At 71.2% G+C, this 57,671-nt stretch carries 40 protein-coding genes and 1 pseudogene (1 of these 41 running past the window's edge); 21 read left to right on the top strand and 20 right to left on the bottom strand.

Going from position 1 to position 57,671, the window contains the following annotated elements; all coding sequences use genetic code 11:
* Positions 1 to 28 precede the first annotated feature (28 nt).
* Positions 29 to 736: a TetR/AcrR family transcriptional regulator gene (locus IEY89_RS03185; protein WP_189145708.1), complete on the bottom strand. Its 708-nt coding sequence runs from the start codon at positions 734 to 736 to the stop codon at positions 29 to 31.
* A gap of 204 nt (positions 737 to 940) precedes the next feature.
* On the opposite strand from IEY89_RS03185, the gene IEY89_RS03190 reads away from it, so the two are divergent.
* Entirely contained in the window at positions 941 to 2,206 is a 1,266-nt protein-coding gene (locus IEY89_RS03190; protein ID WP_189145709.1) for a YncE family protein, read from the top strand.
* A gap of 40 nt (positions 2,207 to 2,246) precedes the next feature.
* Here the strand turns inward: IEY89_RS03190 and IEY89_RS03195 are convergent, their stop codons facing one another.
* On the bottom strand, positions 2,247 to 4,109 hold the full coding sequence (locus IEY89_RS03195; RefSeq protein ID WP_189145710.1) for a glycoside hydrolase family 5 protein: 1,863 nt from the start codon (positions 4,107 to 4,109) through the stop codon (positions 2,247 to 2,249).
* A gap of 113 nt (positions 4,110 to 4,222) precedes the next feature.
* Between IEY89_RS03195 and IEY89_RS03200 the strand changes: the two genes are divergently transcribed.
* Positions 4,223 to 5,329, top strand: a complete 1,107-nt coding sequence (locus IEY89_RS03200; RefSeq protein ID WP_189145711.1) for an XdhC family protein — start codon at positions 4,223 to 4,225, stop codon at positions 5,327 to 5,329.
* A gap of 4 nt (positions 5,330 to 5,333) precedes the next feature.
* Here the strand turns inward: IEY89_RS03200 and IEY89_RS03205 are convergent, their stop codons facing one another.
* Complete coding sequence (locus IEY89_RS03205; protein ID WP_189145712.1) at positions 5,334 to 5,843, bottom strand: metallophosphoesterase family protein; 510 nt, start codon at positions 5,841 to 5,843, stop codon at positions 5,334 to 5,336.
* Positions 5,844 to 6,068: 225 nt separating this feature from the next.
* On the opposite strand from IEY89_RS03205, the gene IEY89_RS03210 reads away from it, so the two are divergent.
* Together IEY89_RS03210 and rfbC are read left to right on the top strand one after the other, a co-directional pair.
* Positions 6,069 to 8,045, top strand: coding sequence for a glycosyltransferase family 2 protein (locus IEY89_RS03210; protein ID WP_189145713.1), 1,977 nt, complete (start codon positions 6,069 to 6,071; stop codon positions 8,043 to 8,045).
* Positions 8,046 to 8,049: 4 nt separating this feature from the next.
* Positions 8,050 to 8,646 (top strand): dTDP-4-dehydrorhamnose 3,5-epimerase, encoded by a 597-nt coding sequence (rfbC, locus tag IEY89_RS03215; protein WP_189145714.1) that lies wholly within the window; start codon positions 8,050 to 8,052, stop codon positions 8,644 to 8,646.
* 73 nt (positions 8,647 to 8,719) lie between these two features.
* On the opposite strand, the gene IEY89_RS03220 is transcribed toward rfbC, so the two are convergent.
* From IEY89_RS03220 to IEY89_RS03240, 5 genes are all read right to left on the bottom strand, one after another.
* A complete protein-coding gene (locus tag IEY89_RS03220) occupies positions 8,720 to 9,523 on the bottom strand; it encodes a class I SAM-dependent methyltransferase (protein WP_189145715.1) in 804 nt (267 codons plus the stop codon).
* Positions 9,523 to 10,395: a dTDP-4-dehydrorhamnose reductase gene (rfbD, locus tag IEY89_RS03225; RefSeq protein ID WP_189145716.1), complete on the bottom strand. Its 873-nt coding sequence runs from the start codon at positions 10,393 to 10,395 to the stop codon at positions 9,523 to 9,525. The genes IEY89_RS03220 and rfbD overlap by 1 nt, the downstream gene beginning before the upstream one ends.
* A complete protein-coding gene (gene rfbB / locus IEY89_RS03230; protein ID WP_189145717.1) occupies positions 10,392 to 11,402 on the bottom strand; it encodes a dTDP-glucose 4,6-dehydratase in 1,011 nt (336 codons plus the stop codon). The genes rfbD and rfbB overlap by 4 nt, the downstream gene beginning before the upstream one ends.
* Entirely contained in the window at positions 11,399 to 12,466 is a 1,068-nt protein-coding gene (locus tag IEY89_RS03235) for a glucose-1-phosphate thymidylyltransferase (RefSeq protein WP_189145718.1), read from the bottom strand. Before IEY89_RS03235 ends, rfbB begins: the two co-directional genes overlap by 4 nt.
* A gap of 81 nt (positions 12,467 to 12,547) precedes the next feature.
* On the bottom strand, positions 12,548 to 15,016 hold the full coding sequence (locus tag IEY89_RS03240; protein ID WP_189145719.1) for a SpoIIE family protein phosphatase: 2,469 nt from the start codon (positions 15,014 to 15,016) through the stop codon (positions 12,548 to 12,550).
* A 163-nt stretch (positions 15,017 to 15,179) separates the two neighbouring features.
* Between IEY89_RS03240 and lanKC the strand changes: the two genes are divergently transcribed.
* The 4 genes from lanKC (at position 15,180) to IEY89_RS41840 (ending at position 21,852) form a co-directional block, all read left to right on the top strand.
* Positions 15,180 to 17,822, top strand: coding sequence for a class III lanthionine synthetase LanKC (gene lanKC, locus IEY89_RS03245; protein WP_189145720.1), 2,643 nt, complete (start codon positions 15,180 to 15,182; stop codon positions 17,820 to 17,822).
* 61 nt (positions 17,823 to 17,883) lie between these two features.
* Positions 17,884 to 18,000: a SapB/AmfS family lanthipeptide gene (locus IEY89_RS03250; protein ID WP_189145721.1), complete on the top strand. Its 117-nt coding sequence runs from the start codon at positions 17,884 to 17,886 to the stop codon at positions 17,998 to 18,000.
* An 88-nt stretch (positions 18,001 to 18,088) separates the two neighbouring features.
* Positions 18,089 to 19,816: an ABC transporter ATP-binding protein gene (locus IEY89_RS03255; RefSeq protein ID WP_189145722.1), complete on the top strand. Its 1,728-nt coding sequence runs from the start codon at positions 18,089 to 18,091 to the stop codon at positions 19,814 to 19,816.
* Between the two features lie 140 nt (positions 19,817 to 19,956).
* Complete coding sequence (locus IEY89_RS41840) at positions 19,957 to 21,852, top strand: ATP-binding cassette domain-containing protein (RefSeq protein ID WP_373287184.1); 1,896 nt, start codon at positions 19,957 to 19,959, stop codon at positions 21,850 to 21,852.
* Here IEY89_RS41840 and IEY89_RS03265 read toward each other — a convergent pair.
* Positions 21,778 to 22,272: pseudogene (locus IEY89_RS03265) on the bottom strand (response regulator transcription factor); the annotation flags it as partial. The gene IEY89_RS41840 and the pseudogene IEY89_RS03265 sit on opposite strands and share 75 nt — an antisense overlap.
* 353 nt (positions 22,273 to 22,625) lie before the next feature.
* Here IEY89_RS03265 and IEY89_RS03270 point away from each other — a divergent pair.
* The gene (locus tag IEY89_RS03270; RefSeq protein WP_189145723.1) at positions 22,626 to 24,776 is read left to right on the top strand and encodes a SpoIIE family protein phosphatase; all 2,151 of its coding nucleotides are present in this window, start codon (positions 22,626 to 22,628) and stop codon (positions 24,774 to 24,776) included.
* A gap of 318 nt (positions 24,777 to 25,094) precedes the next feature.
* Here the strand turns inward: IEY89_RS03270 and IEY89_RS03275 are convergent, their stop codons facing one another.
* Positions 25,095 to 26,522: a S1 family peptidase gene (locus tag IEY89_RS03275; protein ID WP_189145724.1), complete on the bottom strand. Its 1,428-nt coding sequence runs from the start codon at positions 26,520 to 26,522 to the stop codon at positions 25,095 to 25,097.
* 1,019 nt (positions 26,523 to 27,541) lie between these two features.
* Here IEY89_RS03275 and IEY89_RS03280 point away from each other — a divergent pair.
* From IEY89_RS03280 to IEY89_RS03305, 6 genes are all read left to right on the top strand, one after another.
* Positions 27,542 to 27,760, top strand: a complete 219-nt coding sequence (locus IEY89_RS03280) for a type A2 lantipeptide (protein ID WP_164413585.1) — start codon at positions 27,542 to 27,544, stop codon at positions 27,758 to 27,760.
* 132 nt (positions 27,761 to 27,892) lie between these two features.
* Positions 27,893 to 28,699 carry an HlyD family efflux transporter periplasmic adaptor subunit gene (locus tag IEY89_RS03285; RefSeq protein ID WP_189145725.1) on the top strand — a complete coding sequence of 269 codons (807 nt, stop codon included), beginning with the start codon at positions 27,893 to 27,895 and terminating at the stop codon, positions 28,697 to 28,699.
* Positions 28,696 to 30,918: an NHLP family bacteriocin export ABC transporter peptidase/permease/ATPase subunit gene (locus IEY89_RS03290; protein WP_189145726.1), complete on the top strand. Its 2,223-nt coding sequence runs from the start codon at positions 28,696 to 28,698 to the stop codon at positions 30,916 to 30,918. Before IEY89_RS03285 ends, IEY89_RS03290 begins: the two co-directional genes overlap by 4 nt.
* Before the next feature lies 1 nt (position 30,919).
* Positions 30,920 to 33,736 (top strand): NHLP bacteriocin export ABC transporter permease/ATPase subunit, encoded by a 2,817-nt coding sequence (locus tag IEY89_RS03295; protein ID WP_189145727.1) that lies wholly within the window; start codon positions 30,920 to 30,922, stop codon positions 33,734 to 33,736.
* 231 nt (positions 33,737 to 33,967) lie between these two features.
* Positions 33,968 to 35,479, top strand: a complete 1,512-nt coding sequence (locus IEY89_RS03300; protein ID WP_189145728.1) for an MFS transporter — start codon at positions 33,968 to 33,970, stop codon at positions 35,477 to 35,479.
* A gap of 229 nt (positions 35,480 to 35,708) precedes the next feature.
* Positions 35,709 to 36,137 carry an STAS domain-containing protein gene (locus IEY89_RS03305; protein ID WP_189145729.1) on the top strand — a complete coding sequence of 143 codons (429 nt, stop codon included), beginning with the start codon at positions 35,709 to 35,711 and terminating at the stop codon, positions 36,135 to 36,137.
* A gap of 162 nt (positions 36,138 to 36,299) precedes the next feature.
* On the opposite strand, the gene IEY89_RS03310 is transcribed toward IEY89_RS03305, so the two are convergent.
* The 6 genes from IEY89_RS03310 to IEY89_RS03335 form a co-directional block, all read right to left on the bottom strand.
* The gene (locus tag IEY89_RS03310) at positions 36,300 to 36,734 is read right to left on the bottom strand and encodes a protease inhibitor (protein WP_189145730.1); all 435 of its coding nucleotides are present in this window, start codon (positions 36,732 to 36,734) and stop codon (positions 36,300 to 36,302) included.
* A 369-nt stretch (positions 36,735 to 37,103) separates the two neighbouring features.
* Complete coding sequence (locus IEY89_RS03315; protein ID WP_189145731.1) at positions 37,104 to 38,762, bottom strand: RICIN domain-containing protein; 1,659 nt, start codon at positions 38,760 to 38,762, stop codon at positions 37,104 to 37,106.
* 517 nt (positions 38,763 to 39,279) lie between these two features.
* On the bottom strand, positions 39,280 to 39,657 hold the full coding sequence (locus IEY89_RS03320; protein WP_189145732.1) for a toxin Doc: 378 nt from the start codon (positions 39,655 to 39,657) through the stop codon (positions 39,280 to 39,282).
* 3 nt (positions 39,658 to 39,660) lie between these two features.
* Positions 39,661 to 39,906 (bottom strand): hypothetical protein, encoded by a 246-nt coding sequence (locus IEY89_RS03325; RefSeq protein WP_189145733.1) that lies wholly within the window; start codon positions 39,904 to 39,906, stop codon positions 39,661 to 39,663.
* A 91-nt stretch (positions 39,907 to 39,997) separates the two neighbouring features.
* Complete coding sequence (locus IEY89_RS03330) at positions 39,998 to 42,241, bottom strand: glycoside hydrolase family 9 protein (RefSeq protein ID WP_189145734.1); 2,244 nt, start codon at positions 42,239 to 42,241, stop codon at positions 39,998 to 40,000.
* Positions 42,242 to 42,601: 360 nt separating this feature from the next.
* Positions 42,602 to 45,694, bottom strand: coding sequence for a glycoside hydrolase family 2 TIM barrel-domain containing protein (locus IEY89_RS03335; protein ID WP_189145735.1), 3,093 nt, complete (start codon positions 45,692 to 45,694; stop codon positions 42,602 to 42,604).
* A gap of 266 nt (positions 45,695 to 45,960) precedes the next feature.
* Here IEY89_RS03335 and IEY89_RS03340 point away from each other — a divergent pair, with 266 nt between their 5' ends.
* The 3 genes from IEY89_RS03340 (at position 45,961) to IEY89_RS03350 (ending at position 50,425) form a co-directional block, all read left to right on the top strand.
* Positions 45,961 to 48,345: a SpoIIE family protein phosphatase gene (locus IEY89_RS03340; protein WP_189145736.1), complete on the top strand. Its 2,385-nt coding sequence runs from the start codon at positions 45,961 to 45,963 to the stop codon at positions 48,343 to 48,345.
* 124 nt (positions 48,346 to 48,469) lie between these two features.
* On the top strand, positions 48,470 to 49,060 hold the full coding sequence (locus tag IEY89_RS03345) for a DUF4232 domain-containing protein (RefSeq protein ID WP_189145737.1): 591 nt from the start codon (positions 48,470 to 48,472) through the stop codon (positions 49,058 to 49,060).
* An 87-nt stretch (positions 49,061 to 49,147) separates the two neighbouring features.
* Positions 49,148 to 50,425: an arsenic transporter gene (locus IEY89_RS03350; RefSeq protein WP_189146079.1), complete on the top strand. Its 1,278-nt coding sequence runs from the start codon at positions 49,148 to 49,150 to the stop codon at positions 50,423 to 50,425.
* A 26-nt stretch (positions 50,426 to 50,451) separates the two neighbouring features.
* Here IEY89_RS03350 and IEY89_RS03355 read toward each other — a convergent pair whose 3' ends face one another.
* Positions 50,452 to 52,371 (bottom strand): ricin-type beta-trefoil lectin domain protein, encoded by a 1,920-nt coding sequence (locus IEY89_RS03355; RefSeq protein WP_189145738.1) that lies wholly within the window; start codon positions 52,369 to 52,371, stop codon positions 50,452 to 50,454.
* 495 nt (positions 52,372 to 52,866) lie between these two features.
* A complete protein-coding gene (locus IEY89_RS03360; RefSeq protein ID WP_189145739.1) occupies positions 52,867 to 53,847 on the bottom strand; it encodes a helix-turn-helix domain-containing protein in 981 nt (326 codons plus the stop codon).
* Positions 53,848 to 53,915: 68 nt separating this feature from the next.
* Here IEY89_RS03360 and IEY89_RS03365 point away from each other — a divergent pair, with 68 nt between their 5' ends.
* Positions 53,916 to 54,755 (top strand): phytanoyl-CoA dioxygenase family protein, encoded by an 840-nt coding sequence (locus IEY89_RS03365; protein WP_189145740.1) that lies wholly within the window; start codon positions 53,916 to 53,918, stop codon positions 54,753 to 54,755.
* An 18-nt stretch (positions 54,756 to 54,773) separates the two neighbouring features.
* Here IEY89_RS03365 and IEY89_RS03370 read toward each other — a convergent pair whose 3' ends face one another.
* Positions 54,774 to 55,742 (bottom strand): aldo/keto reductase, encoded by a 969-nt coding sequence (locus IEY89_RS03370; RefSeq protein ID WP_189145741.1) that lies wholly within the window; start codon positions 55,740 to 55,742, stop codon positions 54,774 to 54,776.
* Positions 55,743 to 56,031: 289 nt separating this feature from the next.
* Between IEY89_RS03370 and IEY89_RS03375 the strand changes: the two genes are divergently transcribed.
* Positions 56,032 to 56,904, top strand: a complete 873-nt coding sequence (locus IEY89_RS03375; protein WP_189145742.1) for an endo alpha-1,4 polygalactosaminidase — start codon at positions 56,032 to 56,034, stop codon at positions 56,902 to 56,904.
* Positions 56,905 to 56,953: 49 nt separating this feature from the next.
* Here IEY89_RS03375 and IEY89_RS03380 read toward each other — a convergent pair whose 3' ends face one another.
* On the bottom strand, positions 56,954 to 57,493 hold the full coding sequence (locus IEY89_RS03380) for a flavoprotein (RefSeq protein ID WP_189145743.1): 540 nt from the start codon (positions 57,491 to 57,493) through the stop codon (positions 56,954 to 56,956).
* A gap of 158 nt (positions 57,494 to 57,651) precedes the next feature.
* Here IEY89_RS03380 and IEY89_RS03385 point away from each other — a divergent pair, with 158 nt between their 5' ends.
* On the top strand, positions 57,652 to 57,671 hold the 5' end (the start) of the coding sequence (locus IEY89_RS03385; RefSeq protein ID WP_189145744.1) for a LysE/ArgO family amino acid transporter. It continues 613 nt past the right edge of the window; only the first 20 of its 633 coding nucleotides appear in the window; the start codon lies at positions 57,652 to 57,654; the stop codon falls past the right edge of the window.

Below are 57,671 nucleotides of genomic sequence, written 5' to 3' on the forward strand. Positions count from 1 at the left end.
CGCTAAGCTCCTCACAACAGCCGCATGATCAGCGGTGTTGCCACGACCCCTTGAATTCGCCACCCGCGGGGCCCTCGGAGCCCGGGGGCAGCCAGCCCGCCGGGCGCAGGATGCCCAGCAGCATCCGCACCAGTTCGTCCACCACCTCGTCCAGCGTGGCGTCCACCCACCCGGCGCTCCAGTCGTGCAGCAGTCCGTTGACGCTGCCGATGAACGCCGTCGCGGCGAGCCGGTAGTCGCGTGGCGCCGCCTCTCCACGGGCGACGGCGGCCTCCGCCTCCCTACAGATGAGGTTCACCCAGCGGGAGCGGCGCGCGAGGCGCTGTTCCTCAAGCCGGGCGCTGACGCCGATGATCTCGACGAAGGTCATGCGGATGCGGCGCGGGTCGGCGGTGACGTTGGCGGCGTAGGCGCGGAAGATCGCGGCGGCGCGTTCGGCCAGGGGCAGGCCCTCGGCGGCGGCCAGCGCGGTGAGCGCCGCCTCCTCGGCCCAGTCGTTGACCTGGAGGTGAAGGGCGGCCAGGACGTCCTCCAGGGTGCGGAACTCCTCGTAGAACTGGCGGGTCGAAAGACCGGCCGCCTCACTGAGCGCGGCGACGGTCGTCGAGCGGTAGCCCGGCGTGTCGCCGAACAGCTGGAGTGCGGCGTCCAGGAATCTCCGGCGCCGTTCGGCCTGTCGTTCCTCGGCTGTCCTGCCTGCGTAGCGGCCGGTCGGCGTCCTGAGTCTGCCCGCCAATGAACCCTCCTTCGTCGGTCCGGGGGCCAAGTTTGTCGTGCACGCAGTCTTGTGGAGAAGGGCACCCCCTCCTTACTTTCCAGTAAGTCCAATCTGAACGTGACCGTGTTCAGTTTTCCCGCCCGCAGTCACGTTCTCCCTTTTGCCCCACATGTCATGCACCCGCCACAGTCCGTCTGTCCACTCCCGGAGGGGAGAGCACTCATGCCTGCTTCCAGATCCAGGCACCTCTGTGCCATGGCCGCCGCCCTCGTCCTGACCGTCACCGCCCCCGCGACCGCCGCGGTCGCGGCGCCCGACGCCGAGGACGCCACCGCCGCGAGCCTGCGCGAGGTGATGTTCGTCGGCAACAACTGGGAAGGCACCGCGGACGTCATCAAGTCCACCGGCGACTTCGCCAGGATCGGCCGGATCAACGTCGTACCGGACAAGGCGGCGCGGCTGGCCGCGATCAACGCCGACCCGATCAAGTGGATCTACTTCATGGCCATCCGCAACGGAGTCGGGGAGGGACACGACCAGCTGGTCGACGACATGTACTCCACCCCGGACGGCAGGTCGATGGTGGTCTCCCGGCCGAGCTTCGCCGACGTCGTGTCCATCAACCTCAGCACGGGCGCGATCAACTGGCGCTTCCCCGTGTCGGGTTACCGCTCCGACCACATGGCCGTCTCCCCCGACGGGACCCGGGTCGCGGTCTCCGCGTCCATCTCCGGCACCGTGCACGTGCTGAACATCAACACCGGTGCACAGGTGGGCTCGTTCGCCACCGGCGACAAGCCGCACGAGAACATCTTCACCAAGGACGGCAAGTACATCTGGAACATGTCCATCGGTGACGTCAACACCTCGCAGGACGCTCCGTGGCAGGACTTCACCAAGGGCGACCGGAAGATCACGGTCGTCGACGCGGCCACCTTCCAGCGGGTGAAGGTGATCGACATGCGGGACCGGCTGAACGCCATCGGCCTCACGGAATTCTCGGACGCGGTCCGCCCGGCCGCCTTCTCGGCCGACGAGTCGAAGCTGTACTTCCAGGTCTCGTTCTTCAACGGCTTCTTCGAGTACGACATCGCCACCGACAGGATCACCCGGACGAAGACCCTGCCGAAGAACCCGGCGACCAGCGACGACCGCACCACGTTCGTCAACGACTCGCGCCACCACGGCATTTCGATGAAGCCGGACGGCACGAAGCTGTGCGTCGCGGGCACGATGGACGACTACGCGACGGTCGTCGACCGTACGACCCTCCAGGAGGGCCCGCTCGTCCCCGCATCGAAGCCCTACTGGGCGACGGTGAGCGGTGACGGCAAGTCCTGCGTCATCTCCGAGAGCGGCGCCGACCAGGTGACGGCCATCGACTTCGCCACCGGGCTGAAGACGGCATCCGTACCGGTCGGCGACCACCCCCAGCGGGTCCGCCTCGCCCATGTCGAGGCGGACTGGACGGGTCCGGCCGCCAACTGACCCGTCATTACGGGCCAGTTGACCGCCTCCGGTTGATCGCCTAGCTGAATTCCTGCGCGGCCCACGAAGCCAGTTCGGCCCGCGCGGCGCTCAGTACGGTCGCCGCAGGAGCCGTCGCCCCGTTGGTCACCAGCGCGTAGTGCAGGACTCCCGAGTCCGGCGCGGTGAGCAGCAGGCGGCGGCTTCCCGTGTTGCCGGGTTCGGAGCCCACCGCGATCGGGGTCGTACTGGTGTAGGCCGACGGGCCGTGGACGGTGCCGAGGTCGGAGACGACCGTGGTGGTCGCCGTCGGGAAGGACGCCGGCAGATGGAGCTCGGTCGGCGCCGAGATGCCCTTCGACCGCCACACCAGCACCCCGTACTGACCGGAGCCCACCAGCCGGGACACGTTCGGCAGTGAACTCGGCACCGGGTTCCAGGTCAGGGTCGTGGACCCGTCCCGGGAGCGGTCCTCGTAGGTGAAGGCGAGCGTCGTCCCCGCCGTGGCGCCCGGATAGACGCGGTCCAGCATCCGGGCGTCCTGACGCAGGACGGCCGTACCGGAGTCGTCGAGGCGTACGGCTGACAGGTCCTCGTCGTTCCAGGCGTCACCGGTGGTGAGCACCTTGTCGGCGTTGTCGTTCATCAGCTCCTTGTGACGGCCGTTGTAGATGTCCCACTGCCACTGGCTGCCGGACAGCACCGGCCCCGACCCGCTCGCGTTCGCCCACCAACCCGCCCCCTTCACACGGGAGTCGAGAGCCTGGTACATCGCCTTGTAGACCGTCGGCGCCTTGTCGGAGACCGATCCGGCCAGCGGGTGGCCGAACTCGCTGATGATCCCGGTCGTGCCGAGGGCGGACGCCCGGTCGCGAACCGTGCCGAAGTCGCCGACGTACTGGCCGTCCTCGGCCTTGCCCCACATGAAGATGCCGGAGATCGCCTTCTGGTCGTAGAAGTGGGTGTTGAAGACATAGCGCGGGCCGACGGTCCCGGCGTCGAGCAGTCCGCCCTCCTGCTTCTGGAAGTCGATGTTGCCGTTCCAGAAGAGGTTCGGCTCGGCGAAGACGGGCTTGTCCTGCCAGCCGGCCGCGTCCATCCGCGCACGGAACTTGACGTAGAAGGGCCACAGGACGTCCTTCTCCCAGGCCCTGCTGGTCTGGCCCGAGTCGAGGGTCCCGAAGTGCGGCTCGTTGTAGGGATCGAAGCCGACGACACCCGTGAACTGGGCACCGGTGAGGTTCTGCTTCAGATACGTCATCGTCTTCTGCGCGGTGTCGAGGAACGAGTCCTGGAGCCCGTAGGTGTTGTGCCAGAAGTCGTACGTCGCCTTCGTCACCGCCGCGTTCGAGGTGATGTTCTGCCCCCAGAAGGGGCAGATCCCGCAGTACTCGTCCGGGTAGTTGCCGAGGTCGACGGCCCACTTGGGGGCGCCGTCGCCGGTGTACCAGCTGTCCGGGTCGAAGAGCCAGCGGGAGTAGAGGTCCTGGTGGAAGTCGGGGTAGACGCGGATGCCCGCGTCCAGGAAGGCACCCATCTGAGCGGTGGCGGCGGCCAGATAGCTGCCGCTCACCGAACCCCGCACGGGCTCCGCATAGGCCCAGGAGAGAAGGAAGCGGACGCTGTTGCCGCCACCGAGGGCCCGCAGGGCGGTCGCCGACTTCTTGGCGTCGGCGACCGAGGCGAAGGGCAGTCCGTTGTTCTCCTTGAGCTTCGTCTCACCGGAGACGTTGTACCCGCGGAGCACGACCTCGCGGCCCAGAGCGTCGGTGAACCGACCGTTCTGGACGGTGAGGGTGGTGGAGGTGGGAGAGTCGAACCAAAGGGTGTCGGCCCGGGCGGGCTGGGAGCCGACAGTGGTCAGGAAACCCGTGACCAGGACCAGTACGCCGAGCAGATGCACACGCAACTTCGACATGTCCATTACAGTCCCGCGCGCATCAGGAGTCGTCAATACCAACTGACTCCTGAGTAATCTTCAGCTTTTGCCGCTCATGGGCGATGATCAAGGCACATGGGCGACAAAAGGAGCGGATCGTGCGTGACATTCTCCCCACGCTCGGGCGTTGGTACGCGGCTCACGAACCGTTCGGACTCGCCACCGTCGTCTCGGTGAGCCGCAGCGCACCCCGAGACCCCGGGGCCGCGATGGCCGTGGGGCCAGGCGACGAGGTGGTGGGCAGTGTGTCCGGGGGGTGTGTCGAGGGCGCGGTGTTCGAGCTGGCCCAGGAGGTCGTGGCCGGCGGGGAGGCACGGCTGGAGACCTTCGGCTACAGCGACGAGGACGCTTTCGCGGTGGGACTGACCTGCGGCGGTGAGATCACCCTCCTCGTACGGCCCGTGACGCCTGCCCTGGATCCGTCCTTCGCGGCGGTCGCGGAGACGGTGGCGGCCGGCCGGCCGGTGACCGTGGCCACCGTGACCGACGGTCCAGCGGTGCGTGGCGCCACGCTCGCCGTCTGGCCCGACCGGGTGTCCGGCAGCCTGGGCACCACCGGTCTCGACGCGGCCGTCATCGCCGACGCGCGCGGTGAACTCGCCCTGGGAGCAACGGGGTTGCGGCACTACGGCCCCCACGGGGAGCGGCGCGAGGACGCCGTCACCGTGTTCCTGCACTCCTTCGCGCCCCCGCCCCGCATGCTCGTCTTCGGCGCCACCGACCACGCCGCCGCCGTGGCCCGGATCGGCGCCTTCCTCGGCTACCGGGTCACCGTCTGCGACGCCCGCCCGCTCTTCGCCACCCCGAAGCGCTTCCCCGAGGGCGTGGAGGTGGTCGTCGACTGGCCGCACCGCTGTCTGCGCGCTACGGAAACCGACGAGCGCACGGTGATCTGCGTCCTGACCCACGACCCGAAGTTCGACGTGCCGCTGCTGGAGGAGGCGCTGCGTCGGCCCGCCGCGTACATCGGGGCGATGGGCAGCCGCCGCACCCACGACGACCGTCGCAGGCGGCTGACGGATGCCGGCCTCACCGGCCCCGAGCTGTCCCGGCTGCGCTCCCCCATCGGGCTGGATCTGGGCGCCCGTACGCCCGAGGAGGTGGCGGTGTCGGTGGCCGCCGAGATCGTCGCGCTTCGCTGGGGCGGCAGCGGGGCTGCGCTGACGGAGACCGCCGGTGCCGTCCACCCGACCGGAGCCGTGTAGCCACTCAGGGATGCCGGGGAGGCAGCCTGTGCAGCACCACGTCGGCGAGCTGCCCGCCGTCCGTCACCGTCGCCGTCAGGTACGTGCAGTGCGGCTGCCGGCGCCGGTCCGTCGGCGAGCCGGGGTTCAGCAGCCGCAGGCCGGTGTCCGCCGTGGTGTCCCACGGGATGTGGCTGTGTCCGAACACCAGGACGTCGAGGCCGGGGAAGCGGGCGGCACAGCGGGCCTCCCGGCCCTGGGCGGGGCCCGTCTCGTGGACGACCCCGAAACGCAGGCCGCCGAGGTCGGCGTACGCCACCTCGGGGAGTCTGGCCCGAAGGTCGGGGCCGTCGTTGTTGCCGTACACGCCGACGAGGCGCCGGCAGCGGCTCTCCAGGAGGTCGAGGGTGGCCGTGTCGACCCAGTCACCGGCGTGGAACACGACGTCGGCGTGCGGGAGTTCCGCGAGGAGTGCCTCTGGCAGTTGTTTGGCGCGTTTGGGGAGGTGGGTGTCGGAGAGGAGCAGGAGGTGCACGGAGGTGAGCGTAGGCGCTCTGGGGGGTGCGCTATGTGCCGTTGCGCGGCTGCGGCGCCGTCGTGGCTGGTCGCGCAGTTCCCCGCGCCCCTACGGGGCGCTGGCGCGCCCGTCGGACGCCCCGCCCCGGCAGGTGCCGGAGGGGCTCGCGCGTTAGTATCGGGCAGCCCGGACCGTGCCGTTGCGGAGACGGGAGCAGAGCTACAAGAGGGGGCTTCCAGCCGCATGCCGGTCAAGGTCAGCGTCATTGTTCCGGTGTACAACCCGGGACCGTACATCGAGGACTGCGTCGCGTCGCTGCTGCGGCAGTCGCTGTCCGCCGACGAGTACGAAGTGATCTTCGTCGACGACGGTTCCACCGACGAGACCCCGGCCCTGCTGGACAAGCTCGCCGCGGAGGAACCGCGCGTCCAGGTCATCCACCAGGAGAACTCGGGCTGGTCGGGCAAGCCGCGCAACGTCGGTATCGAGGCATCGCAGGGCGAGTTCGTCATGTTCGTCGACAACGACGACTACCTCGGTGACGAGGCCCTTGAGCGGATGTACGAGTACGGCGTGGCCAACGGCGCCGATGTGATCGTCGGCAAGATGGCCGGCAAGGGCCGCCCGGTGCCGGTCGAGTTGTTCCGGCACAACCATCCCAAGGCCAGTGTCGAGAACGCCCCGCTGATCGACAGCCTCACCCCGCACAAGATGCTCCGCCGCGCGTTCCTCGACCGCATCGGCCTGCGCTTCCCCGAGGGCAGGCGGCGTCTTGAGGACCATGTCTTCGTGACCGAGGCGTATCTGCGCGCGGACAACGTCTCCGTGCTCAGCGACTACGTCTGCTACTACCACGTCAAGCGCGACGACGCCTCGAACGCGGGATTCCAGCGCTTCGACCCGGTCGGCTACTTCCGCAACCTGCGCGAGGCCCTCGACGTCGTCGAGCGGTACACCGAGCCGGGTGCGGTGCGCGACCGGCTGTTCCGGCGGTGGCTGCGCAACGAGATGGTCGAGCGCATGCGCGGCAACCGCCTCCTGAAGCTGCCGGAGGACTACCGCAAGGAGATGTTCGACGAGATCCGAGGGGTCGTCGTCGAGCGTTTCGGCCCGGGTGTCGCCAACGGCATGCAGGAGGCGCAGCGGATCGTGGCGGCGCTGATCGCCGCCGACCGGCTGGACGACGTGGTGGCGTTCGCCGAGTGGGAGGCGTCGCTCGCCCCCACCGCCACTCCGCGGAGCGTGGAGTGGCGGGACGGTGTCCTGCACGTCGGCTTCACCGCCGAGTTCACCTCGCGCGGCACACCGATGACGTTTCCCGCCGAGGACGACAGTGACGGCGCCGACCTGGACGGCACGCCCACCGACGCCGATGACGCGATCGCCCGGGTGGGCGCGTCGACCGTGGCCCGGTTCGGGAGCGCGACGGCGGACTTCCTGGTGCGTGAGCGGGCCACGGCCGCCCAGTTCTTCCAGCCGGTGGAGCTGACCCGCGAGACCCTTCCGGCCGACGAGGACGGGCAGGTGCGGCTGGTGCTGCGCGGCACGGCCACCGTCGCCCCCGGCACGGCGGCCGGCGGTGTGGCGCTCGGCGGCGGTCTGTTCGACGTGTTCGTCCGGATCAAGCTGGGCGGCTGGACCCGTGAGTGCCGGCTCGGCCCGGTGAAGCTGGACCCCCGTCCGGTGCCGCCGGCCGGTGTGGTCGCCGGTCGTGTGGTCCTGCCGTACTGGACCGCGAAGCAGGCCACGCTGTCCCTGGACGTCGACCGCGCGGTCAAGGGTGTGGGCTTCGCCCGCCTCAAGCCGGACGATGTCACCGTCACGGGTGACCGTCTGCGCGTGGCTCTGCCCCTGCACGTGCCCGGCGACGCCAAGGCGGCGCTGCGGCTGGTCTCTCCGGCATCCGCCGAGCCCGTGGAGGTGTCCGGCACGCTGTCCGGCGCCCCCGAGGGTTCCGGCGCGGTCGTCGAGGCGACACTGCCCGGCGGAGAACTGGCCGACGGGACGTGGAAGCCGTCGCTGTGTCTGGCCCCGGAGGCCGGCGAGCGGCGCTTCCTGGCGATGTCCGTCGGCCTGAGCGCCAAGGCCGGCCGCGTCCAGGTCGTACGGCCCGCCAAGCCGGCCGGGCCGAGCACCGGGCAGCGAGTGGTCCGCAAGGTGCGGCGCACCCTCGGGAAGATCGCGCGCAAGGCCGGGCTGCGACGCGGAAACGGAGCCTGACAGCATGCGAGCACTGGACATCGAAGGCGCCTGGGTACTGGAGCCGAAGATCTTCCCGGACGACCGGGGCGCGTTCCACGAGTGGTACCGGGGCGAGGAGTTCCGCGAGGCCACCGGCTACGACCTCTCCCTCGCGCAGGCGAACTGCTCGGTCTCACGCCGGGGCGTCGTCCGCGGGGTGCACTTCTCGGACGTACCGCCGAGTCAGGCCAAGTACGTGACGTGCGCGCGCGGCGCGGTCCTGGACGTCGTGGTGGACATCCGGGTCGGCTCGCCCACCTACGGGCGGTGGGAGGCCGTACGGCTCGACGACGAGACCCGGCACGCCGTGTTCCTCGCGGAAGGCCTCGGGCACGCCTTCATGGCGCTCACCGACGACGCCACCGTGGTGTACCTGTGCTCGACGGGGTACGCGCCGGGGCGTGAACACGGCGTGCATCCGCTCGACCCGGAGCTGGGCATCGCCTGGCCCGAGGGCATCGAACCGGTGCTGTCGGAGAAGGACGCCGAGGCGCCGACGCTGGCGGAGGCGGAGCGGTCCGGGCTGCTGCCGTCGTACGAGGAGTGCGCGGCCTACTACGCGGGACTGCGCGACAAGTAACCGCAGCGGACGAAGCGTGCGGCCCGGCAGCTGATCAGCTGCCGGGCCGCACGCTTCGTTGTCCGGTCCTGCGTCAGCGGCTGGTGCTCAGCGGCGCCAGGCTGCGGCGCAGCTGCTCCAGGCCCTTGCCGCGCTTGGTGCCGCGGTTGCGGGACTTGACGAGCGGGGCCCAGAAGGCGGCCTCGACCAGGGTCTCCGGCTTGATCGCGGGTGTCCGCTCCAGGACGCTCTCGGGCACCTTCTGCGGGTCCGGGACCTCGAACTCCGCGATGATCTCGTCGTACTTGTCCTTCAGTACCGTGTTGTCGGGGTCGGCGCCGAAGACGATGAGCTGGCCGGTGGGCGCCGTGTCGACGAGGACCGTGACCAGGTCGGGGCGGTACCGGGCGAGGATCTCGATCAGCTTGTAGACGTCGCCGGTCCAGGCGTTGGTGTGCCGGTCGCGGGCGGCCTCGTCGATACTGCGCGGCAGCATGTCGTCGAGGACGATGACGCTGGCCCAGTCCGAGTGCTTCTCGACGTTGATGAAGTCGCGCAGCGCGTACTCGAACAGGTGCATGCCGTCGATGAACGACAGGTCGAGCGTGGTCCGCTGCCAGTAGCCGAACGGGCTGCGGTTGCGGGCCAGGTTGCGCAGCGGGTGCCGGCCGCCCGTGAGGTGGGCGAGCGGGTTCTGCCGGGCGAAGAAGTCGTCGCTGGTCGCCTTGGCGAGATGGACGTCGCAGCGGATCTCCGAGACCACCTTGAACGCGGGGTCGATCGCGATGCTCGGTACCCGGGACAGGGTCAGGCTTCGGCCGTCGTTGACGCCGATCTCCAGGTAGTTCCTGTTCGCGCTGACCTTGTGGAGCTCCCGGAGGAACTCATGGCGTTTCACTAGGAAATCTCCTTGCGGATGTGTGGCAGTGCTTCGTGCAGGGCGGTACGCCAGTCACGGAGAGGTCCGAGACCGGCCTGCTGCCAACGGCCGTGGCCGAGGGCGCTGTACGCGGGTCGGGGTGCGGGCCGGACGAAGGCCGCGCTGGTGGTGGGGTGTACACGGTCCGGGTCGGCGTCGATGAGGCGGAACACCTCACGCGCCAGCTCGAACCAGGTGGCCTCGCCGGAGTTGGTGGCGTGCAGGATACCGTTCGCCCCAGGGCCGACCCGGGGCCCCAGGTCGGCGATCCGTGCGGCGACGTCGGCGCTCCAGGTGGGCTGGCCGCGTTGGTCGTCGACGACGTCGAGGGTGTCCCGACGCGCCTCCAGGTCGATCATCGTACGCACGAAGTTGCCGCCGTGGGCGCCGTACAGCCAGGCCGTGCGCAGGACGGCGCTCGCGTCCGGGAGCGTGGCCAGGACGGCATGTTCACCGGCGAGTTTGGTGCGGCCGTAGGCCGTGCGCGGGGCCGGGGTGTGGTCCTCGGGGTACGGGGTGTCGCGGGCCTCACCGTCAAAGACGTAGTCGGTGGACACGTGGACAAGACGGGCGCCGTGTTCCGCGCAGGCCTGGGCGAGCAGGCGCGGCCCGACGCCGTTGATCCGCAGCGCCGACTCCTCGTCCGTCTCGGCGTCGTCGACGGCGGTGTACGCGGCGCAGTTGACGACCAGGTCGGGCTCGTGCGCGTCGAAGACGCGGCGCACGTCGTCGGGGTCGGTGATGTCCAGGGCGGCGCGGGCGAGGCCCACGACGCTCTCACCGCGCCCGAGGAGTTCCCCGACGGTGTCGCGGCCGAGCATGCCGGCGGCGCCGGTCACCAGCCACTTCATCCGCTTACCTGCTTCTCGTCCCGCTGGTCCTTCTCGTCGCCGCCGACGCGTCGCTTGAGGGGCTCCCACCAGGCGCGGTTGTCGCGGTACCAGGCGACGGTGGCGGCGAGTCCGGCGGCGAAGTCGTGGCGCGGGGTGTAGCCCAGCTCGTCGTGGAGCTTGCTCCAGTCGACGGAGTAGCGCAGGTCGTGGCCCTTGCGGTCCTCGACGTACTCCACGCTGTCCCAGGTGGCCCCGCAGGCGTCCAGGAGCAGCCCGGTGAGTTCCTTGTTGCTCAGCTCCGTGCCGCCGCCGATGTTGTAGACCTCGCCGGGCCGGCCTCCGGTGCGCACCAGGTCGACGCCCTGGCAGTGGTCGTCGACGTGCAGCCAGTCGCGGACGTTGAGGCCCTCGCCGTACAGCGGGACCTTCCTGCCGTCCAGCAGGTTGGTGACGAAGAGGGGGATGACCTTCTCGGGGAACTGGTGCGGCCCGTAGTTGTTGGAGCAGCGGGTGACGCGCACGTCCAGACCGTGGGTGCGGTGGTAGGCGAGGGCGAGCAGGTCCGAGGACGCCTTCGACGCCGAGTAGGGCGAGTTGGGGGCCAGCGGGTGGTCCTCGGGCCAGGAGCCGGACTCGATCGAGCCGTACACCTCGTCGGTGGACACGTGCACGAACGGGCCGACGCCGTAGCGCAGGGCCGCGTCCAGCAGCACCTGGGTGCCCACGACGTTGGTGCGGACGAAGTCGGCGGCGCCGTCGATCGAGCGGTCCACGTGGGACTCGGCGGCGAAGTGGACCACCTGGTCGGCCTCGGCCATCAGCTTGTCGACGAGTTCGGCGTCGCAGATGTCGCCCTGGACGAACTTCAGCCGGGGGTGCCCGGCCGGCAGGTTCTCCAGGGTGCCCGCGTACGTGAGCTTGTCCAGCACGGTGATCCGGGGCGCGTCGGGGGCGTCGGACGCGAGGAGGGTGCGGACGTACGTGGAGCCGATGAATCCGGCGGCGCCGGTGACGAGGAGGTTCATGAGTGGATCTGCACCTTGCTGTGGTCTCCGAGGACGAATCGGTGGGCGCTGGGAACACTGGGGGCCGGGGTCACCTCGACGTGCCTGCCGATGAGCGAGGACTCGATACGGCCCACCCCGGCGATGGACGAGTCCCGCAGCACGATGGAGAACTCCAGCTCGCTGTCGGTGATCCGGCAGTTCTCCGCGACGGAGGTGAACGGCCCGACGTAGGAGTCGCTGACGACGGTTCCGGCGCCGATGACGACGGGTCCGACGATGCGTGAGCGGCTGATGCTCGCGCCCTCCTCGATCACCACCCGCCCTATGGTCTCGGACTCGGCGTCCACGTCGCCGTCGATCCGCCGCTCCAGGCCCTCCAGGACCATGCGATTGACCTCCAGCATGTCGGTGACGTTCCCCGTGTCCTTCCAGTAGCCCTTGATGAGCGTGGATCGTACGTCGGACCGGGCGTCGATGAGGTACTGGATGGCGTGGGTGATCTCCAACTCGCCGCGCCGGGAGGGACGGATGGCGCGTACGGCGTCGTGGATCGCCGGGGTGAAGAGGTACACGCCGACGAGCGCGAGGTCGCTCTTGGGGTGCTCGGGCTTCTCCTCCAGGCCGATCACCTGGCCGTCCGCGTCGAGTTCGGCGACGCCGAAGGAGCGCGGGTCGGGCACCTGGGTGAGCAGGATCTGGGCGTCGGGGCGGAGACGGCGGAACTCGTCGACGAGGTCGCTGATGCCGCCGATGATGAAGTTGTCGCCGAGGTACATGACGAAGTCGTCGTCACCGAGGAAGTCCCGCGCGATCAGCACCGCGTGGGCCAGGCCCAGGGGCTTCTCCTGCGGAATGTAGGTGACCTTCAGACCGAACTTCGATCCGTCGCCGACCGCTTCCTCGATCTCGGCGGCGGTGTCACCGACGATCATGCCGACCTCGGTGATGCCCGCTTCGGCGAGGGATTCCAGGCCGTAGAACAGCACGGCTTTGTTGGCCACGGGTACGAGCTGCTTCGCCGAGGTATGGGTGATCGGCCGGAGCCGCGTGCCGGCGCCGCCGGAGAGCACGAGAGCCTTCATCCGTTCACCCTAGCTTCGATTTCCCGCGACGTAATATCCGGTGCCTCAGCGTGACCGGTACGGGAGCCCGCCCGCGCGTCCTCAGGGCTCCAGCGCGAGCTCGCTCCACACCTGTTTGCCGCCGCTGACCGGGACGGTTCCCCAGGCCGCCGACATGGCCTCGACCAGGAGCATGCCCCGGCCGCCGGTGGCCTCCCAGCCGAGGTTCGTCGGTCTGATGGGCGTACGGGGTGAGTTGTCCGCGACAGCGACGCGCAGTCGGCCGTTGAAGAGGGTCAGGTCGAGACGGACCTGACCGTCGGTGTGCACGAGGGCGTTGGTGACCAGCTCGGAGACGACCAGGAGCACGGTGTCCATGTTCTCCTGGACGCCCGGTTCCCCGGCCACTCCCCAGGTGCGCAGGGTGCGCCGGGTGAAGCGGCGGGCGTGCCGGACCGCCTCGGGCACCCGCCACACGGTCCAGCTCTCCCGCAGCGGGCGCCGCTCCATGCCGTCGTAGCGCAGCAGGAGCAGCGCCACGTCGTCGTTGCGGTTGGCGCCCGCGAGCAGGGCGTCGGCGACCAGGCCGAGGTGGGCGGGGTCGGCGGCGGCGAGGCCGGCGGCGAGAGCGTCGAGGCCGTCCTCGACGTCGATCTGGGCGGACTCGACGAGACCGTCGGTCGTGAGGGCGATCAGGGTGCCGGGCTGGAGGCGGAGCAGGCTCATCGGGTAGTCGGCCCGGGGCATCACCCCGAGCGGGGGGCCGACGTCGGACTCGGTGACCTCGGTGGTGCCGTCGGGGTGGCGGACGACCGGGGGGAGATGACCGGCGCGGACGTACCAGGCGGTGCCCTCCTCCATGTCGACCTCGACATAGCAGCAGGTGGCGAAGAGGTCGGTCTCCATGTCGACAAGGAGACGGTTGGCGTGGGAGACGACGACGTCCGGTGGGTGGCCCTCGACTGCGTACGCGCGCACGGCGGTGCGCATCTGGCCCATGAGGGTGGCGGCGCCCGCGTTGTGGCCCTGGACGTCGCCGATGACGAGGCCGACATGGTTGTCGGGCAGCGGGATCACGTCGTACCAGTCGCCACCCACCTCCAGGCCCTCGGTGGTCGGGAGGTAGCGGGCCTCGGCGACCCCGCCGGGCAGCTTGGGCAGGCGGCGGGGCAGCAGGGAGCGCTGGAGCATCCCGACGAGTTCGTGTTCGGCGTCGAAGGCGTGGGCGCGTGTCAGGGCCTGTCCGGCGAGACCGGCGGCGGCGGTGAGCAGGGCGCGTTCGTCGGTGCCGAACTCGTGCGGGCTGTCCCAGCCGATCAGGCAGATGCCGGCCATCCGGCCGCCGGCGGGCAGGGGCAGCACGGCGAGCCCGCCGGGGCCGACGCCGTCGAGCGCGGGCTCCAGTTCCGTGCCGGCGGGCCAGATGGCGGCCCTGCCCTCGCGCAGGGCGGCGGCCAGCGTCGGCATGGAGCGGACGGGCGACTCGGGCCACTCCGAGCGCCACTCCAGCCGCCACAGCTCGGGCCAGGCCTCGGGTTCGGGCGGGTCGAGGACGGTGACGACGAGCCGTTCGTTGTCCAGCTCGGCGAGGGCGATCCGGTCGGCCCGCAGCGGCTCGCGCAGCGCGGTGACGACGGCCCGGCTGACGTCACGGACGGTCCCGGCGGTGGCCAGGGCCGCGGCGAGGCGCTGGACACGGGCCACGTCGGTGACACCGGAGCGCAGGGTGGAGGCGTCGCCGACCGTGCCCACGAGCTGGGCGGCCCGGCCCTCCCCGGCGGTCACGAGCCGCCCGCGCAGCCGCAGCCACCTCGGCGGGCCGGCGGGCTGCAAAACCCGGAACTCCAGTTCCCGGTCACCGATGGACATGTGGTCCGCCTCGACGACGGACATCAGGGAGGGCAGGTCCTCGGGCACGGTCAGGCCGAGCAGGGTCTCGACCTTGCCGTCGAAGTCCGCCCGGTCGAGCGCGAACAGTTCGAGGAGTTCGTCGCCGACCTCGACGCGCCCGCTGTCCATGGCGAGGCTGAAGGCGCCGGCCGACAGTTCGCCGGGGTCGCCCGCGGCGGGCGGAGCGGGCCAGGCGACGGCGTCGGCGAGCAGTGCGAGGCAGTCCCGGACGCTGTCGTCGAAACCGTCGGGACGTTCCGTCACGACGAGCAGACAGCCGCCGTCGCCGGCCGCCGCGCCCGCGCGAACCGGCAGGGCGGCCAGGTGGACGGCACCGGCCGGCATCCGCCGGGATTCGGCGCACCCGGCGAGTTCGTCGGGGCCGAGCCAGACCGGCCGTCCGGTGCGGTGGGCGTCCACGGCGGGCGAGTGGGCGGCAACGGGGTAGCCGTCGCGCAGGCCGTACAGCGTCCTCGGCACACCGGCCGACTCGACGAGACACAGCACGTCACCGGCGTCACCCGGGGTGTAGACGGCGGCGACGCTCGCGCCCGCGAAAACGAGCGTCAGTTCGAGGACCCGGCGGAGGCGCTCACGGGGGTCGAGGTCGACGGTGAGCGACTTGAGGGCGAGTTCGGCACGCGCCGTTCTCGTTCCGCGTCCCGCCTCCTCACTGACCACGTCGTCATTACAGCGCGTATGGGGCCCGTGCGCAGCCCCTGACGCTCCCGGTGTTCGCCCCGGCAGCACCCATGCGTTCCGCACAGTGGTCTCGTGACAGCCGTGACTGTCGGGACCCCGCCACGGACTGGAAGGCTCGGTGCAAGCCATCGAGGAGGCGGGTATGGACCAGCGGTACGAGGTGTACGCACTCGCCGACCAGCACTTCTATGAGACACCGGACCGACTGTCCGCAGCGGGCGAGGCCACTCCCCTGTTCGAAACGGCCGGTCGTGCGGTACCGGAGGGCTGGCGTGCGGGGCGGATCGGCGACTGGCTGGCACTGACGCCGCTCGGTCCGGACGGCGACCCGCTGCCCGGACCCACGCAGGGCTGGAAGGTGCACGCTTCCGCCACCCGGGCGAACGCGGAGCGGATCGCGTCGGCGGTGTGGGACTACTGCGTGCCGCGCGGCATCCCGTTCAAGTTCCTGCCGGGTCCTCATCTGCTGCATCTGCGGAACACCAAGTACGCGGGCCGGGACGGCAGCGGGAAGTTCGTGACGATCTATCCGGCCGACGAGGACCTTCTGCACCAGGTGCTGACCGAGCTGGGCGCACTGCTGGAGGGCTGTGAGGGCCCTTACATCCTCACCGATCTGCGCTGGCACGACGGTCCGCTGTACGTGCGTTACGGGGCGTTCGCGCGTTCCTTCGTCGTCGACGAACGCGGCTCGCTCGTGCCCGCCGTCCGCGACGGCGAGGGGCAGCTGGTGCCGGACCGGCGCGCGCCCTCCTTCCAGGTCCCGGACTGGGTGCGGCTGCCCGCGTTCCTGGAGGCGCAGCTCGCGGCCCGCAACGCGACGACGGTCTCCGACCTCCCGTACCGCATCGAGAAGGCCCTGCACTTCTCCAACGGCGGCGGCGTGTACGTCGGCACCGACACGCGTGACGGGAGCCGGGTCGTCCTGAAGGAGGGCCGTCCGCACGCGGGTCTTGCGGCCGACGGCGCGGACGCGATCACCCGGCTGGAGCGCGAACGTGCCGCGCTGGAGCAGGTGTCGGGGCTCGGGACGGTGCCCGAGGTGCGCGACTGGTTCACGCTCGGCGACCACCGCTTCCTCGTCATGGACTTCGTCGAGGGGCGCCCTCTCAACGCCTTCTTCGCCGAGCGCCACCCGCTGCTCACCCACGACCCGGATCCGGAGGCGGTGGCCGCCTACACGCGGTGGGCGCTGCGTATCCACCGCGCGGTCGAGGAGGTCGTCGAGGGGGTGCACGCGCGCGGGATCGTCTTCAACGACCTGCACATCTTCAACATCATGGTCGCGCCCGACGAGGAGTCGGTGTCCCTGGTCGACTTCGAGGCGGCGGCACCGGCCGAGGAGCGGGGCCGTCAGGTCGTCGCCCACCCCGGGTTCTTCGCCCCGCCCGACCGCAGGGGTCTGGACGTCGACCGGTACGCGCTGGCGTGTCTGCGGCTCGCCCTCTTCATGCCCCTGACCACGCTGTTCGTGGTGGACCGCGGCAAGGCGGCCCACCTGGCGGAGGTGATCGCCGGTCAGTTCCCGGACGTACCGGCCCAGTTCCTGGCCGACGCGGTGGCCGAGATCACCCGTGACGTCTCCGCACCGGGGCCCGGCCGCCCCGTACCCTCACCGCCGCCGGCTCCCGTCGAGCCCGGCGACTGGCCGCACAGCCGTGACTCGATGGTGAAGGCGATTCTCGCCTCCGCCACCCCCGAACGCGACGACCGGCTCTTCCCCGGCGACATCACCCAGTTCTCCGACGGCGGCGGACTCGGGATCGCGCACGGCGCGGCCGGGGTGCTGTACGCGCTGTCCCGGGCGGGCGCCGAGCGGTACGAGGAGGGCGAGCGCTGGCTGCTGGCCCACACCGACCCCGTACCGGTGGGCACGCCGCTGGGTCTGTACGACGGTCTCGCGGGCGTCGCCCATGTCCTCGACCTGCTCGGGCACCGCCCGCGCGCGCTGGACCTGATCGACGTCGTCCTCCGGGAGAAGTGGCACAAGCTCTCCTCCGACCTGCGCGGCGGACTCGCCGGGCTCGGTCTGGTCCTCGGCGGGCTGGCGCGTACGACCGGGGAGACGGAGTTCGCCCAGCGGGCCCAGGACGTCACGGACATCCTGGTGAGCCGCCTGGACGAGCCGCTCCCGGATTCGCCGAAGCGCCGCGCCGGGCTGCTGCGGGGCGCGAGCGGGCCCGCGCTGCTGTTCCTCCGGCAGTACGAGGCGACGGGCGACCCCGCGCTGCTCGACGCGGCCGGCACGGCGTTGCGCCGGGACCTGGACGGCTGTGTCGTCCAGCGGAACGGTGGCCTTGAGGTCGACGAGGGCTGGCGGACCATGCCCTACCTCGCGGAGGGCAGCGTGGGGATCGGCCTGGTCCTCGACGACTACCTGGCGCTCACCACCTCGGAAGGGCGCTCCCGGAACCACGCCGACGGGCGCGAGGAGTTCGAGCAGGCCCGGGACCGGATCCTGACCTCCGCCGCCTCTCGCTTCTACGCACAGCCCGGACTGTTCCAGGGCAGGGCCGGCATGGTCCTGCACCTCGCCCGCACCGGCGCCCCCGAGGCGCGGCAGCGGGAACAGATCGCCGGGCTCGGCTGGTACGCGATGTCGTACCAGGGCCAACTGGCCTTCCCCGGGCACCAGATGATGAGGCTCTCCATGGACCTGGGCACCGGCACCGCGGGCTGTCTGCTCGCGCTCGGCGCGGCCCTCGACGAGACGGCCCCCGCCGCACTGCCCTTCCTCCCGCCGCTACGGCGGCCCCAAGACGCGGCTCCGCACCAGGAGTCGTGACGCGACACCCGTCCCCACGGGAGAACCCGGAACCTACCGGGACCGACGAAAGGATATCGACATGGCACTTCTCGACCTTCAGACGATGGAGTCCGACGAGACCGCGGGCACGCCCGGCTACAGCACGCTCAGCCTGCTGTCCTGCGTCAGCGCGGCCAGCGTCACCCTCTGTCTCTGAGCATTTCCGGCAGGGGCGCCGGGCGGTCTCTCCCACTCGTGGGAGGGCCGCCCGGCGGTCCGTCATCCCCCGTCGGAGGGTCCACCCGATGACGACAACCACCCACGGCCGGCCCGCCCCGACCCAGAACCCCGCCTCTCCACTGCGCGAGAGCGTGCGCCGCACCGGGGCGCGCTGTGCGGTCCTGTTCCTGGTCGCCACGGTCTCGACCGGTCTGAGCCTGGCCCTGCCCCTGACCCTGGGGCGGGCTCTCGACATGCTGCTGACGCACCCGGACGGTACCGGCGCCATGCGCTGGGTCCTGTGGTGCGCCGGAATCGTCCTGCTGCTCGCCGTCCTCGACGCCGTCGAGACCGTACTGGGCGGGACCACGAGCGCCCACGCCACGGCGTGGCTGCGGCACCGGCTGACCGGGCACCTGCTCGCCGTGGGGCCACGGGCCGGGGAGCGTTTCGGGTCCGGCGAACTGGTGGCCCGGCTGGTCGGCAACGCCGCGCAGGCCGGGACCGCGCCCGCTTCCCTGGCCGCGCTGCTGGCCGCGCTCGCCGGACCGGTCGGCGCGGTGGTGGCGCTCGGCCTGCTCGACCCGTGGCTGGCGGCGGTGTTCCTCGCCGGGGCGCCGCTGCTGGCCCTGCTGCTGCGGACCTTCACCCAGGACTCGTCACGCTGTGTCGCCGACTACCAGGAAGCCCAGGGGCGCATCGCCGGCGGGCTCTCGGAGGCGATCGGTGGCTCCCGCACCATCGCCGCCTGCGGCACGGCGGACCGTGAGGTGGCCAGGGTTCTGCGGCCACTGCCCGAACTCACCCGCGCGGGCCACCGGATGTGGCACGTCCAGGGACGCGCGGCGGCCCGGGCGGTCGCCCTGGCCCCGTTGCTGCAACTGGGGGTCGTGGCCGTGGCGGGTGTACTGCTGGTCCGCGGCCGGCTGACGGTGGGCGAGATGCTCGCCGCCTCGCGGTACGCCGTCCTGGCGGCCGGGGTCGGCGTCCTGGTGGGGCAGCTGTCCGGGCTGGTCCGGGCCCGCGCGTCGGCCCGACGCCTCGGCGAGGTGCTGGCCGAGCCGGTGACGCCGTACGGGAGTCGCCGGCTGCCTCCCGGACAGGGCCGGCTGGAGCTGCGCGGGGTCACCGCCCGGCGCGGCGGCCGTACGCTCCTGGACGGCGTCGACCTGGTCGTACCCGGGGGCAGCACACTCGCCGTGGTCGGCCGCTCCGGCGCCGGCAAGTCCCTCCTCGCGGCCCTCGCCGGACGTCTGGCCGATCCCGACGACGGAACCGTGCTCCTGGACGGCGTACCGCTGCCCGAGCTGGACCACGACGAGCTGCGCCGCGCGATCGGCTACGCCTTCGAGCGGCCCGCCCTGCTGGGTGACACCGTCGCGGACACGATCGGCTTCGGCGTCCGGGCGGCGCCGCCCGACCGGATCAGGGCCGGCGCCGCCGCCGCCCGCGCCGACACGTTCGTCCGCCGGCTGCCCGACGGCTACGCCACCCCCTGCCGGGACGCGCCCCTCTCCGGCGGCGAGCGGCAGCGGCTCGGGCTCGCCAGGGTGCTGGCCCGTGACAGCAGGCTGCTCGTCCTCGACGACGCGCTCTCCAGCCTCGACACGGTCACCGAGCACCAGGTCGTCGACGCCCTGCTGAACCACTCCCCCGGCGGCACCCGGGTGATCGTCGCCCACCGGGTCTCCACGGCGGCCCGCGCGGACTCGGTGGCCTGGCTGGACGGAGGACGGGTGGGGGCGGTGGGGACACATGCGCGGCTGTGGCGCGAGAGGGGCTACCGGGAGGTGTTCGCGGATGGCGAAGGATGAGCGCGCCCGGCCGTGGCCCGCCAGAAGCGAGAGTCTCCGCGCGCGAACCGCGATTCCCGCGGACGCAGCGGCACATGATCACGCGGCCGGAACACATACGCGGCCCTGCCAGGAGAAGGCCCACCGGGAGGTGTTCACGGATGCCCAGGCATGAACGCGCCCGGCGGCAGCCCGCCGGAAGTGACGGCCTTCGCGCGCGGGGACTGCGGTTTCTGGGGCAGCAGCGGCGTGTCGTGGCGCGGCTCGTGCTGTGGTCCGTGCTGGAGACCGCGCAGACCTTTCTCATGGGGTACGCCCTCGCCCGCGCCCTCGACGAGGGGTTCCTGCGCGGCCGGACGGGCGTCGGGCTCGGGTGGCTCGGGGTCGCGGCGCTCGCGGTCGCCGTCGGGGCGTACGGCACGGGGCGGGTGTACAGGGCGGTCGCCGCGCTCGTCGAACCGTTGCGGGACCGGCTCGTGGAGCGGGTGGTGGCGCGCGGGGTGCGTCAGGCCGAGGGCGGGGCTCTCTCCGCGCTGACCCAGCAGGTGGAGATCGCCCGGGACACCTTCGCCGGAGTGGTGATGGTCTCCCGTTCCTTCGTGTTCACGGCCGCCGGCGCACTGATCGGGCTGGCCTCACTGGCGCCGCCCCTGCTGCTGGTGGTCGTGCCGCCGCTGGTCGTCGGGGTGGGCCTCTTCGCGGCGAGCATGCGCCCGCTGGCCCACCGCCAGGAGGCGTTCCTCGTCGCCGACGAACGCCTCGCCGACCGGTTCGGCGACGTCTGCACCGGCCTGCGGGACGTGACCGCGGGAGGTGCGGAGGAGCAGGTGGCGGCCGACGTCGGCGAACGGGTCGAGGCCGAGCTGCGGGCGGCCCGTTCACTGGCCCGCTGGGGGATACCGCGCGTGGCGTCCATCGCCGTCGGCGGACAGCTCCCCATCGTCCTGCTGCTGCTGACCGCGCCCTGGCTGCTGCGCAGCGGTGTCACGCCCGGTGCGCTGGTCGGCGCGCTCGCCTATGTCACCCAGTCCCTGCTGCCCGCCCTCCAGAACCTGGTCCACGGCATGGGCACGAGCGGCTCCCGGCTCGCGGTCGTCCTGCGCCGCCTGGTGCCCGCCGGTCCGGCGGCGGTCGACGGCACCGGTCCGGACCCCCGCCCCGACCACACCCCCGAGAGAGCGCCCGCCCTGACCGTCTCCGGCCTCACCTTCGCCTACGGCCCCACCTGTGCGCCCGTCGTCGAGGGCCTCACCCTCAGCCTGCCCCAGGGCACGCGGCTCGCCGTCGTCGGCCCCAGCGGCATCGGCAAGTCCACCCTCGTCTCGCTGACCGCCGGTCTGCTCGATCCCCGGCACGGCACGATCAGCCTGTGCGGACACCCGGTACCAGGCGACACCGCCCATGCGCACCGGGTCGTCATACCGCAGGAGGCGTACGTGTTCAGCGGGACGTTCGCCGAGAACCTCGGCTGTCTACGGCCGGATCCCGTGCCCGAGTCCGAACTGCTGGCCGCCGCCGAGGCGGTCGGGCTCGCCCCGCTCCTCGCCCGGCACGGCGGACCCGGGGGCCGGGTCGACCCGGCCGCGCTGTCGGCCGGTGAACGGCAGCTGATCGCGCTGACGCGGGCCTGGCTCTCCTACGCCTGTGTGGCGCTCCTGGACGAGGCGACCTGCCATCTGGACCCGGAGGCCGAGGAACGCGCCGAGCGGGCCTTCGCCTCCCGGGCCGGCACCACCCTGGTCGTGGTCGCACACCGGATCGCCTCCGCGCGCCGTGCGGACCGTGTCCTCGTCATGGACGGCCGGCAGTGCGCGTACGGGACGCACGACGAGCTGCTGGAGCGCTCGTCCCTCTACCGCGACCTGGTGGGCAGCTGGTCGGCCGCTCCGTCGGGGCCGTCACAGCCAGCCCTCGCCCTGCGAGATACGGATGGCGTCGACGCGGTTGCGGGCGCCGGTCTTGCGGGTGATGGCCGCCATGTAGTTGCGCACGGTTCCGTGGGAGAGGTGCAGGCTGCCGGCTATCTCCGCGACGGACGACCCCTCCGCGGCGAGTGACAGGACGCTCAGCTCACGTGGAGTGAGCGGAATCTGCGTGGCCCTGAGGAAGCCGAAGCCGAGCGAGTCATCGACGAAACGTTTCCCCGCCGCGACCTTCCGGATGGCCGACACCAGCCGCTCCGGCGCCCCCTCCCTGTCCTTGTCGACGTAGCCCAGCGCGCCCGCCTCCGCCGCCCGCTTCAGCAGGCCGGGCCGGCCCGCGCTGGCCAGGACCAGCAGCCGCGGGGGCGGTGCGCCCGTCCCGCGGCCCCGTAACTCGCCCAGCGGAGGTATGCCGTAGGAGTCCAGGCTCTCCAGGTCGGCCGCGCAGACATCGGGCCGCAGCGACCGTACTCTGCCCGCCGCGCTGTGCCAGGAGGCGTCGGACACCACCAGGTCGGACTCTCTGCTCAGCCACTCCGCCAGCACCGATCGCATCAGACACGCGTCGTGCACCAGAAGCACTCCTATCACTGCCGCTCCTTCACTCGCTCCGGCCCGGGTTCACCGCTGTCGCGTGTGCCCCCTTTTCGGCTCTCGCCTCTCGCCGCGGCTCCCGGGCGTGCAGAACTGGCCAACAGGATGCGCGGGGGCGCGCGCCCAGGGCTTGCACGCCGGACCTGTGCTTCCACCCCGGGGACATGAGCCGGGGCAGAAGGGGTATCGAGCGGGGTTTCCCCTTGCCAGGTACCTGGGCCCGGGATGTCCCGGAGTCCGCTCGCCGTGCGCGACGGGCCGAGTGGACAGAGCCTTGAGTCGGAAGTACCCGGCCCGGCGAGGAGGTGGTCCCGATGGCCGATGGACGTGCCTCCGCGCACGGACGGCCGGGGGCCGACGCCCGCGCGGCCTCGTTCGGGAAGCCGCTGCTGTCGCTGGCGCTCGCGGGGATGATGGAGGACGTCCGGGCCCTCGCGGGCGGGGTGTATCTGCTGGCCCCGGGCGGGTCGGTGCTGGAGATGGCCGTCATGGCGGGGCTGCCCCGGGCGTTCGCGGCGCCCTGGGAGCGGGTCGGGATCGGCTCGCCGGTTCCCGTCGCCGAGGCGGCCCGCGAGCGGCGGTTCGTGTGGGTGGGCGGCGAGGAGGACATGGCGCGGCGGTATCCGCGGGTCGCCGTCGTGCTGCCCTACCCCTTCGCGCTGGCCGCCGTACCGGTGGCGACCGCCTCGACGGTGTACGGATCGGTCTTCGTGACCTGGCCCGGTTCGCATCCGCCGGAGCTGTCGGACCGGGAGCGGGAGCGGCTCAGCACCGCCTGCGACCGGCTGGCGCTGCGTCTGGAGCGCGCCGCGGCCGAGCACCGTCAGCTGCCGCCCGAGGCGGATCTGCTGGCCATCCCGCCCGAGGCGCCGACGGACGACCCCCTCGGCACGGGAGAGGCGGCGCGGATGGTGGCGCGGCTGCCGTACGGGCTGTGCTCCCTCGACCTGAACGGGCGGCTCGGCTTCGTCAACCCGGCCGCAGCGGAGCTGCTGGGGGCTCCCGCGGACGCTCTGCTGGGCACCCGGCTGTGGGTGTCGGTGCCCTGGCTCGACGATCCGGTGTACGAGGACCGCTACCGCGCCGCGCTGTTCAGTCTGCACGTCACCTCGTTCGTGGCGCTGCGCCCGCCCGGCGACTGGATGTCGTTCCGCCTGTATCCGAGCACGACCGGGCTGAGCGTCCGTATCACCCGGGCGCGTGCGGTGGCCGAACTGGGCCGGGCGGGGCGCAGGCCGGGCGGGCCCTCCAGCCTGGTCACGATCTCGCAGGTGCTGTCCCTGGCGGGCGCGCTCACCGAGGCGGCGGGCGTCCAGGACGTCGTCCAGCTGGTCGCGGACGAGATCATGCCGGCGGTGGGCTGCCAGACCCTGGTGATGCTGGGCTCCCGGGGCGGGCGCATGCACGTGGTGGGGCATCGCGGGTACGCCGACCCTCAGCTCGTGGAGCGGTTCGACGGGTTGCCGCTGGCCGAGCAGAACCCGGGGACCCAGGTCCTCACCACCGGTGTGCCCGCCTTCTACGAGACCCGGGGACAGTTGGACCGGCTGTTTCCGGCGGTACGGGATGTGCCCGGCCAGATGGCGGCCTGGGCGTTCCTCCCGCTGATCGCGTCCGGGCGCCCGGTGGGCACCTGCGTGCTGGGCTACGCCGAACGGCATCCGTTCCCCGCCGACGAGCGCGCCGTCCTGACCAGTCTCGGCGGATTGATCGCCCAGGCTCTGGAGCGGGCCCTGCTGTACGACGCCAAGCACCGGGTCGCGCACGGCCTCCAGGCCGCCCTGCTGCCGAGTTCCCTGCCGTCGCTGCCCGGTTTCGAGGCCGCCGCGCGTTATCTGCCCGCCACCCAGGGCATGGACATCGGCGGCGACTTCTACGACCTGGTGTGCTCGCACGGGGGCGCCTCGGCGGTGATCGGGGACGTCCAGGGGCACAACGTGACGGCGGCCGGCCTGATGGGTCAGCTCCGTACGGCCGTACGGGCGTACACGACGGTCGGTCAGGCGCCCGAGGAGGTCATGAGCAGCACCAACCGGCTGCTGATCGACCTCGGCACCGAGTTGTTCGCGAGCTGTCTGTATCTGCGGCTCGATCCGGGCACCGGCCGGGCCGTGATGGCCCGTGCGGGGCATCCGCAGCCGCTGCTGAGACACCCGGACGGGCAGGTGCGGGTGCTCGACCTGCCCGGGGGTCCGCTCCTGGGGATCGACGCCTCGGCCACGTACCCGACGACCGAGGTCGAGCTGCTGCCGGGCAGCGTCCTCGCCCTGTACACCGACGGGCTGATCGAGTCCCCGGGCCTCGACATCGACGAGACGCTGGCCGCCCTCGGCCGCCGGCTCGCGGAGACCGGGGACCGGCCCCTGGACGAACTGGCCGACGGGCTGGTCGAGTTCGGCGCGGGGGTGACGGAGCGGGTGGACGACATCGCGCTGCTTCTGCTGAGAGCGCGGGCGGACAACTGACGGACGCGGGGCGGAAGGGCACCCGTGCCGGGGGCCCAGGGCCCTCCGCCGGATCGACCCGAACACGCACCGCGGTGGCCCTGGATCTGCGTGCCGGGCAACTCGATGGAACGGGCCGTGGGGGCGGCTTGCCGGCGTCTGCGCGCGTGCCGGGTCGGATCATCCCGAACCCCCGGCACGCGCATGTGCACTGCTGGCCGCAGCCCTGCTGCACGTCCACCTGTTCCGCCCGACAGCCCCGGATACGCGGAACGGTCCGGCCCTCCCGCCGGAGGGCCGGACCGTGTCAGTGGCGGCCGGTACTACTGGTGTGGCCGGTCAGTGGTTCTCGTTGTTCTCCAGGCCGGTGCCGTCGTCCGCGCCGTTGCCGGTCTGGTCGTCGACGCCGCCGAGTTCGTCGCCGCCGACCTCTTCACCGAGTCCGGCCTCTTCGCCCGCACCGGCTTCCTCACCAGCGCCGGCTTCCTCACCAGCGCCGGCCTCTTCACCTGCGCCGGCTTCCTCGCCGGCACCGGCCTCTTCGCCCGCGCCGGCCTCTTCACCGGCACCGGCCTCTTCACCTGCGCCCGCTTCCTCACCGGCACCGGCCTCTTCGCCGGCGCCCGCACCCGCGTCGCCCGCACCCGCGTCGCCCGCGCCGAGGGTCGCGCCGACGGCCTCCAGGGCCGTGGTGACCGGCTGGAAGAAGGTCTCGCCGCCGACCGTGCAGTCACCGCTGCCGCCGGAGGTCAGGCCGATCGCGCCGCCGTCCTGGGTGAACATCGAGCCGCCGCTGTCGCCGGGCTCCGCACAGACGTTGGTCTGGATGAGGCCGGTGACCGTGCCCTCGGGGTAGTTCACGGTGGCGTCGAGGCCGGTGACCTCGCCGTCGGCGAGGCCCGTCGTGGAGCCCATGCGGAAGACCTGCTGGCCGACCTCGGCCTCGGCAGCCTGGAGGATGTCGACGGTCTGGCCGTCGCCGACGTCGACGGTGCTGGCCGCCACGGTCGCCGGGTCGTTGTACTTCACGAGTGCGAAGTCGCCGTCGCCCGGGAAGGTGGCCGCCTCGACCGTGGCGATGGGTTCGCCGCCCTCGGCGTCCGACCACTCGGCCTCGGCGACACCGCAGTGACCGGCGGTCAGGAAGCCGGGCGTGCCGTCTCCGGTCACGACGTTGAAGCCGAGGGAGCAGCGGGCACCGCCGCCGAAGATGGCGTCGCCGCCCTCCACGAACGTCTTGAAGGTGCCCTCGGTCTTCTTGATGGTCGCCATGCCCGTGCCGAGGCTCTTGACGGTCGACTCGATCGTGTCCCAGTTGGCGCCGGTGACCGTGCTGTCGGCGGTGACCTGGATCTTGTTGGTGCGGGGGTCGAGGGCCCAGGCGGTGCCCGGGATGGTCGCCTCGGCCTTCAGCGTCTGCGCGCCGGCCTTCAGCTCGGCGATGCTGTTGTCGACCTCGCGAACAGCGGCACCGGCCTTCTGGGCCTGGACGATGACGTTGTTGTTGTCGCCCGCGACGACGTTGACGATCAGCTGCTGCTTGTCGGCCTCGTAGTAGGAGCCCGCGAAGGCATCCCCCAGCAACTGCTGCAGCCGCGAGGCCAGATCCGAGGCATCCGTCGCCTTCAGGGTCTTCGGAGCCGCGCCGTCCGCAGCGTCGGTCTGGGACGCCATGGCGTTGGGCAGCAGCAGAGCCGCCGCTCCGAGCGCCGCGACACTGCCCACCGCTATCGCGGCCTTACGCTTCGGAACTCGCTTGTGACTCAACTTCTTGACCTCCTGCGGGGCGGGGTCTTAGCCGCCGATCGTTCATCGGCGACCGACTGGGGCGCCTGGATGGCTGTAGGTACGGACGGGTTGCTCGGGGCGTTCAAATTCTTTGCCAACTCCCTTTGCGAAAAAGCGAATCGGCCATTGCCAGGGCACGACCGACGGCCGCCGGGAACAAGCACCCATATGACGATGACGCCCACCGAAGTGGACAAGATCCTTCCGCCGGGTTCGCGTCCCTGTCCCCCTGTCCCGGCCTGTCGGTGGAAGAGCTCGGCAGGCACCTCGCGCTGCCGCGAAATCCCTGGTCGACACAGCGCCGGGGCAGGCCCTGACGGCCGCCCCGAACACCTCGACCGCGGTCGCGGTACCGGCGGCGCCCGCAACCTCCGGCCCGGTGACGACCGTCCGGTGGTCCACGACATTTCAGTGCGCGGCGGCCGGATCGGATGTCCTGATCGAGGCGGTGGCCACGGCCCGCGCAAGCACGGCGCCCGCGCCCGATGGATCCGCTTCGGACCACAGGAAATGCACAGAAAGGAACTTTCCGTAATCGCCTCATGGCGTTGTGTCGGTCAAACCGATACGAATCCCGGCTTCAGGGAATCTGCACATCGAATACTCAGTCAGGTCACCGCATACGACGGTTCCGCACATCCCCTCGTTACACGGCACGCCATTGGTGGCGGACTGTCCGATTCCGCCATGCACCGATGACCCACGTGCGCGCCCGGCCGCAAGGGCCGAAGTGCACCGAAGCCGTGCGGCATGTGAAGAAGTCGCCGCCACGGCGTGCGCACACCCTCACGGTGTGACGCCCGGGGGACTCAAATGCCCTGGTGGGGCGGTTGGTTGATTGGAAGCGCGCTGTGCGGCCGTGCTTTGATCCATCGCATCGCAGGGGCCGCTGAGGTTCCGGAAACGAGCCTGGGTGGCCCTGCGGTCGCGGCCGTCGTCTGTCCCCAGAGGGGGCCGCTCCCCCCTTGTGAAATCCCCCTATGAAGGGAAGTTCCATCATGAACTCCACCCCCCAGGTTGAGACCGCCGAGCTGTCGGACGCCGCTCTCGACGCCGTCTCCGGCGGTCTGTCCCTGAACGCCGTCGGCACCGTCACGAACCTGGTGGACAGCGCTGCCCCCGGCGTGCTTCCGCTGGTCGGCACGGTCACCGGCACGGTCGAGGGCCTCACCGGCCTGAACACCGGTGCGGTCACCGGCCTGGTCGCCGGTCTCTGATCGACGCCCTGCGCCGCTGAGTCCCGGAACCGTTTCCCGGTTCCGGGACTCTCGGGTGTCACAAACCACCGGCCCTTCCAGGCAGGTCTTCTCAGGTTCTTACAGGTCTTCTTACGCAGGTGAGGAAAGCCCGTGCAGTTCCGCCAACAGGCCCTCGCCAAGCTTCAGTCGGCCGAAGAGCTGGACCTCCCGGTGCGCTTCGCACGCCCTCAGGGCTGGCTGGTCCTCGCCGTCACGGTCGTTGTCATGGCCGCCGCGTCCGTGTGGGCGGTCACGGGATCCGTCTCGTCCACGGTCAGCGCGCCCGCCATCCTCACGCACGGGGAGGGCAGTTACGTCCTGCAGAGCCCTGTCTCGGGCCAGATCACCGCTGTCCTCGCCGAGGAGGGCACCCGGCTGCCCGCCAACTCCCCTGTGCTGAAGGTCCGTACGGCCTCCGGAGAGTCGATCGTCCGCTCGGTCGCCGCGGGCCGGCTCACCGCGCTCGCCGCCACGATCGGCCAGATCGTCGGCACGGGCACGAACATCGCGGCCATCGAGAAGGTCGCCCGCGCGAGCGACCCGCTGTACGCGACGGTGTACGTACCGGCCGGGAGCGCCGCCACGATTCCCGCGAACGCGGCCGTCGACCTGACCGTCCAGACCGCGCCCACCCAGCAGTACGGGGTACTGCGCGGCCATGTGGAGTCGGTGGACCGGGCCGCCCAGACGCAACAGCAGATCGCCGCGTTCCTCGGTGACAGCCAGTTGGGCGAGCAGTTCACCAAGGATGGCCGGCCGGTCGCCGTCCTGGTGAAGCTGGACAGGTCGTCGGCCACGAAGAGCGGTTACAGGTGGTCCTCCGCCGAGGGGCCGCCGTTCGCGCTCACCTCCATGACCCTGGCCTCGGGCTCGATCCGGCTGACCGACCAGCGTCCCGTCGATTGGCTGCTGCCGTGAGTGCCGCGAAGAACTCCCGGGCCAAGCGCCGCTCGTCCCCGCCCGGACGCTCGGTCCCGAAGGGCAGCGGCAGGTCCGTACGCACGCCGACGGTTCTCCAGATGGAGGCCGTGGAGTGCGGCGCGGCCTCGCTCGCCATGGTCCTCGGGCACTTCGGGCGGCACATCCCCCTCGAAGAGCTGCGCATCGCCTGCGGTGTCTCCCGGGACGGTTCGCGGGCGAGCAACCTCCTCAAAGCGGCCCGGAGTTACGGTCTGACGGCCAAGGGCATGCAGATGGACACGGCCGCGCTCGCCGAGGTGAACGCGCCCGCGATCCTGTTCTGGGAGTTCAACCACTATGTCGTCCTCGACGGCATGGGCCGCCGCTTCGGCCGGCGCGGGGTGTACATCAACGACCCCGGCAAAGGGCGTCGGTTCGTGCCGATGGAGGACTTCGACTCCGGTTTCACCGGTGTCGTCCTCGTCATGGAGCCGGGCCCGGACTTCGAGCGGGGCGGACGCAAGCCGGGTGTCCTGGGCGCCATGCCGGCCCGGTTGCGCGGTACTTCGGGCACGATGCCCGCCGCGATCCTGGCGAGTCTGCTCCTGGTGGCGGTGGGCGCCGCGATGCCGGCGCTCAGCCGCACCTACATCGACACGTTCCTGATCGGTGGCCAGACCTCGATGCTGGAGGTGCTGTTCACGTCGATGGGCGCGTGCGTGGCACTGACGCTCGTGCTGACCTGGCTGCAACAGGCGAACCTGTTGCACGGCCGCATGATCTCCTCGACGCTGAGCAGCGCCCGCTTCCTGCGCCATCTGCTCCGCCTCCCGGTCACCTTCTTCTCCCAGCGCAGCCCGGCCGACCTGGTCCAGCGGCTCCAGTCGAACGACGCGGTGTCCGAGACGCTGGCCCGCGACCTCGCGGCGGCCGGCGTCGACGCGGTCGTCGTCGTGCTGTACGCGGTGCTCCTCTATACGTACGACCCGCAGTTGACGGCCGTCGGCATCGGAGTCGCGTTGCTCAACATCGTGGCCATGCGGGTGGTGATCCGGTTGCGCGCGACCCGTACCGCGAAACTGCGCGCGGACAACGCCCGGTTGACCAACACCGCCTACTCCGGGCTCCAGTTGATCGAGACGATGAAGGCGACCGGCGGTGAGGAGGGCTACTTCCGCAAGTGGGCCGGGCAGCACGCGACCACGCTGGAGGAGCAGCAGCGGCTGGGAGTGCCGAGCGCCTGGCTGGGGGTGGTCGCTCCGACGCTGGCGACGCTGAACAGCGCGCTGATCCTGTGGATCGGCGGGATGCGGGCCGTCGAGGGCCATATATCCGTGGGTCTGCTGGTGGCCTTCCAGGCACTGGTCGTACGCTTCACCGCCCCCCTCACCCGGCTCAACGGTGTGGCGGGCCGGATCCAGGACTTCGCGGCGGACGTGGCCCGGCTCAAGGACGTCGAGAACTTCCAGGCGGATCCGCTGTACGCCCGTCCGGGCGGTGGCGACTCGACGCGCCGGCTGCACGGCCATGTCGAGCTGCAGAACATCACCTTCGGCTACAGCCCGCTCGACAAGCCGCTGCTGTCCGGCTTCGACCTGACCGTCGGACCGGGACAGCAGGTGGCGCTGGTGGGTGGCTCCGGCAGCGGCAAGTCGACTGTCTCCAGGCTGATTTCGGGCCTGTACGTGCCATGGGAGGGCGTCATCCGTATCGACGGGCAGCGTCTGGAGGACATTCCGCGCGGCGCGCTGGCGGCCTCGGTGTCCTTCGTCGACCAGGACGTGTTCCTCTTCGAGGGCAGCGTCCGCGACAACGTGGCGCTGTGGGACCCGTCGATCCCGGACGAGTCGGTGGTGGCGGCCCTTGAGGACGCGGCGCTGTACGACGTCATCACACGCCGGCCGGGCGGGATCCACAGCCGGGTCGAGCAGGACGGACGGAACTTCTCCGGCGGCCAGCGCCAACGCCTGGAGATCGCGAGGGCGTTGGTGCGCAACCCCAGCATCCTCGTCCTCGACGAGGTGACCAGCGCGCTGGACGCGGAGACCGAGCAGACGGTGATCGACAACCTGCGCAAGCGCGGCTGTGCCTGTGTGGTGATCGCCCACCGGCTCTCCACCGTGCGCGACAGCGACGAGATCGTCGTGCTCCAGCACGGCACGATCGTGGAACGCGGGCGGCACGACGTCCTGGTGGCGGCCGGCGGGGCGTACGCCGAGCTGGTCAGGGAGCGATGAGATGAGAGCCGTCCACGAGGGTGATGTCGTCCTGAGCGCGCTCGGGCAGATGGGGACGCGTTTCGACCTGGCCGGGCAGGGCCGTCTCGACCTCGAAGGCCCGCAGGTGCTGTGGCTGGTCGCGTCCGGCGCGCTCGACCTGTACGCGGTGGACGCCGTGGAGCAGGGCCAGTGGCATCACATCGGCCGGCTGGAGGCGGGCGCCCTGCTGCTCGGCCCGGTCACCGGACCGGACCACACGCTGGTCGCCCGCCCGGTGCGCGACTGCGTGGTCCACCGCATCGGCCTGCGCGAGCTGTACCGGTCGCCGGGCACGGAGACCTGGTCGTACGACGAGTACGGCAACGCGCAGTACGTGCCCCCGGCGACCAGCCCGCTGGAGTACGCCCTCGCCCTGGGCGTCGGACGAGGGCTGTCCGTCCTCTTCCAGGCGCCGATGGCCTCGGAGCGGGCCGCCGCGCCGACCGACGACGACGTGTTCTGGATGCAGGTCCCGCCGGGCAGCGTGCAGTACGGGTCGCTGTACGGGGCGGAGGCCGCCGCCGATCTGCTGATGGACCCCGGGGTCTGGCAGGGCATGGTCGACCAGCAGTACCGACTGCTCGCCACCCTCGACCGGTGGATCGAGCAGCTGGAACGCGGCCACGAGACCCGTACGGCGGCCGGTATCAGGGCGGGCGAGGCCGTCCGTGCCCAGGCCGACCGGACGCTGCTGGCGTCGATCGGCAGGCCCGCGGCGAAGCGCACGACCACTGCCGACGCCGATGCCACGTACGCGGCCTGCGAGCTCGTCTCCGAGGCGGCCGGGATCACGCTCGCCGAGCCCGCGCAGAGCGGCACCGAGAGCGAGCGTCTCGACCCGGTCGAACGGATCGCGCTGGCCTCCCGCGTCCGCACCCGGGCCGTCCGGCTCGACGGGCGGTGGTGGCACGACAACGTCGGCCCGCTGATCGGCCATCGGAGTCTGTCGGGCGCACCGGTCGCGCTGCTGTGGCGACGCGGCGGCTACGTGGCCGTACAGCCCTCCTCGGGACGCGAGACACCGGTGGAGAAGGCGAACGCGGCGGAGTTCGAGGAGCGGGCGGTGATGTTCTACCGTCCGCTGCCCGAACGCGGGATGAGTCCGCTGCGACTGCTCCGGTTCAGCATGGGCGGCAGCCGGGGCGATGTGGTGAACCTGCTGCTGAGCAGCCTGGTGACGATCGCCATCGGCGCGTTGGTGCCCGTCGCCACCGGCAAGGTGCTCGGCGAGTTCGTGCCCAAGGCGCAGACCACGCTGATCGTGCAGTTCTGTCTGGCGGTGATGATCAGCAGTGTGGTGGCGGCGGCGTTCACGCTGCTGCAGAACCTCACCCTGCTCCGGATGGAGGGCCGGATCGAGGCGACGCTCCAACCGGCCGTCTGGGACCGGCTGTTGCGGCTGCCGACGAAGTTCTTCACCGAGCGCTCGACCGGCGAGCTGGCCAGTGCGGCGATGGGCATCAGCGCGATTCGCAAGCTGCTGGCGGGAGTTGCCCCCGTCGTCACGCAGTCGGTCACGGTCGCGGCGATGAACCTGGGCCTGCTCCTCTGGTACAGCGTGCCGATGGCGCTGGCGGCCGTCGGCATGCTCGTGGTGATCGCCGCCGTGTTCCTGGGGCTCGGGCTGTGGCAGGTGCGCTGGCAGCGGCGGCTCATCGTGCTCTCCAACAAGCTGAACAACCAGGCCTTCCAGACCCTGCGCGGTCTGCCCAAGCTGCGGGTCGCGGCGGCCGAGAACTACGCCTACGCGGCCTGGGCGGGCGAGTTCGCGCGCAGCCGCGAGCTGCAGCAGAGAGTCGGCCGCATCAAGAACCTCACCACCGTGCTGGGGGCGGTGTACCTGCCGGTCTGCACCCTGCTGATGTTCATGCTGCTCGCGGGTCCGGCACGCGGTGAGATGTCCGCGGCGGCCTTCCTCACCTTCAACACCTCGGTGACGATGCTCCTGACCTCGGTCACCCAGCTGACCGGCGCCTTCGTCTCCGGCGTGGCCGCGCTCCCGCTGTACGAGGAGATCAAGCCGGTGCTGGAGGCGAGCCCGGAGGTCCGCGTCGCGAGCACCCGGCCGGGCGTGCTGACCGGCGCGATCGAGGCCCGCCGCCTTTCCTTCCGCTACGCGGACGACGGCCCGCTCGTCCTGGACGACGTGTCCTTCCAGGTGCGGGCGGGCGAGTTCGTGGCGATCGTCGGCCCCAGCGGCTGCGGCAAGTCGACGCTGCTGCGCCTGCTGATCGGCTTCGACAGACCGGTCGCGGGCAGTGTGCTGTACGACGGCCAGGACCTGGGCGCCCTCGACCAGTCGGCCGTACGCCGTCAGTGCGGTGTCGTCCTCCAGCACGCCCAGCCGATGACGGGCTCGATCCTGGACGTCATCTGCGGCACCGAGCCGTACACACCGGAGGAGGCGATGGCCGCCGCCGAGATGGCGGGCCTGGCCGAGGACATCAGGCGGATGCCGATGGGCCTGCACACCATCGTCCAGGGCAGTGGCGCGATCTCCGGCGGCCAGCGACAGCGGCTGATGATCGCGCAGGCGCTGATCCGCAGGCCGCGCATCCTCTTCTTCGACGAGGCGACCAGCGCCCTGGACAACGAGACGCAGCGCACGGTCATCGAGAGCACCCGCGCGCTGAACGCCACCCGGATCGTGATCGCCCACCGTCTGTCCACGGTGCTGGACGCGGACCGGGTGATCGTGATGGAGGACGGCAAGGTCGCCCAGCAGGGTCCCCCGGCTGACCTGCTGGCGGACAGGGGCGGACGGCTGCACGAACTGGTGCGACGGCAGCTGGCGTAGGAAAGGCCAGGTGGACGCCCTCTTCAGCCTGCCGCTGGGCACGCCCACACCCGGTCACTAACGACACTTTACCGTTTCGATACTTTGCCGTTTCGATGGAAGTGGTCTAATCTCAAGTGGTCGAGAGTACGAAACCGTTTCGTTTACATGCTCGTAACCTCCGGTCTCCTTCGCTTTCCGTCACCACTCGTCGCCCCGCGCCACGGGCGACCCTCCCTGGAGTGTGCTCACATGCCGCAATCCCTCACCGATGACGCCCCGAAGGGCGTCACGCACGACACGGACAAGGGGTCCGCCGCGCCGAACGCGAAGCGGTGGTGGATCCTCGCGATCATCGGCATAGCGCAGTTGATGGTCGTCCTCGACGCCACCATCGTGAACATCGCGCTCCCCTCCGCACAGGCCGACCTCGGCTTCTCCGACGGCAGCCGGCAGTGGGTCGTCACCGCGTACGCGCTGGCATTCGCCTCCCTGCTGCTGCTCGGCGGCCGGATCGCCGACCTGTTCGGCCGCAAGCCCGCCTTCCTCATCGGCGTCGCCGGATTCGCCGGCGCCTCCGTCCTCGGCGGCGCCGCCAACGGCTTCGAGATGCTCGTCATCGCCCGGGCACTCCAGGGCGTCTTCGGCGCGCTGCTCGCGCCCGCCGCCCTCTCGCTCCTCAACACGACCTTCACCGACGCGCGTGAGCGTGCCCGCGCGTTCAGCGTGTACGGCGCCATCGCCGGCGCCGGCGGCGCCGTGGGCCTGCTGCTCGGCGGTCTGCTGACCGACGCGCTCGACTGGCGCTGGACGCTGTACGTGAACGTGATCTTCGCCGTCGTCGCCTTCGTGGGCGGCTGGATGCTGCTGAGCAACCACCGTGACGCCGCCAACTCCAAGATCGACGTGCCGGGCACGGTGCTGGTCTCCACCGGCCTCTTCTCCGTCGTCTACGGCTTCTCCAACGCCGAGACGCACGACTGGAGTTCGCCGCAGACCTGGGGCTTCCTGACGGCGGGCGTACTGCTCCTCGCGGCGTTCGCCCGGTGGCAGACCCGCGCCAAGCACCCGCTGCTGCCGATGCGCGTCCTGCTGGACCGTGACCGCGCGGCCTCGTTCCTCACGGTGCTCATCTCCGGCGCGGCGATGTTCGGCGTCTTCCTCTTCCTCACCTACTACCTGCAGCTGAACCTCGGCTTCAGCCCGACCAAGACCGGCCTGGCCTTCATGCCGATGATGGCCGCCCTGATGGTCGCGGCCCAGGTGTCCACCACCATGCTCGTGCCCCGCTTCGGGCCCAAAATCATCATCCCGGCGGGCTTCGCCCTCGGTGCGGTCGGCATGGCCTGGCTGACGGGTATCGGCGTCGGCTCGTCCTTCAGCACCGCCGTGCTCCCGCAACTGCTGGTGATCGGCGCGGGCATGGGCGCCATCATGCCGCCCGCGATGCAGCTGGCCACCAGCGGGATCGGCGCCGAGGACGCGGGAGTGGCCTCCGCAACGGTCAACACCATGCAGCAGGTGGGCGGTTCGATCGGCACGGCACTGCTGAGCACGCTCGCCGCGAGCGCCGCGACCACTTACCTGTCGGGCCGGAACGCGGCCGACAAGCTGGTCCAGGCCCAGTCGACGATCGAGAGCTACACCACCGCCTTCTGGTGGTCGGCGGGCTTCTTCGCCGCGGGCGCCCTGATCACCTTCCTGCTGTACCGCCCCGGCGTCCCGGTCCAGGACGAGAACGCCGCACCGGTCGTCCACATGTGACCCACCCGGCTCGCCGAGGCCGAGGGGCCGCCGTCCGCAGGGAGACGGCGGCCCCTCCGGCTGTCACGCCACCCCGGGATGGGTGCACAGTGCATGGAATGTCAATAAGTACAGCCATAATTCACCTTGTCGAGTGAACTAGATCTTGCGTGCGGCGTGTCGGGGATGGTCCGGCCCCAGGCGGGGTAGCTACCGAGATCGAATGCGCCCCCGCCGAGGTGGAGCAGCCATGACACCGGAAGCCGAAGACCGCACCCCCGGGCCGCCCGAGCGCACGGCCTCGGACTCGTCCGGAGCCCTGCCGCCGACGGCCAACCCGTATGCCCGTACGTACACGAGCGGGCTGTTCACCGTGGTCGAGGTCTCCGGCGAGATCGATCTCGCGACCGCGGGTTTCCTGGCCGAGCATCTCGACGCCGCGACCTCCCGGGCCGGCCCCGACGCCCTGGTCGACCTCCGGCACGTCGGCTTCTTCGACTGCTCCGGCCTGCGCGAACTGTGCCGGGCCGACACCCGGGCCCGCGAGCGCGGCGGACGGCTGCGCGTGGTCTCCGACGCGCCCCGGCTGCACCGTCTGCTGCGCGCCGCGCGTCTGCTCCACCGGTTCCCGCCCCTCGCCCGCATCCCGGGGTCGGAGTCGGAGTCGGAGCCGGAGTAAGGAAACCGTTCCGTCTCTCCGTACACACGGAATGGGCCGGCCGGTGGCCCCACACCACCGACCGGCCCTGCTGCGAGGTCGCGCGGTATCCCGCGACACAGGGCTCGCACTCCCCATCCGCGTGCGCCCCGTATTGCTCACGGAAGCGCGCGACCCCGGTCTCTAGAACGTGAAGACGGCCGTCCCGTAGGTGTTCTTCACGCACTCGTTCGCGAAAGTCCGCTCATAGGCGACCCGCTGGCCCTGCCACACACCCTCGACGGTGACGACAACGGGGTCGTACTGCTTGGTGCACTTCACGTCACCCTTCGGCGCCAGCAGGTCGAAGTCCCCGTCGGCAGCGCGGAGTTCGGCGCAGGCCTGGGACGCCGCCGGGTGCGTGCCCGAGGCCGTCGGAGCACAGGACAGGGTGACGGCACGCTCGGGGGTGACGGCAGCCGCCGCATCACCGTGCCCCGTGGTCAGCACCAGGGCCGAGGGTGCGTAGAGCCCGGCGGGGGCGGAGCCCGGGGCGGCGACGGCAGCCCCGGAGAGGGGGGCGCAGACGGCGGTGGCCGTCAGGGTCAGAGTCGCTGCCCAGCGCGCGGTGTTCGGCATTGTGTGCATCCTTCCGCTCAGTTCGACGATGCGAATCGAAGGTCCAACGGTCCGCATGGGTGCTCGATCCCGGCCGGTCGGGCCGGATCGGCGAGCGTGAGTCTGCCGAGTCCGGCGCCGAAACTCATCTCGACCCCACGCGTTTCGGTAACCTTGCGTATTGAATCAGTGGCGCGAAGTTACGTTATTCGAACGCGTGAAGCCCGTAACTGGGCGGCCGTTGATCGCTCGGGACGACCGAGTGGCTGGATCCACCTGCTTTTTTAATCGGCCTGAAACATTCCGGTTCGGCTCCGTACGGACTCCCGGGCGACCTCATGTGTTCATCGAGCCGCGCGGGAACGGGCGTCGGCCGGGACGGGCGGACCGCTACCTCCGGTCCGCCTCGACCTGGGCCGCCCTGCCCGGGGGGCCGCCTATCGACAGGGACTCGGGGCTGGCGGTGCCCCTGTCTGTGAGCCAGCGTTGGTCCGCGGAGCCGTCTCGGACCTTCACGACCACGTCCGTGTCCGGGTCGTCGGAGGCGGGGGCGACGGCGAGGCCCTCCTCCCAGCGGGGCAGCAACTCACCCCGCGCGGTGAGGTCGTAGCGGACGTCGTCACCTCGCTCGGCGGACGCGGCGGCACAGCGGCCGAGGATGACGACACCGGCGTCGGCATGCGAGTCCAGGCACAGCTCGGGGTTGGCGACACTGCGCAACAGGCCGTCGTCCTCGTACGTCCACATCTGGGTCCACGCGGTCGAGCAGGACCCCAGCCTGACGACGGCGCCGGCCGTGGCCCTGCCGCCCCGGACGTCGAGGCAGCGGTCGGCGGTGACGTTGCGCAGCCGGGTCTGCCGGGTGCCTGTCGGGCTGTTGCCCGTCGCGGGCGGCGAGGAGGACACCGCGGGCGGGGTCGGCGAGGCGTCGGGTCGCACGCCGCGTCCGCCGGTCGCGCTGGAGGAGGCGGTCGGGTCGGCACCGCTGCCGTCCTTCGGCCACAGTCCGCTGCCGAGTACGACCGCGAGGACGACTATCGATGCCAGGCCCACGCTGGTGAGCAGGGTTCTCCGGTCGCGGGTTCCGCCCGTGACCGGGCGGCGCGGGGAAGGAATCCGTGCGAGCAGACGCCCCAGGCGGGCCTCCCGGCCGCCGCCGCCCTCGCCACCGCTGCGGTGCCGGGCACGGCCCCGCGCCTGCGTGCCGCCCTGACCGCGCCCCGGGCGCGAGTCGAGATAGCGCCGGGCGCCCCAGCCGAGCACCGCCTCGGCGAGCAACGTGCCGAGTCCGCCCTCGAAGTGGCTCAACTGCTCGGCGGCGTAACGGCAGTAGCGGCACTCCAGCAGGTGCTGCTGGACATCGGGCAGCAGCGCGCCGCCGCGCCGGATGGGCACGTCGAGGAGACGGTTGTAGAACCGGCATTCCTTGGACGGCGCGAGTTCCCGGTGGGCGCGTACACAACCCTCGCGGAATTGTTCACGGGCCTGCTCCAGCGACGCCGCCGCCATATTCGTGTCCATGCCAAGAAGGGCGGCGGGGACATTCATCGGCTCGGCCTCGACCTCTATGTGCCACAGCAGACACTGGGCCAGTCCGGGAAGGGTCTGGAACGAACGCTCCGCGAGCTTTCGGTTCTCCGCCGTCATGGACTTCGCCGCGCGCATTCCGCGACCGCCCGCCGGTTTCATCAGGTCCGGCAGCACATCGGATATGCGGTCGTCGGCCGACCAGTCCCTGACGGTGTCACGCACGGCCACGAGGAACCGGGGGCGCAGCGCGACGGCCGACTCGGCCCGCATCACCCGCTCCAGTACCTGGTGGAAGGCGGCGGCGGTGACCATGGAGGCGGTCCGGGCCGAGGTGGCGAGGCAGATGGCCGCGTACTCGTGGGTCGCCTGCCAGTGCCGCGCCGTCAGCAGGGCGACAGCCGGACCGGTCTCGCCCTCCGGCCTGCCTCTGAGCTGGGCGGCGAGACTCTCGTCCGATTCCCCCTGCACCCCACCGGAGTACGGGGGGTAGGACGGACGCGGGGGGCGGGAGTGGGGCACTGAGCGGTTTCCTTCCCACACACGGACGACTCGCAGAGGCTCCGGGGAAACGACTCGGACGAGCCGCGAAGCGCGAGGACCGACGGCTTTGCGTCCCCCGCCCCCGGTCCCGACCATGGCGCTGGACCACCATCGGATCACCACCGGCGAATCGCGTCCGGCCACTCCCCCTGCACAGGTAGTTCACCTTTGCACAAGTCACTCATGGCCAACAAGGCACCTGGGCGACATCCATTCATTGAAGAAAAGTCAGCAACAGCGGAAACTTCCGACGCTCGTGCCTTCCTTCGACGCTTTCTCCGCGCCCCGTGTGAATCGCTCGCACGCGCCGGTGCCCCACGCACGCTCCCGGCGCGTGCGGCGGTGCAGTCCACTGGAAGCGGCCCTTCTCGAAGGCCCCGCGCGGAAAGGCGGCTCTCCCGCGCGAAACGGCCGCCGACCCCGTTCCTCCCGCCCTCGGTCGGCGGCCCCGAGGGCGGGCCCAGCCCGACCTCCGGGCCGCGCTGCCCGGATCGGTTCAGATCTGCCAGGAGCGCAGCCGGTCGGCCGCGGCGTAGACGTCGACCTTTCCCGAGATCAGATCGCGGGCGAGGTCGACGAGGGCGCCGTAGGGCGGATCGATGCCGACATCGCTGACGAACATGTACGCCACGGCGGTGGCACAGGCGAAGCGGGCGTTGGCCGACGGCAGCGGCTTGAGCAGCGCGAGGGTGTGCAGCAGCGCGGCGGCCCGCCAGGCCGGGTCGGAGTCCACGCCGAGGCGCGGCGGGTCGACCCGGTGGCGAGCCACGGCGGCCACCAGTGCGGAGAAGTCGTTGACCGTGGGCTGGTCCGGCAGAACCTCTTCGTGGCGCTGGAGCAGCCACGGCACGTCGATATGGATGACGGAAGCCATCGGTCAGGCGGCCCGTCCCCGGCCCGGCGCGACCGGTTCGTCCTCGGGGAACGCGGCGGCGAACTCGTCGGCGTGGGCCGCGAAGAACCGCCGGAACGCCTCCGCGCCCTCCTGCAGGGCCCGGTGGCGGGCGATGTCTGCCGCCGCCGCCTCACGCACGAGGGCCTTCATCGACGTACCGCGCTCCTTGGCTATCTGCCGCAGGTCCTCTAGCTCGCGGTCACTGAACTCCACGTTGAGAGCTGGCATGCCCCCACGGTACCGCGCCGGTACTTACCCGTAAATATCACCAGGTCAGACGGGTAAGGCAGAGGTACCGAGGGGGCGAGGAACAGTCCGGCTAACCCTGGTCGGCCACGAAGGACGCCATCCGGGCCAGGGCCGCGTTCCAGTTGATCGTGTGTTCGTTCGTCGACCAGGACTGGATGTCGTCGATGTAGCAGAACTGGCCGACGCAGCCCTGGAGTTTGCTCTGTGCGTAGGGGTCCTGGATGCTCGAGTTGGGGCCTCCGGAGAGCGTGCCGTCCGGCGGGCCGGGCAGGCTCGGGTCGAGCTGCTTGGCGTACCAACGGCTGTGCTGCTGATGCGAGTTGACCTCGCCGTAACCCGTCACGTACGACATGTTCAGCGCGTTGCGGCCGAAGAGGTAGTCCATGCTCTGGAGCGCGCCGTCCCGGTACTTGGAGGCGCCGCTGATGTCGTACGCGGTGGCGACGACAACGGCGTTGTTGAGGATCTGGGCGTTGGAACCCCAGTCGTACACGTTGGCGTCGGGGGCGTAGGGCATGCCGTACGGCTGTGCAGCCAGCGTGGTCAGATAGCGGTCGGCGCCCTTGAGCACGGACTGGCGGACCTTGTCCCGGCCGGGCAGCCGGTTCGGGACGGTCGCCAGGTCGAGTCGGCCGGCCGCGGCGGTCCTGGCCCAGTCGAAGCCGAGGGGCACGAAGATGTCGGCCGTGTGGATCGGCGAGTTCAGGATGTACCGCTCGAACGCCTTCTCACCGGTGGTGAGATACAGCTCGGCGGCGGCCCAGTAGAACTCGTCCCGCGCGTCGGTGTCGTTGTAGGCACCGCCACCGGTCGCGTCGTTCGGGTCGGCGTGGACCTCGGGGTGGGCGAGGGCTGCCGTCCAGGCCTTGCGCGCCACGGCGAGGGCACGCGTGGCGAACGCGCGGTCGTAGGGCCGGTACAGCCGGGCCGCCTGCGCCGCCGTGGCCGCCAGGTTCAGGGTGGCCTCGGTGGTCGGCGGATGCAGCTCGCGCTTCTGCGGGTCGTCGCTGGGCAGCAGCGGCAGCCCGGTCCACCGTTCGTCGTGCATCTTGTGGTGCGCCATACCGGCCAGCGGCTGCCCGTCGGGCACCTGCATCCTCAGCAGGAAGTCCAGCTCCCAGCGGGCCTCGTCCAGGACGTCCGGCACCTTGTTGCCGCTCTCCGGGATGGCGAGCGTGCCGTCACCGAGCTTGTCCCGCTGCCCCGTACGGGCGTGCAGGGCGCGCTCGTACGTGCTCAGCAGCTCCCACGTGGAGATACCGCCGTTGACGACGTACTTGCCGTGATCGCCGGCGTCGTACCAGCCGCCGGTGACGTCGAGGGTGTAGTCGCACACGCCCGGCTGGCACGGCACGGCGGAGTCGCCCTGGTTCGGCGCCACGTCGACATGGCCGGCGGGGCGGGCGTAGCCGGGGCGCAGATCGTCGCGGATCGCGGTGCCGCTGCGCTGCGTGTAGTAGTACTTCAGCGAGTCCCGCCGCAGCCGGTCGTAGGCGCTCGCGTCGATGTCGAAGGGACGGCTCGTCTCACCGTCGGCGACCAGCGTGAGACCGGTGACGCGCTTGCGGTAGGAGCCGAAGTCGATCGAGTGGACGTTCTGCCCGGAGGAGGCGTCGGTGCCGCGCGGCACGGTTCTGCCGTGGGCCACCGTCTTCCCGTCGGCCTTCTTCAGCTGCCAGGGCAGGGGCTGCGTGGCATCGGTGACCAGCGTGGCGTTCTTCGGCCCCGCGGGCAGATAGGCGACCTGGTTGACCCGCACCCGGGGTCCGGTGTCGGGTTCGTACACCTCGGGCGGTACCCCGCCCACCAGCGACACGTCGTCCATGCAGAACCGGAAGGGGTCGGCGCTGCCGCCGAGCTGGAAACCGACCTGGCCCTGGGCTGTGTCCGCGGGTGCGGTGAACGTGTACGTGTAGGCGTCGCCCGACACGCTCAGCTGGGGACTGACCTCGAAGTAGGTGTCGTACGGGGACACCGACAGGCCGACGATCGCGCGGACGACGTGTCCTGCGGGCGTGCCCACCGCCTTGAAGGTGAAGCGGTACGACTCGCCCTTGACGAGGGTGATGTCGTTCTGGCCGACGGCGGCGTCCCAGCGGTTGGTGGTGCCCCCGGGTACGTCCGCGCAGAGGCCTCCGTCGGCGAGGCCGGCGGTGACGTTGCTGGTCGTCCACCAGGGGGCGGTGGTGGTGTCGAAGGTGCCGTTCTTGACCTGTTCGATCTCCTCGGCACCTGCCGGGCCGGCGGGGAGGGCGGTGAGTGCAGCCGCCAGGAGGGCTGTCACCGTGAACAGGGTCGTTCTGCGTCGTTTCACGTCTGGAGCTCCTCGGGTGAGGGTGGGGGCGCGGCTGCCGGAAGACCGGCGCTTGCCGTGGGAGCGCTCCCAGATGCGGACGTCGCCATGTTGTGCGAGGTCGTACGGCGCGTCAACGGTGCGGACCGTACTGGGCTCAGGTACGTGGTGCTCGCCCCCGCCGCCCTTACCCGTCCCATCCTCGGGGGCGCTGCCCCCCGAACTGCCGCTCCTCAAACGCCGGAGAGGCTGAAATAGCAGAACGGGCCGGCATTTCCAGCCCGTCCGGCGATTGAGGACGAGGCCCTTTCAGGGCCGAAAGCGGGGGTCTGGGGGCGCAGCCCACAGGGACCGGACGGGTAAGAGCGGCGGGGACGAAAATCAGCCTGCCGGTGCCTCCAGACGACTGATCCGCACCGCGCCCCGCTCCTCCCCCGGGTGTCGGCTCGTCAGGTCCAGGCGCAGCCCGGTGCCCCGTACCGCCGCGAAGGAGATCACGGTGAGCGCGTCGGAGCCGTCGGCCCACTGGACGGTCGCGTCCGGCACCCGCACGTACCGGCCGCCGTCCCGCACCGACACCGCGACCGACGCGGGCTGGCTGTGTGCCGCGTCCACCGTGAAGGCGACCTCGACACGGGTGAAGTCGCGGGCCCGCCCCCAGTCGACCGAGACCCAGTCCTCGGCGCGGGCGCCGCTGAACGCGGGCAGCAGCGCGGTCGGCGACTTGTAGAACCCGTTGGACCAGCCGGTGCCCGGCGCACCGTCGAGCATCGCGGCGGGCAGGGTGTCCGGGCGTCCGGAGTAACTGGCGTCCGCCCGGGGGTAGGCGGGGGCTCCCGGACCCGGGTCGGGCGTGAAGAGCGCGGCCGGGGTCAGCGCCTCGTCGTGGGCGGGCGTCGTACGGACCACGACCGTGCCCGCGCGCAACCCCGCCGACCGGGCCGTGACCTTCAGCCGACCGGCCGCCGTGCCCGCCCGGACGACGGCAAGCGCCTTGCCGTGGAAGGCGGTTCGGGTGCTCGCCTGATAGCGCTCGGCACTCTCCTCGCGCCCGTTGTCGAGACCGGCCAGGGAGCCGCCGTCGGCCTCGAAGGCGAGCAGGTGCTCGGCTCCGGGCACGACCACACCCCGGGCGTCGACGACGTCGGCGGTCACGAAGCACAGCGAACGGCCGTCGGCCGCGAGGGACGTGCGATCCGCGGTGAGGCGTATCGCGTGCGCCGGGCCCGCCGTCCGCAGGACGTCCGTCGCCACGACCCGGCCGTTCTGCCGGGCCACCGCCTTCAACTCGCCTGGCTCGTACGGCACATGCCAGGTCAGGTGGAGCTTGCCCGCGCTGCCGTTCGGGCTGGTGTAACTGCCGGGCCAGGGGCCAGAGGTGACCGTCTTGTCGTCGCCGGTGGCCTCCGTGGTCTCCAGGTAGGCGCGACCGTCGACCGTCTTCTTCGTGTCGAACCGCCTTGTGCCGAGCGGCTTTCCGTTGAGGAACAGTTCCACCGTGTCGACGTTGGCGTAGGCCCAGACCTCGACCGTGTCACCCGGTTCGTGGTTCCAGGTCATCGGGAGCAGATGGACCATGGGCTCGCTCGTCCACTGACTGCGAAACAGGTGGTACATGTCCTTGGGGAAGCCCGCCGTGTCGACCGCGCCGAAGAAGGACGCCTTCACCGGGAACACGTCGTACGGGGTCGGCTCGCCGATGTAGTCGATGCCCGACCACAGGAACTCGCCCGCGAACCACTTGCGGTCCCGGTCCTTCTTCAGGCCGTACTCACCGCTCATCGTCCAGGAGGCGAGGTTGTTGTCGTACGACGAGACCGCGCGCCGGCCAGGGGTGTGGTTCTCACCGGTGTTGAGGTGTTCCGGCTCCTGGTAGGTGGCCCGCGTGGAGGTCTCGGAGGAGGACTCCGACTCGAACAGGAACAGGTGGGGATAGCGCGCGTGCAGGGCGTCCACCGAGGCCGCGGTGTTGTAGTTGAGGCCGAGGCCGTCGAGCTTGGCCAGCATCAGATCGGCCGCGGAGCCCTTGGCGGGCGGGGTGCGGTACTTGTCGGAGCCGATGACGAGCGGGCGGGTGTCGTCGGCCGCACTGATCGCGCCGATGATCCGGTCGGCCATGGCGAGGCCGGCGGTCTGGGTTGAGTCGGTGATCTCGTTGCCGATCGACCACAGCAGCACGGCGGGCGAGTTGCGGGCCGCGAGCACCATCTCGGTGACGTCCCGCTCGCACCACTCGTCGAAGAACCGGCCGTAGTCGTAGCGGTTCTTGGGGCTGCGCCAGCAGTCGAAGGCCTCCACCAGCATCACGATGCCCAGTTCCTCGCAGACCTGGATCATCTCCGGCGAGGGCGGGTTGTGGGAGGTGCGGAAGGCGTTGACGCCCATCGACTTCATGATGGTCATCTGCCGGCGGACCGCGTCGATGCTGACGGCCGCCCCGAGGGCACCCAGATCGTGGTGGAGGTCGACTCCCTTGATCTTGTGATGGACGCCGTTGAGCTGGAAGCCCTCGTCCGGATCGAAGCGGAAGCTACGGACGCCGAAGGTGGTGCGGTAGGTGTCGACGGTCGTACCGCCGACGCGCAGTTCGGTCTTCAGGGTGTAGCGGTGCGGGGCCGCGATATCCCACAACTTCGGCTCGGGGACGCTGAGTTCATGGGTCTCGGGCAACCGGTCGGTGACGTTGACCGTGGAGGCCGTACGGGCGACCGTACGGCCTCCGGGATCGACAATCCGGGAAACGACCTCGACCTCGGCGGCGGTGCCCGACGCGTTCACCACGGAGGTCCGCACCCGGACGAGGGCACGCTCCCCGGTGATCTCCGGGGTGGTGACATACGTACCCCAGCGCTCCACGTGCACCGGTTCGGTGACGACCAGGCGGGCCTCGCGGTAGATACCGCTGCCCGAGTACCAGCGGCTGCTGGGCAGCCGGTTCTGCACTTTGACCGCGAGCACGTTCTCGGTGGTGCCGTCGGTGTGCACGAGGCCGGTGAGATCGCATGCGAACCCGGAGTAGCCGTAGGGGTGGCGGCCGACCTCCGTGCCGTTGCAGTGGATGTACGAGTCCATGTAGACGCCGTCGAACTCCACCGAGATCCGCTTGCCCGCGAGCGCGGGCGGGAGCGTGAAGGCGAGGCGGTACCAGCCGAGGCCGCCGGGGAAGAACCCGGTGCCGCTGGTGGTGCCGTTGTCGGTGGTCGGGGTGAGCTCGATGCTCCAGTCGTGGGGCACGGCGACCGTCCGCCACGCCGAGTCGTCGTAGGCGGGGTCCGGGGCGTTCGCGTAGGCGCCCGTGGGGTCGCTGATCCCGCCCGGGTTGACCAGCGCGAAGCGCCAGCCGTCCCGCAGCGGGACGGTTCGGCGGCCGGCCCTTCCGGTGGCGGCCCGCGCGTCGGCCGCGGTGCCCAGCAGGACTCCGGCCGCGGGGCCGGACGTACCGGCGACCAACACCGATCTGCGAGTGACCGTCATGGCTGCTCTCCCTCATCAGGGCCCAGAAGTACTCACAACTGATCGTTAACAAACAGATTCTGACGGTGCGGCACATGCGCCCGTCAAGAGTCCGGAGAGGTACTTCGGCCTCACCTGTCACAACGGCCTGAATCACGCCCAACCCGGCGGCCTTCGCGCCGGTCCGGGACAGGGGTGTTCCCGACCACGCGGGGACAGAACGCACTAGGGTGGAACACCAGTGACATCCCTTGCTCACTGTGAGTGTTCACGATGGAGTGGCGACCATGAGCCCGGTGTACCCGTTCGACGATGCCGCCACGGCGCGGGCCGTCGTCGACGCACGGGGTTCCCTGACCGGCTGGAACGAGGGTGCTCGCCGACTGCTCGGGTGGTCGGCCGCCGAGGTGCTGGGCCGTCCCGCCGCTTCCCTGCTGGCCGTCGACGGTTCGGACGGCCCCGGGCGGCCGGCGGAGGACATCTGGCACGGCACTCTCGCTCTGCGTCACCGCGACGGCCGGACGGTGTCCTCCTGGCTCCTCGCCCACTACCGGCCGGCCCCGGACGGCGGCCGGGGCGACTGGCTCCTCGTCACTCCCCTGGAGATCGCTTTGCGGCCCACGGACGACCCGCTGATGCGGGCCGCGCTGGCCCAGGCGCCCTGTGCGACGGCCGTCTACGACGACCGGCTGCGGCTGCACGGCGTCAACGACGCCATGGCCGGGGTCATCGGGCTGCCGCTGGAGCGCATCCGGGGGCTCAGAATCGCCGAGATAGGCGGCCGGGAGCGCAGCGCGGAGCTGGAGCAGCACATGCTCGACGTGCTGACCAGCGGCCGGGCCAAGGACGTCCAGACCTATCTGCGCACCGGCGGCGAGGACCACGCGCACGCCTGGCTGGCGCGGCTGGCGCCGCTCAAGGACGCCGAGGGGCGGGTGCGGGGGGTCTGTCTCGCGGCCCACGACTTCACCGAGCAGTACCTCGCCCGGGAGCGGCTTCAGCTGGTCAACGAGGCGAGCGTGCGCATCGGCACCACTCTCGACGTCAACCGCACGGCGCAGGAGCTGGCGGACGTCTGCGTCCCGGCGCTCGCCGACTTCGTCAGCGTCGATCTGCTGGACCCGCCGCAGCACGGCGGCGACCACCGCCCGGCCGAACTGACGGCGCCCCTCAGCCTGCGCCGGGCCGCCCACCGGTCGATCATCCCGGGCAGCCCCGAAGCCGTGGCCAAGCCGGGACAACTGGACGAGTACCCCGCCTTCTCGCCCCAGGCCGACTCCCTCCTCGCGGGCCGCACCATCGTGGCCACCCTGCCCGCCGACGATCTCGAACAGCGGCTGGCCTGGGACAAGGCCCGCCTCAACCGGGTGAAGGAATTCGGCATCCACTCCATGATGTCCGTGCCCATCACGGCGCGCGGCACCACGCTCGGCGTCGCCGTCCTGACCCGGTACCGGCGGCCCGACCCGTTCACGGCCGACGACGCGCTGCTGGCCGAGGAGGTGACGGCCCGGGCCGCCGTCTGCATCGACAACGCCCGCCGGTTCTCCCGCGAACGCGACACCGCCCTCGCCCTGCAACGCAGCCTGCTCCCCCGGACCCTGCCGCGCACCGCCGCCCTCGAAGCCGCCTCCCGCTATCTCCCGGCGGCGCGGGCCGGGGTGGGCGGCGACTGGTTCGACGTGATCCCGCTGTCCGGTATGCGGGTCGCGATGGTCGTCGGGGACGTGGTCGGCCACGGCATCCAGGCCTCCGCCACCATGGGCAGGCTGCGCACCGCCGTGCGCACGCTCGCCGACATCGACCTCGCCCCGGACGAACTGCTCACCCACCTCGACGACCTCGTCGTACGGCTGTCCGCCGAGGCCGGCAGCGAGGGCGGCCCGGGCGAGGTCGGGGCGACCTGTCTGTACGCGGTGTACGACCCGGTGTCGCGGCGCTGCACCCTGGCCCGCGCCGGACATCCCCCGCCGGTCATGCTCACCCCTGGCGGCGTTCCCCGGCAGGTGCGGCTGCCCGCCGGTCCGCCGCTGGGTCTGGGCGGGCTGCCGTTCGAGTCCACGGAACTGGATCTGGCCGAGGGCACGGTCCTCGCCTTCTACACCGACGGGCTGATCGAGAGCCGCGAACGGGACATCGACGCCGGTCACCAGATGTTGTGCGACGCGCTGGCGGCGTACGCGGACTCGCTCGACGAGACGTGCGACCGCATCCTGCAATCCCTGCTTCCGCCGGGCGGCGCGGCGGACGACGTGGCGCTGCTGCTGGCCCGCACCCAGGGCCTGCCGGCCTCCCGTGTCACGACGTGGGACATCCCGGCCGACCCGTCGCTCGTCGGGCCGATCCGCAAGCAGGTCGGCGAGCAACTCGACGTCTGGGACCTGAGCGAGGCCTCGTTCACCACCGAACTGGTGGTGAGCGAGCTGGTCACCAACGCCATCCGCTACGGCTCGCACCCCATCCGGCTGCGGCTCATCCATGACGCGGCCATCCTGATCTGCGAGGTCTCCGACTCCAGCCACACCGCCCCGCACCTGCGGCGTGCCAAGACCTTCGACGAGGGGGGCCGCGGTCTGCTGCTGGTCGCCCAGCTCACCGAGCGGTGGGGCAGCCGCCACACGCCCGACGGGAAGACCATCTGGGCGGAATTGTCCCTGACGGACGAGATATGAGTCCCGGCGCTCACTGACGACGGCTTGATTCGGTACCGTGCCGGACTTTTAGGTTCCGGTCCCACCGGACACTCGTGACGGTGCACGAGACGCCGTACGCGCAGTGACTTCCAGGAGTGTGGACATGGCGACCTTCCGTACCACCCGGCCGGCCCACCGGGCAGCGCTGCTCACGACCTCGATCGCGTTACCGGTCCTCCTCGGGGCCTGCGGCAGCGACAGCGGCGGCACGACCGTCCCGTCGACAGCCTCTGCGTCGACTGTCCCCACAGCGACGACCGTCCCGTCGACCGGCGACACCCGGTGCCGTACCTCGGAGCTGCGCGCCTCGGTCGGGCGCCTCGATCCGGGTGCCGGGCAGAAGAACTTCCCCGTCGTCCTCACCAACGACTCCACCCGCACCTGCACCCTGCGCGGCTACCCGGGCGTCGCCTTCGTGGACGGGGCCGGCAAACAGCTGGGCCTCCTCCCGAAGCGCTCCGACGCCGAACTGACGACGGTCCGTCTTGCCCCCGGCGAGAGTGCCTGGGCAGGCCTGAGTTTCACGAACCCGGAGCTCAGCGAGGCCGAGACGGCGACTCCGGCCGAGTTGCTGGTGACCCCGCCGGACGAGCGGGAACAGCTGAAGGTGACGTGGGAGAAGGGCGATGTCCCGGTCGGCGGGAACAGGTCGTCGGTGTTCCTGACGGTCTTCGGTCCCGGTACCGGCCCCTGACCCGGTGGAGGGGCCGGTGGAGGGGCCGGTGAACGGAGCCTGCTTTCATGGGCGGGTACCGACGTCCCTGTCCCGGAGGACCGAACCCTGAACGCCCCGTCCGCCGAGGCCCTGTCCGTCGTCCTGCTCGTCGCCGTCCTGGCCTGCGCCGTTGTCCGCCCCTTCGGGCTGCCGGAGGCGGTCGTGGCCGTTCCTGCCGCCGGGCTCGTGGTCGTCACCGGTGCCATCTCGCCGGCTCACGCGTGGGAGGAGGCCGAGCGGCTCGGGCCGGTGGTCGGCTTCCTCGCGGCGGTGCTGGTGCTGGCCCACTTCTGCGATGTGGAGGGGCTCTTCCGGGCCTGCGGCGCGTGGATGGCCCGGTGGGCGAGGAACCGGCCCAAACGGCTGCTGACCTCGGTCTTCGTGCTCGCCTCGGCGATCACTGCCGTACTGAGTCTGGACGCCACCATCGTGCTGCTCACGCCGGTGGTGTTCGCGACGGCCGCCCGGACGGGGGTCAGGCCCAAGCCGCACTCCTACGCCTGCGCGCATCTGTCGAACACGGCGTCGCTGCTGCTGCCGGTCTCCAACCTCACCAACCTGCTGGCGTTCAGCGCGAGCGGCCTGAGCTTCACCCGGTTCGCCGCGCTGATGACACTGCCCTGGCTGGTCGCGATCGGCGCCGAGTACCTGGTGTTCCGGCGGTTCTTCGCCGCCGACCTGGCCGCGCCGGCGCCGGACACCTGGCCCGCGGACACGGGCACAGACACGGCAGACGTGCCCCCGCTCCCCCTGTTCGCCCTCGTCACCGTGGCCTGCACGCTGGCCGGGTTCGTCGTGGCCTCCGCGCTGGGCGTGGATCCCGCGTGGGCCGCCCTGGCGGGGGCGCTCGTGCTCGCCGGACGCGCGCTTCTGCGGCGGCAGGCCACCCCACTGACGGTGCTGCGGGCCACGGCGCCCGGGTTCCTCGCGTTCGTGCTGGCGCTGGGCGTCGTCGTCCGCGCGGTCGTGGACAACGGGCTCGCGGACGCGCTCGGCCGGGTGCTGCCCGACGGGACCGGGCTGGCCGCGCTGCTCGGGATCGCCGTGCTGGCCGCCGTACTCGCCAATCTGATCAACAACCTGCCCGCGGTGCTCGTGCTGCTGCCGCTGACCGCCACGGCCGGTCCCGGCGCGGTGCTCGCCGTGCTGCTCGGGGTGAACATCGGTCCGAACCTGACGTACGCCGGATCGCTGGCGACCCTGCTGTGGCGGCGCATCGTCCACCAGCACGAACACGACGTCGGGATCGGGGAGTTCACCCGGCTCGGGCTGATCTCCGTACCGGCCACGCTGATCCCGGCCACGGTGGCGTTGTGGGGCTCGCTGATGGTTCTCGGGGGCTGAGGGCCGGGCGCGTCCCGGTCGTCACGTCACCGGCCGCCCCAGCCGCCGTGTCCGCCGCCGTAGCCGTAGCCGTAGCCGCCGCTGGGGTTTCCGTACGGGCCGTTCCCGCAGTTTTCGTGCCCGTAGTAGTAGCAGGGCACGTTCGTCGGGTGCGAGGCCGAGGGGGTCGGCCGGGTCACCGACGGTGTCGGGGACGGCTGGGCCGGTGTGGGGGTGGGGGTCGGGGTCGGCGTCGGGGTCGTCGAGGGCTCGGGGCTCGTCTTGACGGCCGGAGGTCCGGCATCGCCGGCGGCGTCCCAGTTGACGGCCTCCATCTGGAGCGAGGGTGCCGACGAGTCGAAGACCCAGTGCTGGTCGGCGGTCTCCTCGCGCGGCTTCAGGACCAGCGGCGCGTCGCTCCCGGCGTCTGCGGGCGCCAGCGCCAGCTCCTGGTCCCAGCGCGGGACCAGGGTGCCCTGGAGGGTGAAGTCGTAGCGCACGTTCTTGGCGGCGGGCTGGGCCGTGCCCGTGCACGGGGCGAGTGTGACCGAGTAGCCGAGGTGGGAGTCGAGGCAGAGGTCCGGGGCGGCTGCGTTGCGCAGCAGGCCGTCGGTCTCGTACGACCACTCCTGGCCGGCCGCCGACGAGCAGCCGGTCAGCTCGGTCTCCGCGCCCCTGACGGCCTTGCCGCCGACGACGCCGATGCACAGTCCGGACTCGACGTTGTGCAGTCGGCCGCGCAGGGCGCCCTTCGTGGTCTCGCCCTTTCCGATCCAGGAAGGGTCGTCGTCGGCCGTGCCGGAGCCGTTGGTGGCGGAGTCCGCGGGGCTGGTCTCGGCGGTCGGGCCGTCCTCGTCGTCCGTACCCAGGACGGACCACAGGACCAGCGGGACGAGGACCAGCGCGCTCACGGTCACGACAGCCAGGACACGGTTGCGGCGACGGACCGCGCGCCGGGCCGCCTTGTGCGCGGACCGGTGCGATCCGGGGCGGACGGCCAGCGCGGTGGAGACGGGCGCGTTGGTGGGCATGGGCGGCGCCTGGGCCAGGACACGCGGGACCGGGAGCACGCTCTCGGCCGTGGCCATCTCGATGACCGGGGCCTGCTCGACCTCCACGATGGCGCTCTCCGCGGCGCGTCCCGGGCGGGACTCCAGATAGGCGCGCGCACCCCAGCCGAGGACCCCCTCGGCCAGCGCGAGGGCGAGGTCGCCGTTGAACTGGTTCAACTGGTCGGCGGCGTACCGGCAGTGCATGCAGTCGGCGAGGTGCTTGGCGAGGTCGGGGTCGATGTCGAAGCTGCGGCGGCGGCAGGTGACGTCGATCAGCCGGATGTAGCGGCGGCACTCCTCCTGGGGCACGACCTCGCGGTGGACGTGCAGGCACTCCTCGCGCAGACGTCCGCGGGCCCGGCCGAGTTCCACGGCGGCGTCCGTCACGCTCAGGCCCAGCAGGCCGGCGGGTATCTCCAGCGGTTCGGCCTCGACCTCCGCGTGCCACAGCAGGCAGCGCGCGGACTGCGGGAGGTTCTGGAACGCCCTGGAGAGCAGCCGACGGTCGGGCGCGGGCAACAGCCGGGCGGCGACGCGGCTTTCGCCGCCGGGTCTGGAGCGCAGCTCGGGGTGGAGCATGTCGTGGCGGTGGTCGCCCTCCCACTCCGCCGCCAGCCGGCGCACGGTGACCAGGAGGTGGGGCCGCCAGGCGGAGGTGGGGCCGCTCTGGCGCAGGGATTCCCCGAAGAGGCGGGTGAACGCGGCCGTGGTGAGCATTCCGGCGGGACGCGGGCCGCTGGTGCACAGACGGGCATAGGCGAAGGCTGCTTCCCAGTGCCGGTCGAGCAGTTCACCGACGGGATGGAGCGCGGGCGTCGTCCCCGTCCACTTCTTCAGCTCCGCGCTGAGTTCGACATCCGAAGCGTCGTACGCGGGAACCGGCGTAGGGGAATTCGACAGGCCTGCGTCTTTCACGTCTGTATTCCTCCACGGACAACGCGGGTTTTAGTCCATACCTAGGGGTATGCGACCCTGCCGACGAAACGACAGGATCCGACCAAACGGGGAATCGGCATCGCGAACACCCGCAGCGGACAGCTCTTTTGGAGCGGGGAGTCAGCGGGGGCGTCGCGTGCGTGCAGCGGAAAAAGATCGTCCGCACGCCGACGTGCACACCTTTGCACAGCTCATCGAGCCGTAACAAGAGATCACGCCGATTTCCGCATTGCACTGTGACCCAAAAGCGGTTGACGGCGTGTCAATGGGATGCACCTTTAGGGATTGCCACTGTATCAACATCCTCATTGCAAACGGTATTCACTTCACTCAGGGATGTTTCGCAACCATTGAGGGACGGCCTCCACCGATGGCGCAAAACCGCCCGCCCATGGTGTCCTGTCCCCGCCTCTTGTGCGTTTGTGCAGCTCATGGTTCCGGGCACGCCGTCAGCCGCCGCAAGGTACGGCCTCGTCATGACAGTTGACCGGTTCCTTCACCTCTCCGTCCGGGAGCGGCCGTGAAACCAATAGCGGGCGCGATTTCCGCGGGATCGCGCCTGCACAGTGCCCGGTACGCGCCCGGCGGCGTCCCGTGGCGCTCGCGGAACACCCGGTTGAAGTGGAACGGGCTGGCGAAACCGGAGGCGAAGGCGACCCGTTCCACCGGCAGGTCGGTGGCCTCCAGCAACCGGGCCGCGTGGCACAGGCGGGCCTCGCGCACCGCCCGCATCGGGGACCGGCCGAGCTGCTCGGTGAACAGGTGGGCGAACCGCGACGGTGAGAGCGCGACCTCCTCGGCGAGCGACCGGACGGTGTGCGGGCCGGCGGGGTCGGCGGCGATGAGCGCTTCCGCCCGGCTCACCCGGGGGTCGACACCCGGCCGTTCCGGAAGGGGGCGGGCGGCTGCCGAGGCCAGCAAAACGATCTCCTCCAGGGAACAGAGGGCGAGCTCCCGGGCGGCGGCGCCGTGTGCGACGGCTGTAGGGCCGTCGGACGCGGCGGAGGATCCGGGTGGCCGGGTGTCACTGCCCGGCCAGCGGGCGTCCGACAGCATGCGCGCGAACGCCGTCGCCATGCGGTCGTGCAGGCCTTCCGGAACAGGGGCGACGACGTACATTCCGTCCCCGACGGCGTACGGGCTCAGCCAGGCCGTCCATGACGGGCGGGCCTGGCAGTGCGCCCACCAGAACCGCCAGTGCCGGGCACCCGGCCGGACCAGGTAGCGGTGGGGCACCCCGGGACCGAGGACGACGAGGGCCCCGGCGTCGGCCCGTGTCTCGGCCGCGCCCTGGGCCAACAGACCGTGACCGTCCGTCGTCCAGGTGAACAGCCAGCTGTCGGCGCCCTGCGGCCGGTTGACGGCGTACCCGGGCCCCTCGTCGTAGCGCCCGACGGTCACCAGACCGGGCGGTGGTGCGGAGACAGCGGTCTCGGGCAATCCGTCAGCGTTCATGGGCATCCTCCCCAGGGTGCGGAAACCCTAGCCTGGCAGCCGGTTACAGCGGATCGAAGGAGCCGACCATGACAGTCGCAGATATCGATACCTCCGACGCTCCCATCCTGCCGGAGGAGGAGCGCCGGAGGTTCGAGGAGGACGGATTCACCGTTGTGCGGGGTCTGTTCGGGTACGACGAGATCGCCGCGCTCCGCGCCGAGTTCACGGCGCTGCACGCGGCGGGTCCGGTGCCGGGGCATTTCGAGCCGCGCCCGGCCGGGCAGGACGGGCGCCCGGCCGATCCGCTGGACGCGTATCCGCGCGTGCTGCAGCCCCACGAGTTCCACGAGCCGTCTCTCGGCTGGCTGCTGGATCCCCGGCTGCGCGCGGTCCTGGAGGTACTGCTCGGCGAGGAGGTACTGGCCGCGCAGAGCATGTTCTATTTCAAGCCGCCCGGCGCCCGGGGGCAGGCGCTGCACCAGGACAACTTCTATCTGCGGGTCGAGCCGGGCACCTGTGTGGCCGCGTGGATCGCCTGCGAGCCGATCGACCGGGAGAACGGCGGCCTTGAGGTCGTGCCGGGCACCCACCGCATGGACGTGTTCTGCCCGGAGGAGGCGGACGCGGGTGTCTCCTTCGCCCGGGAGTACGTGCCCCCGCCGCCCGGTCTGGTCACGGTGCCGGTCGACATGGCCCCGGGCGACGTCCTGTTCTTCAACGGCAGCCTGGTGCACGGCTCGCAGCCCAACCGGAGCGCCGACCGGTTCCGCCGTTCGTTCATCGGGCACTACGTGGGCCGCTCGGCCGAGCGCATCGGGCCCTTCTACCGCACGATCTCCATGAACGGCGACCGGGTCCGGCTGCGCGAGAGCGAGGGCGCGGGGCCGTGCGGTACGGAGTTCGGGTCGGCATCCGCACCGCACTGACGCGTCGCAGCGGTCCGGTCAGTGGCCGCTGACCGGGTGCGGGGTGTACGGCTGCCCCAGTTCCTCGATCTCCTTGTCGGTCAGGTCGAGGTCGACGGCGGCCACCGCGTCGTCGATGTGGTGCGCCTTGGTGGCGCCGACGATCGGGGCGGTCACCGGGCTCTGGTGCAGCAGCCAGGCCAGGGCGACCCGGGCACGCGGGACGTCCCGCTGAGCCGCGATGCGGGCGACCGCGTCGACGATCGTACGGTCGCCCTCCGGGTAGAGGGTGCTGCCGAAGGTGTCGGTCTCACTGCGCCCGGTGGTGGTGTCCCAGTCGCGGGTGAGCCGGCCGCGGGCCAGCGGGCTCCAGGGCAGGACGCCGACGCCCTGGTCGGCGCAGAGGGGCAGCATCTCGCGCTCCTCCTCGCGGTAGAGAAGGTTGTAGTGGTTCTGCATCGACACGAACCGGGTCCAGCCGTGCTCCCGGGCCGTGTACTGGGCCTTGGAGAGCTGCCATGCGTACATCGAACTCGCCCCGATGTAACGGGCCTTGCCCGCCTTGACGACGTCGTGCAGGGCCTCCATCGTCTCCTCGACCGGGGTGACGGAGTCGTAGCGATGGATCTGGTAGAGGTCGACGTAGTCGGTGCCGAGGCGGGTGAGGCTGTGGTCGATCTCGCTCAGGATCGCCTTGCGGGACAGGCCGCCACTGTTGGGGCCTGGCCGCATCCGGCCGTGCACCTTCGTGGCCAGCACGATCTCGTCGCGGCGGGCGAAGTCGGCGAGCGCTTTGCCGACGATCTCCTCGCTGGTGCCGTCGGAGTAGACGTTCGCCGTGTCGAAGAAGGTGATCCCGGCGTCGAGGGCCTGGCGGATCAGCGGGCGGGACGCCTGCTCGTCGAGGGTCCACGGGTGGTTGCCGCGGTCGGGAACGCCGTAACTCATGCAGCCCAGACAGATCCGCGACACGTCCAGACCCGTCGAACCGAGCTTCACGTACTGCATCGTTGCTGCTCTCCCGTCCTCGGGTGGGGTACGAGAGGCAGCGTACGTCCTGACCTGATCATGGGCCCGGCGTACCGTCCAGCAACTCCACCGACCCGGCCGGCGTGTCGCGGAGTTGGGCGCGGCCCGTGCCGTCCTCCGACGGGTCTGCCGTGGACGTCCGCGCACCGGAGCCCATTTGACTGCGGGCGTGCCGGACGCTTTGATCCTGACCGTGCCGGGCCGCGTGCCCGGTGCACAGAGGTGCGGCCAGCCGGTAGTGGTCGTACCCGCGACCGATGGAGCGGACATGCCCGTCGAGGGTGTACCCCGTGCCGGAGGCCGCGGCACGGCGGCGGTCGTACTGACGACCGTCTGCGCGGCCGTGTGGGGACTGACCTCGTGCGGTGGCCCGCCGGGGGCGAGGAACGGCGCCGAGGCCGGGTCGACACCTTCGCCCACCACGTCGGCCACGGTCGAACTGCCGCCGCCACACGCCGGCTTCGACTACCAGATCGGCGGCGCCTACCCGCCCCCGGCGGGCGTGCGCATCGTCAGCCGCGACCGTACGGCGACTCCCGCGCCCGGCCTCTACAACATCTGCTACGTCAACGCCTTCCAGGCGCAGCCCGGTGCCGAGAAGTCGTGGCCCGCCGACCTGCTGCTGCGGGACACGAACGGCGAGACCGTCGTCGACGACGACTGGGACGAGGCCCTGCTCGACATCGGCACGGCGGTGAAGCGGAAGCGGATCGCGGCGCGGGTGAGCGAGTGGATCGACGGCTGCGCCGACAAGGGCTTCGACGCGGTCGAGCCCGACAACTACGACAGCTACACCCGCTCCGACGGCCTTCTCAGCGCCGCCGACGCCACCGCCTTCATCACCCTCCTCTCCCGGCACGCGCACGCCCGTGGGCTGGCCATCGGCCAGAAGAACACCGTGGAACTGGCCGGGCTCAGGAAAAGGGCCGGACTGGACTTCGCGGTCGCGGAGGAGTGCGGCGAGTACGACGAGTGCGGGGAGTACGCGGAGGCGTTCGACGACCGGGTGGTCGTGATCGAGTACACCGACTCCGGGCTGCGCAAGGCCCGCGCGGCCTTCGGCGACAGGCTGAGCATCGTGCGCAGGGATGTCGAGGTGTCGACACCGGGCAGCGCCGACTACGTCCGCCGGACCCGCTGACCGGACCGGATCACGAGGGTGTCGACTGCCCGTCGGCGCCCCCTGGACGTCACCGTGCGCCGAGCAGTTCCAGCCCTCGCTCCCACCCGAACTCCGGTCGCACATCGCCCTGTTGGACGTCTCCGGCATACGGATCCGCGAACCGCACTCCCATCCCGCGCAGCCGTTCCAGGCTCGCCCGGTACGCGGGATGGGCGGCCAACGCGTCGCCCACGCACGGCAGTACGGCGATCGGCACCCCCAGCCCGTGCGCCTCGCACAGGGTGCCCAGGGCGAGGGTGTCGGCGATGCCGGCCGACCACTTGTTGACGGTGTTGAAGGTGGCGGGCGCGACGAGCACGGCGTCGGGGGCCGGGAAGGGCCGCGGATCACCGGGCCTGCGCCAGGCGGACCGGATCGGGCGTCCGGTCTGTGTCCCGACGGCGTCCGTGTCGAAGAACCCCAGGGCGAGGGGGGTCGCGATGACCCCGACCTCCCAGTCCCGTTCCTCGGCGGCGGTGATCAACTTGCTGATGCCGGAGGCGACACCGGCGGCGCAGACGACGACGTAGAGGAAGGGTTTCGAGGCCTGTGCGGACGTCTCGGTCATCCGGAAACCCTAAATGAGTTGCCGGCCTCCGGTCCCTGGCCCCAGGATCACGCCATGCCTACGATCGAAGCCTCCCGGCCGCTGCCCCTCACCACCGCTCGCCCGGTGCGGGTCCAGCAGCAGCCCGGCCGCCCCTGGAGGCCCGTGCTTCCCCGGTCATGACGGCCGCGCTCGTCGC

Source organism: Streptomyces lacrimifluminis (genome assembly GCF_014646095.1).
GTDB classification, from domain to species: Bacteria; Actinomycetota; Actinomycetes; order Streptomycetales; family Streptomycetaceae; genus Streptomyces; species Streptomyces lacrimifluminis.

Excerpts from the sequence above, each read along its gene's own strand:
- IEY89_RS03190 (WP_189145709.1), top strand. The coding sequence starts at position 941 with ATGCCTGCTTCCAGATCCAGGCACCTCTGTGCCATGGCCGCCGCCCTC.
- IEY89_RS03195 (WP_189145710.1), bottom strand. The coding sequence starts at position 4,109 with ATGGACATGTCGAAGTTGCGTGTGCATCTGCTCGGCGTACTGGTCCTG.
- IEY89_RS03210 (WP_189145713.1), top strand. The coding sequence starts at position 6,069 with ATGCCGGTCAAGGTCAGCGTCATTGTTCCGGTGTACAACCCGGGACCG.
- rfbC (WP_189145714.1), top strand. The coding sequence starts at position 8,050 with ATGCGAGCACTGGACATCGAAGGCGCCTGGGTACTGGAGCCGAAGATC.
- rfbD (WP_189145716.1), bottom strand. The coding sequence starts at position 10,395 with ATGAAGTGGCTGGTGACCGGCGCCGCCGGCATGCTCGGCCGCGACACC.
- rfbB (WP_189145717.1), bottom strand. The coding sequence starts at position 11,402 with ATGAACCTCCTCGTCACCGGCGCCGCCGGATTCATCGGCTCCACGTAC.
- IEY89_RS03235 (WP_189145718.1), bottom strand. The coding sequence starts at position 12,466 with ATGAAGGCTCTCGTGCTCTCCGGCGGCGCCGGCACGCGGCTCCGGCCG.
- lanKC (WP_189145720.1), top strand. The coding sequence starts at position 15,180 with ATGGACCAGCGGTACGAGGTGTACGCACTCGCCGACCAGCACTTCTAT.
- IEY89_RS03250 (WP_189145721.1), top strand. The coding sequence starts at position 17,884 with ATGGCACTTCTCGACCTTCAGACGATGGAGTCCGACGAGACCGCGGGC.
- IEY89_RS03255 (WP_189145722.1), top strand. The coding sequence starts at position 18,089 with ATGACGACAACCACCCACGGCCGGCCCGCCCCGACCCAGAACCCCGCC.
- IEY89_RS41840 (WP_373287184.1), top strand. The coding sequence starts at position 19,957 with ATGCCCAGGCATGAACGCGCCCGGCGGCAGCCCGCCGGAAGTGACGGC.
- IEY89_RS03270 (WP_189145723.1), top strand. The coding sequence starts at position 22,626 with ATGGCCGATGGACGTGCCTCCGCGCACGGACGGCCGGGGGCCGACGCC.
- IEY89_RS03280 (WP_164413585.1), top strand. The coding sequence starts at position 27,542 with ATGAACTCCACCCCCCAGGTTGAGACCGCCGAGCTGTCGGACGCCGCT.
- IEY89_RS03295 (WP_189145727.1), top strand. The coding sequence starts at position 30,920 with ATGAGAGCCGTCCACGAGGGTGATGTCGTCCTGAGCGCGCTCGGGCAG.
- IEY89_RS03300 (WP_189145728.1), top strand. The coding sequence starts at position 33,968 with ATGCCGCAATCCCTCACCGATGACGCCCCGAAGGGCGTCACGCACGAC.
- IEY89_RS03305 (WP_189145729.1), top strand. The coding sequence starts at position 35,709 with ATGACACCGGAAGCCGAAGACCGCACCCCCGGGCCGCCCGAGCGCACG.
- IEY89_RS03310 (WP_189145730.1), bottom strand. The coding sequence starts at position 36,734 with ATGCCGAACACCGCGCGCTGGGCAGCGACTCTGACCCTGACGGCCACC.
- IEY89_RS03320 (WP_189145732.1), bottom strand. The coding sequence starts at position 39,657 with ATGGCTTCCGTCATCCATATCGACGTGCCGTGGCTGCTCCAGCGCCAC.
- IEY89_RS03325 (WP_189145733.1), bottom strand. The coding sequence starts at position 39,906 with ATGCCAGCTCTCAACGTGGAGTTCAGTGACCGCGAGCTAGAGGACCTG.
- IEY89_RS03335 (WP_189145735.1), bottom strand. The coding sequence starts at position 45,694 with ATGACGGTCACTCGCAGATCGGTGTTGGTCGCCGGTACGTCCGGCCCC.
- IEY89_RS03340 (WP_189145736.1), top strand. The coding sequence starts at position 45,961 with ATGAGCCCGGTGTACCCGTTCGACGATGCCGCCACGGCGCGGGCCGTC.
- IEY89_RS03345 (WP_189145737.1), top strand. The coding sequence starts at position 48,470 with ATGGCGACCTTCCGTACCACCCGGCCGGCCCACCGGGCAGCGCTGCTC.
- IEY89_RS03360 (WP_189145739.1), bottom strand. The coding sequence starts at position 53,847 with ATGAACGCTGACGGATTGCCCGAGACCGCTGTCTCCGCACCACCGCCC.
- IEY89_RS03365 (WP_189145740.1), top strand. The coding sequence starts at position 53,916 with ATGACAGTCGCAGATATCGATACCTCCGACGCTCCCATCCTGCCGGAG.
- IEY89_RS03370 (WP_189145741.1), bottom strand. The coding sequence starts at position 55,742 with ATGCAGTACGTGAAGCTCGGTTCGACGGGTCTGGACGTGTCGCGGATC.
- IEY89_RS03375 (WP_189145742.1), top strand. The coding sequence starts at position 56,032 with ATGCCCGTCGAGGGTGTACCCCGTGCCGGAGGCCGCGGCACGGCGGCG.
- IEY89_RS03380 (WP_189145743.1), bottom strand. The coding sequence starts at position 57,493 with ATGACCGAGACGTCCGCACAGGCCTCGAAACCCTTCCTCTACGTCGTC.